Origin of the sequence: Flavobacterium sp. 102 (assembly GCF_003634615.1) — a bacterium.
GTDB lineage: Bacteria > Bacteroidota > Bacteroidia > Flavobacteriales > Flavobacteriaceae > Flavobacterium.
Genome location: NZ_RBKX01000001.1, coordinates 3,056,376 through 3,114,046, shown reverse-complemented (window position 1 = coordinate 3,114,046; position 57,671 = coordinate 3,056,376). Strand labels below are relative to the sequence as shown.

The 57,671-nt window shown below is 36.5% G+C and carries 50 protein-coding genes (2 of these 50 cut by a window edge); 19 read left to right on the top strand and 31 right to left on the bottom strand.

What is annotated here, in order from left to right; translation table 11 throughout:
- From C8C84_RS13720 to C8C84_RS13710, 3 genes are all read right to left on the bottom strand, one after another.
- On the bottom strand, positions 1-135 hold the 5' end (the start) of the coding sequence (locus C8C84_RS13720) for an endonuclease/exonuclease/phosphatase family protein (RefSeq protein WP_121314186.1). It extends 525 nt beyond the left edge of the window; 135 of the gene's 660 nt are visible here — the first part of the coding sequence; the start codon lies at positions 133-135; the stop codon falls past the left edge of the window.
- Entirely contained in the window at positions 135-1,634 is a 1,500-nt protein-coding gene (locus tag C8C84_RS13715) for a Fic family protein (RefSeq protein ID WP_121314185.1), read from the bottom strand. The genes C8C84_RS13720 and C8C84_RS13715 overlap by 1 nt, the downstream gene beginning before the upstream one ends.
- Before the next feature lie 528 nt (positions 1,635-2,162).
- Entirely contained in the window at positions 2,163-2,369 is a 207-nt protein-coding gene (locus tag C8C84_RS13710) for a hypothetical protein (RefSeq protein ID WP_121315077.1), read from the bottom strand.
- A 268-nt stretch (positions 2,370-2,637) separates the two neighbouring features.
- Between C8C84_RS13710 and C8C84_RS13705 the strand changes: the two genes are divergently transcribed.
- Genes C8C84_RS13705 through C8C84_RS17150 form a run of 4 tightly spaced genes read left to right on the top strand, consistent with a single transcriptional unit; the run spans position 2,638 to position 4,201 of the window.
- Positions 2,638-3,396: a hypothetical protein gene (locus tag C8C84_RS13705; protein WP_121314184.1), complete on the top strand. Its 759-nt coding sequence runs from the start codon at positions 2,638-2,640 to the stop codon at positions 3,394-3,396.
- Complete coding sequence (locus C8C84_RS17195; RefSeq protein WP_121314183.1) at positions 3,396-3,788, top strand: DUF5675 family protein; 393 nt, start codon at positions 3,396-3,398, stop codon at positions 3,786-3,788. The genes C8C84_RS13705 and C8C84_RS17195 overlap by 1 nt, the downstream gene beginning before the upstream one ends.
- A gap of 10 nt (positions 3,789-3,798) precedes the next feature.
- The gene (locus C8C84_RS13695) at positions 3,799-4,035 is read left to right on the top strand and encodes a hypothetical protein (RefSeq protein WP_121314182.1); all 237 of its coding nucleotides are present in this window, start codon (positions 3,799-3,801) and stop codon (positions 4,033-4,035) included.
- Positions 4,025-4,201: a hypothetical protein gene (locus C8C84_RS17150; RefSeq protein WP_199717176.1), complete on the top strand. Its 177-nt coding sequence runs from the start codon at positions 4,025-4,027 to the stop codon at positions 4,199-4,201. The genes C8C84_RS13695 and C8C84_RS17150 overlap by 11 nt, the downstream gene beginning before the upstream one ends.
- 661 nt (positions 4,202-4,862) lie before the next feature.
- Here C8C84_RS17150 and C8C84_RS13690 read toward each other — a convergent pair.
- The 4 genes from C8C84_RS13690 to dinB form a co-directional block, all read right to left on the bottom strand.
- Positions 4,863-5,480 carry a hypothetical protein gene (locus tag C8C84_RS13690; RefSeq protein ID WP_121314181.1) on the bottom strand — a complete coding sequence of 206 codons (618 nt, stop codon included), beginning with the start codon at positions 5,478-5,480 and terminating at the stop codon, positions 4,863-4,865.
- Between the two features lie 75 nt (positions 5,481-5,555).
- Positions 5,556-6,947: an exonuclease domain-containing protein gene (locus C8C84_RS13685; protein ID WP_121314180.1), complete on the bottom strand. Its 1,392-nt coding sequence runs from the start codon at positions 6,945-6,947 to the stop codon at positions 5,556-5,558.
- Between the two features lie 585 nt (positions 6,948-7,532).
- Positions 7,533-10,595, bottom strand: coding sequence for a DNA polymerase III subunit alpha (locus tag C8C84_RS13680; RefSeq protein ID WP_121314179.1), 3,063 nt, complete (start codon positions 10,593-10,595; stop codon positions 7,533-7,535).
- A gap of 120 nt (positions 10,596-10,715) precedes the next feature.
- Positions 10,716-11,867 carry a DNA polymerase IV gene (gene dinB / locus C8C84_RS13675; protein WP_121314178.1) on the bottom strand — a complete coding sequence of 384 codons (1,152 nt, stop codon included), beginning with the start codon at positions 11,865-11,867 and terminating at the stop codon, positions 10,716-10,718.
- 100 nt (positions 11,868-11,967) lie between these two features.
- Here dinB and C8C84_RS13670 point away from each other — a divergent pair, with 100 nt between their 5' ends.
- On the top strand, positions 11,968-12,744 hold the full coding sequence (locus tag C8C84_RS13670) for a LexA family transcriptional regulator (protein ID WP_121314177.1): 777 nt from the start codon (positions 11,968-11,970) through the stop codon (positions 12,742-12,744).
- A 240-nt stretch (positions 12,745-12,984) separates the two neighbouring features.
- Here C8C84_RS13670 and C8C84_RS13665 read toward each other — a convergent pair whose 3' ends face one another.
- Positions 12,985-14,673, bottom strand: coding sequence for a tetratricopeptide repeat protein (locus tag C8C84_RS13665; RefSeq protein ID WP_121314176.1), 1,689 nt, complete (start codon positions 14,671-14,673; stop codon positions 12,985-12,987).
- 332 nt (positions 14,674-15,005) lie between these two features.
- Here C8C84_RS13665 and C8C84_RS13660 point away from each other — a divergent pair, with 332 nt between their 5' ends.
- Complete coding sequence (locus C8C84_RS13660; protein WP_121314175.1) at positions 15,006-15,740, top strand: hypothetical protein; 735 nt, start codon at positions 15,006-15,008, stop codon at positions 15,738-15,740.
- A gap of 1,803 nt (positions 15,741-17,543) precedes the next feature.
- On the opposite strand, the gene C8C84_RS13650 is transcribed toward C8C84_RS13660, so the two are convergent.
- Positions 17,544-18,362 carry an RteC domain-containing protein gene (locus C8C84_RS13650; RefSeq protein WP_121314173.1) on the bottom strand — a complete coding sequence of 273 codons (819 nt, stop codon included), beginning with the start codon at positions 18,360-18,362 and terminating at the stop codon, positions 17,544-17,546.
- 634 nt (positions 18,363-18,996) lie between these two features.
- On the opposite strand from C8C84_RS13650, the gene C8C84_RS13645 reads away from it, so the two are divergent.
- From C8C84_RS13645 to C8C84_RS13630, 5 genes are all read left to right on the top strand, one after another.
- On the top strand, positions 18,997-20,475 hold the full coding sequence (locus C8C84_RS13645; protein WP_121314172.1) for a DUF4231 domain-containing protein: 1,479 nt from the start codon (positions 18,997-18,999) through the stop codon (positions 20,473-20,475).
- Positions 20,475-21,914 carry a hypothetical protein gene (locus tag C8C84_RS13640; RefSeq protein WP_121314171.1) on the top strand — a complete coding sequence of 480 codons (1,440 nt, stop codon included), beginning with the start codon at positions 20,475-20,477 and terminating at the stop codon, positions 21,912-21,914. The genes C8C84_RS13645 and C8C84_RS13640 overlap by 1 nt, the downstream gene beginning before the upstream one ends.
- Before the next feature lie 126 nt (positions 21,915-22,040).
- Positions 22,041-22,175 (top strand): hypothetical protein, encoded by a 135-nt coding sequence (locus C8C84_RS17230; RefSeq protein WP_255415816.1) that lies wholly within the window; start codon positions 22,041-22,043, stop codon positions 22,173-22,175.
- 177 nt (positions 22,176-22,352) lie between these two features.
- Entirely contained in the window at positions 22,353-22,850 is a 498-nt protein-coding gene (locus tag C8C84_RS13635; RefSeq protein WP_121314170.1) for a carboxypeptidase-like regulatory domain-containing protein, read from the top strand.
- Positions 22,851-22,862: 12 nt separating this feature from the next.
- The gene (locus C8C84_RS13630; RefSeq protein WP_121314169.1) at positions 22,863-23,399 is read left to right on the top strand and encodes a hypothetical protein; all 537 of its coding nucleotides are present in this window, start codon (positions 22,863-22,865) and stop codon (positions 23,397-23,399) included.
- Positions 23,400-23,716: 317 nt separating this feature from the next.
- Here C8C84_RS13630 and C8C84_RS13625 read toward each other — a convergent pair whose 3' ends face one another.
- The 4 genes from C8C84_RS13625 to C8C84_RS13610 form a co-directional block, all read right to left on the bottom strand.
- Positions 23,717-23,908, bottom strand: a complete 192-nt coding sequence (locus C8C84_RS13625; RefSeq protein ID WP_121314168.1) for a cold-shock protein — start codon at positions 23,906-23,908, stop codon at positions 23,717-23,719.
- A 141-nt stretch (positions 23,909-24,049) separates the two neighbouring features.
- Entirely contained in the window at positions 24,050-24,895 is an 846-nt protein-coding gene (locus tag C8C84_RS13620; RefSeq protein ID WP_233549820.1) for a nucleotidyl transferase AbiEii/AbiGii toxin family protein, read from the bottom strand.
- Between the two features lie 106 nt (positions 24,896-25,001).
- Positions 25,002-25,577 carry a DUF6088 family protein gene (locus C8C84_RS13615; RefSeq protein ID WP_121314166.1) on the bottom strand — a complete coding sequence of 192 codons (576 nt, stop codon included), beginning with the start codon at positions 25,575-25,577 and terminating at the stop codon, positions 25,002-25,004.
- Between the two features lie 195 nt (positions 25,578-25,772).
- A complete protein-coding gene (locus tag C8C84_RS13610; protein ID WP_121314165.1) occupies positions 25,773-25,964 on the bottom strand; it encodes a cold-shock protein in 192 nt (63 codons plus the stop codon).
- A 318-nt stretch (positions 25,965-26,282) separates the two neighbouring features.
- Here C8C84_RS13610 and C8C84_RS13605 point away from each other — a divergent pair, with 318 nt between their 5' ends.
- From C8C84_RS13605 to C8C84_RS13585, 5 genes are read left to right on the top strand one after another with little or no spacing between them, the layout of a single operon-like run.
- Entirely contained in the window at positions 26,283-27,164 is an 882-nt protein-coding gene (locus tag C8C84_RS13605) for a DUF4007 family protein (RefSeq protein WP_121314164.1), read from the top strand.
- Positions 27,154-30,369: an ATP-binding protein gene (locus tag C8C84_RS13600; protein ID WP_121314163.1), complete on the top strand. Its 3,216-nt coding sequence runs from the start codon at positions 27,154-27,156 to the stop codon at positions 30,367-30,369. Before C8C84_RS13605 ends, C8C84_RS13600 begins: the two co-directional genes overlap by 11 nt.
- A gap of 5 nt (positions 30,370-30,374) precedes the next feature.
- Entirely contained in the window at positions 30,375-31,499 is a 1,125-nt protein-coding gene (locus C8C84_RS13595) for a phosphoadenosine phosphosulfate reductase family protein (RefSeq protein ID WP_121314162.1), read from the top strand.
- 10 nt (positions 31,500-31,509) lie between these two features.
- Positions 31,510-32,196, top strand: a complete 687-nt coding sequence (locus C8C84_RS13590; RefSeq protein ID WP_121314161.1) for a hypothetical protein — start codon at positions 31,510-31,512, stop codon at positions 32,194-32,196.
- A 3-nt stretch (positions 32,197-32,199) separates the two neighbouring features.
- On the top strand, positions 32,200-32,586 hold the full coding sequence (locus C8C84_RS13585) for a nucleoside 2-deoxyribosyltransferase domain-containing protein (RefSeq protein WP_121314160.1): 387 nt from the start codon (positions 32,200-32,202) through the stop codon (positions 32,584-32,586).
- Positions 32,587-32,721: 135 nt separating this feature from the next.
- Here the strand turns inward: C8C84_RS13585 and C8C84_RS13580 are convergent, their stop codons facing one another.
- From C8C84_RS13580 to C8C84_RS13510, 14 genes are all read right to left on the bottom strand, one after another.
- Entirely contained in the window at positions 32,722-33,120 is a 399-nt protein-coding gene (locus C8C84_RS13580) for a hypothetical protein (RefSeq protein ID WP_121314159.1), read from the bottom strand.
- Positions 33,121-33,124: 4 nt separating this feature from the next.
- Positions 33,125-33,586 carry a hypothetical protein gene (locus C8C84_RS13575; protein WP_121314158.1) on the bottom strand — a complete coding sequence of 154 codons (462 nt, stop codon included), beginning with the start codon at positions 33,584-33,586 and terminating at the stop codon, positions 33,125-33,127.
- The gene (locus C8C84_RS13570; protein ID WP_121314157.1) at positions 33,586-35,712 is read right to left on the bottom strand and encodes a hypothetical protein; all 2,127 of its coding nucleotides are present in this window, start codon (positions 35,710-35,712) and stop codon (positions 33,586-33,588) included. The genes C8C84_RS13575 and C8C84_RS13570 overlap by 1 nt, the downstream gene beginning before the upstream one ends.
- The gene (locus C8C84_RS13565; protein WP_121314156.1) at positions 35,702-35,926 is read right to left on the bottom strand and encodes a hypothetical protein; all 225 of its coding nucleotides are present in this window, start codon (positions 35,924-35,926) and stop codon (positions 35,702-35,704) included. Before C8C84_RS13565 ends, C8C84_RS13570 begins: the two co-directional genes overlap by 11 nt.
- A gap of 1 nt (position 35,927) precedes the next feature.
- Complete coding sequence (locus C8C84_RS13560) at positions 35,928-38,189, bottom strand: DEAD/DEAH box helicase family protein (protein WP_121314155.1); 2,262 nt, start codon at positions 38,187-38,189, stop codon at positions 35,928-35,930.
- Position 38,190: 1 nt separating this feature from the next.
- Complete coding sequence (locus C8C84_RS13555; protein WP_233549818.1) at positions 38,191-39,324, bottom strand: cysteine desulfurase family protein; 1,134 nt, start codon at positions 39,322-39,324, stop codon at positions 38,191-38,193.
- Positions 39,325-39,431: 107 nt separating this feature from the next.
- Positions 39,432-40,142 carry a hypothetical protein gene (locus C8C84_RS13550; RefSeq protein WP_121314154.1) on the bottom strand — a complete coding sequence of 237 codons (711 nt, stop codon included), beginning with the start codon at positions 40,140-40,142 and terminating at the stop codon, positions 39,432-39,434.
- 51 nt (positions 40,143-40,193) lie between these two features.
- The gene (locus C8C84_RS13545; RefSeq protein ID WP_121314153.1) at positions 40,194-41,360 is read right to left on the bottom strand and encodes a PD-(D/E)XK nuclease family protein; all 1,167 of its coding nucleotides are present in this window, start codon (positions 41,358-41,360) and stop codon (positions 40,194-40,196) included.
- A gap of 101 nt (positions 41,361-41,461) precedes the next feature.
- Entirely contained in the window at positions 41,462-42,190 is a 729-nt protein-coding gene (locus tag C8C84_RS13540) for a phospholipase D-like domain-containing protein (RefSeq protein WP_121314152.1), read from the bottom strand.
- Between the two features lie 142 nt (positions 42,191-42,332).
- A complete protein-coding gene (locus C8C84_RS13535) occupies positions 42,333-42,872 on the bottom strand; it encodes a hypothetical protein (protein WP_121314151.1) in 540 nt (179 codons plus the stop codon).
- 154 nt (positions 42,873-43,026) lie between these two features.
- Positions 43,027-43,683, bottom strand: coding sequence for a hypothetical protein (locus tag C8C84_RS13530; protein WP_121314150.1), 657 nt, complete (start codon positions 43,681-43,683; stop codon positions 43,027-43,029).
- A gap of 174 nt (positions 43,684-43,857) precedes the next feature.
- A complete protein-coding gene (locus C8C84_RS13525) occupies positions 43,858-44,487 on the bottom strand; it encodes a hypothetical protein (RefSeq protein ID WP_121314149.1) in 630 nt (209 codons plus the stop codon).
- 710 nt (positions 44,488-45,197) lie between these two features.
- Positions 45,198-46,163 carry a hypothetical protein gene (locus C8C84_RS13515; RefSeq protein ID WP_121314147.1) on the bottom strand — a complete coding sequence of 322 codons (966 nt, stop codon included), beginning with the start codon at positions 46,161-46,163 and terminating at the stop codon, positions 45,198-45,200.
- 458 nt (positions 46,164-46,621) lie between these two features.
- A complete protein-coding gene (locus C8C84_RS13510) occupies positions 46,622-46,864 on the bottom strand; it encodes a helix-turn-helix domain-containing protein (RefSeq protein WP_121314146.1) in 243 nt (80 codons plus the stop codon).
- Between the two features lie 762 nt (positions 46,865-47,626).
- Between C8C84_RS13510 and C8C84_RS13505 the strand changes: the two genes are divergently transcribed.
- Genes C8C84_RS13505 through C8C84_RS13495 form a run of 3 tightly spaced genes read left to right on the top strand, consistent with a single transcriptional unit; the run spans position 47,627 to position 54,644 of the window.
- Positions 47,627-50,623 carry a SusC/RagA family TonB-linked outer membrane protein gene (locus C8C84_RS13505; RefSeq protein WP_121314145.1) on the top strand — a complete coding sequence of 999 codons (2,997 nt, stop codon included), beginning with the start codon at positions 47,627-47,629 and terminating at the stop codon, positions 50,621-50,623.
- A 17-nt stretch (positions 50,624-50,640) separates the two neighbouring features.
- Positions 50,641-52,041, top strand: coding sequence for a RagB/SusD family nutrient uptake outer membrane protein (locus C8C84_RS13500; RefSeq protein WP_233549816.1), 1,401 nt, complete (start codon positions 50,641-50,643; stop codon positions 52,039-52,041).
- Between the two features lie 2 nt (positions 52,042-52,043).
- A complete protein-coding gene (locus C8C84_RS13495) occupies positions 52,044-54,644 on the top strand; it encodes a prolyl oligopeptidase family serine peptidase (RefSeq protein WP_121314144.1) in 2,601 nt (866 codons plus the stop codon).
- A 60-nt stretch (positions 54,645-54,704) separates the two neighbouring features.
- Here C8C84_RS13495 and C8C84_RS13490 read toward each other — a convergent pair whose 3' ends face one another.
- The 4 genes from C8C84_RS13490 to C8C84_RS13475 form a co-directional block, all read right to left on the bottom strand.
- Complete coding sequence (locus C8C84_RS13490; RefSeq protein ID WP_121314143.1) at positions 54,705-54,974, bottom strand: DUF6520 family protein; 270 nt, start codon at positions 54,972-54,974, stop codon at positions 54,705-54,707.
- Between the two features lie 84 nt (positions 54,975-55,058).
- A complete protein-coding gene (locus C8C84_RS13485; protein ID WP_121314142.1) occupies positions 55,059-56,543 on the bottom strand; it encodes a MauE/DoxX family redox-associated membrane protein in 1,485 nt (494 codons plus the stop codon).
- 226 nt (positions 56,544-56,769) lie between these two features.
- The gene (locus C8C84_RS13480; RefSeq protein WP_121314141.1) at positions 56,770-57,312 is read right to left on the bottom strand and encodes a helix-turn-helix transcriptional regulator; all 543 of its coding nucleotides are present in this window, start codon (positions 57,310-57,312) and stop codon (positions 56,770-56,772) included.
- 124 nt (positions 57,313-57,436) lie between these two features.
- Positions 57,437-57,671, bottom strand: partial view of an RNA polymerase sigma factor gene (locus C8C84_RS13475; RefSeq protein ID WP_199717174.1) — the 3' end only. It continues 362 nt past the right edge of the window; the window shows 235 of its 597 coding nt (coding positions 363-597); its start codon lies beyond the right edge, outside the window; its stop codon occupies positions 57,437-57,439.

Here is a 57,671-nt window from a genome sequence, read left to right as displayed (position 1 = left end):
GTATTCTTTGCCGGGGGTAATAATAATATTTGTTTCAGTTAAGACTACGATATCAGCGTTATATTGGGCTAGTTTGTCCAGAATTAAACGCTTTGCTTTTTTGGGTCTTTGTATATTCCAAGTTAGGATTTTCATTATAGTTGTCTCTTTACAGCATTCCCTTTTGCTGTAAGTAGGTACCTCTGTTTCGGATGGTTTGGACTATCCGGGTATTTCATGGTAATTACTCCTGCAGCCAAAGCCGGCTCCAAATAATTTTCTCTGAAATTCCCCTCGTGTTTTAATTCCAGAGCCTGTTGTATTTCTTTCCTACTCATTTCTCCTTCCATTACTTTTAACAAATTTCGAACTTCTACGGAAGTACTACGGTACTCCTGCGGTACTTGGTCGGTACTTGATGGGTACTTGGTCGGTACTTGGTCGGTACTTGGTCGGTAAAGAATAGCCTTGAACGCTTCTTGTTGCTCAAAATTTGGTTCCGGAAGATTGTTTTCTTTAGCAATTCTTACCATATCAGCCGTTCCTGTACCCAAGCGTTCTATATATCCTTTCAGATACATAGGTTCTGCCAATAAAGGATTGGCAGGTACCGAGGTGTGTAGCCCTTTAAGCTTTTCAATCGTCCAACCCAAAGGTAAAGCGCCGGGATTAATCACCTCTAAGCGATCACTAAATAACATAACTTGCACACTGCCGTTATGAGTATAATCTCTATGGGCAATCGCATTGACAATGGCTTCGGCTACGATTTCTTTGGGGATTTCATATTTTCCGGGAATTTCAATATTTTCTTTCCGAGTACCAACAGAGTAATCTAATTTTGAAAGTACAAAATCAACTGCTTGATCCACCAGTTCAAATACATCGCCTTTGAACACTTTGTAGGATGGAATGGGTTTCTCTACAATAGTTCCGTGAAAATGTACACAACGCACCTCCGAATTAATAAAGAAACGCTGTGGCTCTTTACCAAAGAGTAACAAAGCCGCATGGGTTAGTTTTGCGTCTTTCATTAGGTTTAAATGGACCAAAATTTCTTCAATCGAAGCGGTTTCCTGTAATTTAAACCCTCTTTTAGCTCTGGCTACTTGAACAAATTCACGTACTTTGTTTTCGTCTATATCAGTAATACTTGCGCTTGCATCTGTGGCAGCGTCAAAAGGACCAACTCGTATTAACTCTTTTTCGATAAGGTAATTAACTAAAGCGGCATAAACAGCAGCTTTTAATTCATCAATAGTAGTAAATCGTTTTCTGATTAAAACCTGTTGTGCTTTTTGAATAAAGGCATTTTCTTTATCATGTCGTTCCCGGGTACTATGACTGGTTAAGAAAATCAATCTGGTTTTATGATGTAGTGTAGCGTGGTCAAATTCACGTTCGGTGGGTGAAACGCCTGCTGCATCTTCAAAACCATATTGCGTGCCCAACAAACCTAAATAAACATCACATTGTTGCACTTCAAGCAGATAAATAGCATCAGTTCTTTGATCAATGGCAGGTAATCGTTCAAACAAAAAAGGATCAAAGAACCTCCCCAACAAAGGATCCGACAAAATATATTCGAAAATCATCTGTCTTTCTTCAGCAAATTCTGCTTGTACACTGCTTATAAATAGTCTTGTTTTAGGCATGGATTATTTTTTGTCTTTCAATTCAATTAAGATCACAATATATAGTATAACTTACTATAACAAATATATCATTAATCTTTTAAGTGCGTAAAAGCTTTCCGGTTATAAAATTCGTAATTCCCTCACTATCCACAAAACCCAATCGTCTACACAACTGTCATCCTGTCCTGATAACTATCGGGAGTTGAAGGACTATTGATACCCACAAAAACCAATTACAATCAATCATTCTGAGTAAACACGGTTAGCCTATCGGAAGCAGTATGAAGCCAAATTAGACCTCTCAAAAACTCAACAATAAATCGCAAAATCAATAGTAGCCTCTTTATCGTTTCTCTATTTGACATAATGTATGTTTTGATACACTACTCATATAGTAAGTAGGGCTTTCCTATAAGGGAGGTATTAAGTATGGAGCTATGAATTATGAATTATGAGTTATGAGTTGGGAGTTATGGTAAGGAAGTTCAAATATTGAACAAGTTTTAAGAATAAATAAGAAAGTGTCACAGATAGGTTGGTTCTTGCTTACCCGACAATCAGAGGCATTACATGGTCTACTTGCAATCCGGTGTATTGACAAAATTCTTCAACGGCTACCAAGTGTTGCGGTTGCTTGTTGAAGTGCTTCCGAATTTCAAGCAATAGTAGTCGAGAGTATCTATAACCTCGACCCGTAATTCTTTGAACGTCTTTGGGGTAAATGCAAATTCTTTTAGGTTCAGGTTTGGCCATAGAATTTCTTTGTTTACTCCTGTACCCTTTCATTGGGACAAATCAAAACTATAGAAAAAATATTACATTTTAAAATTATTGATAGGATTAAATAGGATTAAGTAGTCCTAACTGGTCCTTTTTGGTCAGCTGTATTTTGTTGAATGACTGCTGTTTATAAGCTTTGCGTTGTAATTCGAATTACAGATGCATCAAAAAACAGAATTCTGAGGTTTGGTGAAATGTACCTTAAACATTTCGTTTCATTCACATTTTAAATTTTAAAATCATGGCCAGACAGAAAGGCATATTGAAAATAAAAGGTACTATCGGTGATATTACTTTTTACAAAACCAAGGATGGATACCTTGTGAAAGAGAAAAGCGCCATTGAAGGCAACAGGATTGCTACGGATCCTGCTTTTCAGCGAACTCGAGAAAACGGTTACGAGTTTGGCAGAGCCGGCAAGGCAGGAAAAGTACTGAGAGTGGCCTTGCGTCCCTTGTTACTAAATACCGCAGACAATCGTATGGTAGGTCGTTTGACCCAAGCCATGATGAAAGTCATTAAAGCGGATTTGGTTAGTGAGAGAGGGCAGCGTAATGTGATTGACGGAGAGACCGAGTTGTTGGTTGGATTTGAGTTCAATATCAACGGTAAGTTGAGTAACAGTTTGTATGCTCCAATCGTTGGAAGTATTGATCGTGTTACCGGTGATATTACCCTTGACATTGCTTCTTTTATTCCAATCAATATGGTTGCGGCACCTTCGGGAACCACCCATTTTAAGATTATTTCGGGAGGGGCTGAGTTGGATTTTGAGGCAGAAACCCATGTGGTTGCTACTGCCGAGACGGCCATATTGCCGTGGGACACAACTCCAACAGCGGTGATTGCTCATACTAATCCTGTAACGCCAAACAGTACCAAACCATTATTATTGGCTGTTGGTGTGGAATTTTATCAGGAAGTCAACGGCACTATGTATCCTTTGAAAAATGGTGCTTATAATCCGTTGTCTATTGTTGCTGTTGATAGTGGTGTATAATGGTTCTGATACTCACTAGAACTTATTTCCCCGCTGGTACTAATGGGAAGCTGGAATGTAACGGTAAGTTTATTTGTTTTACGATTGAACTGCCGTGGAAGGATAACTTACCCAAAGTTTCCTGTATACCGGAGGGGAAATATTTTATTGTAAAGCGATACAGTGCCAAGTATCGATGGCATTTGGAGATTGTGGGAGTTACTAACAGAAAATATATACTGTTTCATCCTGCTAACAATGCCCTTAAGGAATTGCAAGGCTGTATTGCTCCTGTAACGAAACTTTCGGGTTCGGGTTTGGGGTTGATGTCGAGAAAAGCTTTTAGGCAACTCAAGGCGTTAACTTATCAAGCCCTTGACCAAGGAGAAAGGGTAGAATTAATAATTCATTAAATATTTTAATATGAATGTAGTAAACAGAGCGAAAGCTCCAACCCCTAAGTTTTTCAGAGTGCTTCGGACTATAGGTTTGGCTTTACTCGCTGTAAGTGGTGCTGTGTTAACCGCTCCGGTAGCTTTACCTGCCATAGTGACTACGATTGGTGGTTATGTAGCGGTAGCCGGAGGAGTGGCGACAGCCATTAGCCAGCTGACGATTGAGCCTGAAAAGGCCGCTGTAAAGAAGAAGAATGTCCAATAATCATTCTATTGTTTGCGGCACTGTAGGAGGAACATTTTTGAGTATACTGTCGAATATTTCAGGTGATGATTTGATTAAAACCATTGTTTTGGCTGCGATTGGCGCCATAGTGAGTTTTACCATTTCGACGGTACTGAAATGTATCCTTAAGAAGCACGAAAAATAGTTGAGACTGTTTTTGACCCAAGTTGAGAAGCTTGGGTTTTTTTATTGGTTCATTCCTTTCTTTTGGCTTGACCCAAAAGAAACAAAAAGTCAAGCCTACATAGTTTTAGCTTGAAAACTACCTTGATGCTCACTCCACATACCAATCCGTTCGCCTTTCAGGCTCATCTCGTGGTACGCTGCCGTTTACATCTACGTTGTTTACTACGCTAATCCTATGAGGGCGGTTTTTAGCCCCTACTTAGCGATTCGTTTAGGAAGTAAAAGAAAAACCTGGCTGCTTTTGAAGGGGTTGAAGGATGGGGTGTAGTTTAGGTATTTTTTGTTGTGAAGGTCTTTTAGGCATTTGTGGTAGGTGGCGCGGGAATTGATTTTGCTGCGTTGCATGATTTCTTTGCTTGTGATGCTTACCGGATTTATTTGGTTGTTGTGTTGCCAGCAGTGGTAGATGGCTAGGTATAGGCTAATGTGGGATGGGTTGAGGTTGTCGGATAGGCTTTTGTTGAGAAAATGACTTAGGTAGTTCATACTGCACTTTTTGGTTATCGCAAAAGTGGCGGTTTTGGTTTGGATGGTTTCAGAAGGTGGGCAGAAGGTGGGTTCCCGTCTGCGCGGGAATGACAGAGCGGAAATGGCAGAAGGTTGGTGTTTGTTTTAGTTTGTTATTGTAAGGTTTCGAGTTCGTTTGCGATATTTACTCGTGCTTGTTTTTCGTATTTTTTTTGGAAATAGTCTGTTTTATAGATTTGTTGCATTTGAAGAAAGTGTTGTAGTGCTTTTTTTCTTCCATTTGCATACATAAAATCGGGATAGATTGTATATTCTTCTCTGATTTGTTCTGTGTATCTTTGATAGTCTTCTGGGTTTTTACCCAAAATGGCTAAGTCGGCATCTAAAAGGTAATTAGTATCGCTGTCGTCTGAGAGTTCATGTTGTTTTGTGGCGTTAATTATAGCGACACATTTCTCCATCTTTTCATCCGGATATCCTATTTCTGTTAGTCTTTGTCGTGCTATTTTAGCACTGTCAATTTCATTTGTACTGCTTGACGCTTTATAGATTATGTCATGGTAAAATAGGGCGAATAATAGGGTGTCCCATTCCGTAATCTTATCTTTTATTTCTTTTAAATCGGCTATCATTGCTTCTAAATGTTCGATCGTATGATAATGCCTTTTGGATTCGGAATATTTGGTAAATATTTCCAACCAAAGGTTATTAGCCAATTCGTGGGCTTTGTTGTATTTTTTAACGAGTTGTAGAAATGTATCAGTTAGCATAAGCGGTCAAGTGGGTGCAAAGTTACTTTTAATTAATCGAATTTGTAAAGACTTACTATTTTGTACTGCTTTTTTTTAGTTTTTGTACTCCAGTTGTTTAGCAGTTGATTTGATCACTTTATTGGGGTATTTTTCGGCGTAGGCGTAAATTAAATGCATAATATAATTATTGCTTTTATACGGAGTTACACACTCCTTAAGTTCTGTGATAGTGGTAATACCAGTTTCAGCGTTTATATAGCCCATGCCATAAAAGTGTCCCTTTTCGACCCAAATGCAACTGTGCTCTTCTTTGGTTCGGCCTTTGTCTACAATGGCAAAAGTATTTCTGTTATTTAATAAGAAATCAAGGGCGCTGGTTACTTGTTCATTGTGTAGCTCTACAGCGGGTAACTCAGTGTGGTCTGCATTTTGAAAAATTTCGCCCTTATTGACCATACCGTAATTGCAGAACCTATTGTCAATGCCGAATTGCTCCGCCAGATTCTTCAATAGATTTATACCTTCATACAAACTATTGAAAGGTTCGATGCAGGATTGGAATTTGGTTAGCTTTCCGATGGCCAAGTATTTGTAACCACTTCGGGCTTCATATTGGTAAAGACCAAATTTGGGTTCAAAACGTTTTAACGCCTTATTGTATATAGGCCATAGTTTTTTAATTTCTGAACACTCTAGCAGTAATGCCATTAGTTCGGTAGCACAAACTTCAAATGAAATGCTATAGGTATCGCGCAAGAACTGTTGCCTTTGTGGTGTGATTTTATGGCCGCTGAAATGGGTAGCGACCCTTTTCTTTATGTTGATTGCCTTGCCAATATAGATTACCTTTTTTTCTTGATTGTAGAAATAATAAACGCCCGGTTTTTCTGGTAATTGCTCAAAATCTGCCGGAGGTAAATTAGGTGGTAAGCGTTGGTCTTGTGCCGTTTTTTTTATCATTTTTGACATTTCGCCTTCGGTGTCCCATTCCAGCAGTCGGGTAAATAAGATGGCTGTTGCCGATGCATCGCCTCCCGCGCGGTGCGCGTTTAGGAGTGGAATTTCTAATGAATTACAAAGTCTGCCTAAGCTGTAAGATGGTAAACCGGGTTTGATTTTTCGAGCCGCACGAACGGTACAAAGTTTTCTAGCTGTCCATTTGAAACCACTCTTTTCGAGTTCGTGACGAACGAATGAATAATCGAAATTGACGTTATGTGCTACAAAGATTCGGTCGTTGAGCATCTCTAAAACTTTTTCTGAAATGTCATCGAAGATAGGGGCTGAGCGTACCATTTCATTGTTGATGCCTGTTAGTGCAAAAATGGCTGGTGGTATTTCTTTTTGGGGATTGACTAGTGTTTCCCAATGGTCGATTACTTCGGTACCATTATGGATGATAATGGCGATTTCGGTAATGCGGCTGTGACTGGCGTTGCCGCCTGTGGTTTCGATATCGACTATAGCGTATTCCTTTTTTTTCATTTATTTTGTTTTATTATTTTCTTTTGTCTTGATACAAAAGAAACAAAAAATCAAGCCTTGGACTATTCGCCGACCTGCTCACACTCGAAGCAGAAATAAAACGAACTCTCCCGATTGGCATCGGGATCAAACAGCGTTTTATTTTTTCTGCATCTTCGTGGTGCAGGTGCCCGGCTGCCATAGTCTAATGGCATTTTAAGCGGAATTTGTTGCTTTCGTTTCCTTCGGAAAGGGATCTTAGAACTTTTTGTTTTTCATTTTAGAATGTCTGATTTTTCAAGTTCTTTACTTTTTGTCTTGACACAAAAAGTAACAAAAAAGTCAAGGCTCTGAATCTTCGGCGGTCAAATCTATTCTTGAATTTGCTTCGCACCGTTCACCTACGGTTTGGGTCTAAATGAAAAGAACTCTCCCGTTTGGCAACGGGATCAAACAGCTTTTCATTTTAAGAATTCTTCAAATATTTGACGCTCGCCTGCCAGATTCTAATGCTATTTTCTAAGAACATTTGTTTTATCATTTATTGTTTTATTTTGGCCCTCGCGCCGCCTGGCTCCTTCGCTAAAAGAGTCCACCGGACTCTTTTCATACACTCGGCCCCATTTTTTGTCGGGGTAAATTAATCTCGTGTTCCTGAGGGTAAGGTGCTCGTTGTGTCATGCTGACGTCTTCGCGGATTTGCTGTTGTGTTTGGAAACGTTTTTCATCGGTGGCTGAATAACGAGGATCGGGAATGAATGGCATTTTGGTCATTTTTGAAATGGTAATGGTTGGGAAGTGGTAATCGACTTCTACCTGACCCAATAACAAATAACATCCACCCCCTTTGAAAGGATATTGTTGTAGGCAATCGGCGAAATGGGCTGTGTCGAAAAATTCTCCTTCGGCATCTATCCAAGTTCCGAAATACATATCGCCTCGTTTGGTGGGAACGTGTTTGCGAGAAATTAAGTAAGCCAACATCCGTACTGTTTTTTTATGGTGTTTGGTCAAATCCCGTGCCATTACATCGCCGCGGAATCTTGTTTGGAGTAGATTAAAGGGTGTCACAGAGACCGGAAAATCGAGTAGTTCAATTTCATCGAAAGCATCTTCGAATGGTGAACGTTCTAAAACCGGTAATTTATATTCCTTAACCGGTTCCTTGAGTAACATTAGGTTGCGGTTTTCGGGTTTGAAATTGATTAAAATTAACCGAGCTATTATTAATAATTCATTTTTTGGTTTGCCTGTAAAACGGAAAGCGCCAATGAAGATTAGTATTTGGATGCCTTCAATTCCGATGGGAATTCTATCGATAAAGTCTTCTAATGATAAATACGGGCCATTTTCTTTGCGTTCCTTTACAATGAGTTCTCCTGTTTTAGAATCCAAGCTTTTAAGATGCTGAAAACCTAAGTAAATATTTTTGTCATATACATTGGTTTGGTATTCGCTTTTATTGACGCAAGGATTGTGGATTTTTGCCCCTGACATTTTGGCTTCGTGAATGTAGACTTCGGTACGGTAGAACCCACCAAAATTGTTGATTACCGCTGTCATGAACTCTATTGGATAATAGGTTTTCAAATACAGACTTTGGTAGCTCTCGACAGCATAGGAGGCAGAGTGTGCTTTGCAAAAGGAGTATCCTGCAAATGACTCAATTTGGCGGTAAATTTCCTGGCTTAACTGGTCGGGATGTCCTTGCTTTTTGCAGGAATCAAAAAAGTTGTCTTTTACTTTTTGCAGTGCTGCTTTTGAGCGTCCTTTTCCACTCATGGCTCGTCGTAGGATATCGCCATCGGCGGCAGGAAGACCGCCGTAGTGTAACGCAATCTTGATAACATCTTCCTGGTATACCATAATGCCATAGGTTTCTCCCAATTGTTCTTTAAACACCTCGTGGAAATATTCGAAACGGTCGGGATGGTTGTGGCGGAAAATGTATTCTTTCATCATGCCGGATTGTGCTACTCCGGGACGGATGATGGAGGAGGCCGCCACTAATACTTTGTAATTGTTACATTTTAATCTTCGGAGCAAACCCCGCATGGCGGGACTTTCAATGTAGAAGCAGCCAATGGTTTTGCCTTGGCTTAAGAGTTCGTTGCAGGTTTTCTCGTCTTTGGAAAGGGAAGTATCCCGTATATCGACTGTTATGCCTTGGTTTTCTTTAATCAGCTTTACAGTATCGTCGATGTGGCCAATGCCCCGCTGGCTCAGGATATCGAATTTATCAAACCCGATATCTTCCGCTACGTGCATGTCAAACTGGACTATGGGAAATCCTTTTGGCGGCATTTCCAGTGCGGTGAAATTGGTTATGGGTTCTTCTGAAATGATGATGCCACAGGAATGCATACTTCTTTGATTGGGGTATTTTTCGAGCATCATACCATATTCCTGAACCATTTTGACCACTTCATTTTTGTTGTGCTTTTGCATTGGGTTTTTGGCCAATTCATCGAGTTCTTCTTTGGGTAAGCCAAACACTTTGCCTACTTCCCGGAAAATGGAGCGGTACTTGAATTCGACATTGGTCCCACAGAACGCCACATGATCTCTGCCGTACTTATTGAAAATGTATTCTAAGATGGTATCGCGTTCGCGCCAAGACCAATCGATATCGAAATCGGGTGGCGTTTTGCGATTGACGTTTAAAAAACGCTCGAAATACAAGTCGAGTTCCAAGGGACAAATGTTAGTAATGTCGAGACAATACGCAATGATACTGTTGGCACCGCTGCCCCGACCAATATGCAAAAAGCCTTTGCTAATACTGTATTGTACAATATCCCAGGTAATGAGAAAGTAGCCGCTGAATTCTAAATCGTTGATTACTTTCAATTCCTTTTCGACTCTGGCTTTGGCTTCTGCATTGGCAGGACCATAACGGCGTATCATTCCTTCGGATGCGAGTTTAGTCAGTAATGCAATATCATCGTGTTTGTTGGTCGTATAGTGTTTTTTGTTTTTAGGGGTATTGAAATCATATTCGAAATTACAGGCTTGGATTATGGCTTGTGTATTTTGGATTATTTGAGGATAGTCAGTGAATTTTTCTAAAAGATTGTTGACTGGTATCATGACTTCGGATACTTTACAATAATCAGTATCCTTCAATTTTGAACCAATAATATTTAAGTCGATTGCTCTGAGTATTTTATGGAGGTTGAATTCTTTTTTGGTACGATATGTAACGGATTGTAGTATGACCATTTTGAGAGTTCTTCTTTTCCAGACGTAATTGTACAATTTGGGTAATTGCTCTGCATTAATGCCTATAAATTCGTTTTCCTTGAGTTCCTCCGGGACATTATCTAATGGATAAATAACAAACACATTTTCGAAATTGGGAGCTTGTTCCGGAAGTAGTGTGTTTTCAAAATTATGGTTTGTTATTATGCGGTTCATTTCTGCAATTCCTTTTCTGTTTTTTGCGAGTCCGATGAATAATTGTTTACCATTGTTACGGAAGTCGATACCTACTAATGGTTTAATGTTTACTAAAGCACAAGCTTTTATAAAATCATAAATGCCTGTTACTGTGTTGATGTCGGTTAGTGCCATTGCCGTAACGCCGTATTGCACTGCTTGTTCCACTAGTTCGTTTAGTGGAATGGTGCCGAAGCGGAGGGAGTGGAAGGAGTGGCAGTTGAGGTACATTTTAATTTTGAATGTTGAATGTTGAATTGAGAATGTTGAATTTTGAGTTGTTAGTTTGGCCCTACGACCTTTCGACTGTGCTCAGTGCAGGCTAGGCTCAGGGTGACAAAGGTTTTATTATTAAGTTGTGTTTTTTAATATTGCGTTGGCACGGCCGACGGCTTGGAAGCCGAAGCGGTTTTTCATTTTGTCTAAAGCCTGATATAGGGCTACCATTTCTTCGGTGTCTTCGAACATGTTGATTTGGTAGGTGCCACGGACTAAGCCGGTGAATGATACTCCGACTAATCTGATTCGCATGCGGCGGTTGTATAGTTTGTTGAATAATTCTATGGCTATTTTGGACAAGATGTGATCGCAGGCGGTGTAGGCGATTTTTCTTTGGAGATTCTCGGTGTCAAAGTTGGCGTAGCGTATTTTGATGACTAGTGTTGATACTAACCATTGTTCGGCACGCGCTTGATAAGCTAGTTTTTCGACCATGCCTAAAATCAATGATTCTACTTTTTTGATGTCGATGGTGTCTTGTAGATAAGTGTGTTCTGTTGAAAGGGATTTTCTTTCGGTATAGGGTTGCACCGGGGTGTTGTCGATGCCGTTGGCTTTTTTCCATAGTTCGAGACCGTTTTTTCCTATCATACTTTGTAGCACCTCCGCCGGAGTTTCGGATAACTTTTCGATATTACGAATTCCGAGTCTGGAAAGGAGATTGAAAGTTACTTCGCCTACCATTGGGATTTTACGAATGGATAATGGATTTAGAAACGGCTTCACCATGTTCTGCGGAATTTCGAGATTGCCTTTGGGTTTGCCTTCTCCGGTAGCGATTTTGGAAACCGTTTTGTTTACGGATAATGCAAAACTTATCGGTAGTCCGGTTTCTTTGGTGATGGTATGTATCAATTCGTTTGTCCATTTGTAACAGCCATAAAATTTATCCATACCGGTAATGTCGAGATAGAATTCGTCGATGCTAGCTTTTTCCACCAGTGGTGAATTTTCTTCGATGATTTGGGTTACTTCATGGGATTTTTTTGAAAACAATTCCATGTCACCTTTTACAATTTTGGCTTGCGGACACAATTGCATTGCCATACGAATTGGCATGGCGGAACGCACGCCAAAATACCTTGCTTCATAAGAACAGGATGCCACGACTCCTCTTTCGCCACCACCTACGATTAGAGGAATCTCGTTTAATTGAGGGTTTTCCAGTCTTACGCAAGAGACAAAAAAGGTATCTAAATCCATGTGTACAATGGCTCGTGACATATAAGGTGGTAATTTATTGAGTGAAAATTAATTTTTACAAAATTAGAATGATATTACCAAAGATTATTATATTTGTTGTGAATTAAATTCACATAATCACATGTCTATATTTTCTGATAACCTAAGGTACCTGCGTGTCAAAAGTGGTATGACACAACAAAAAATAGCGGATGAATTGCGAATTCCGCGGGAACGATATGCCAAATATGAAGGAACTACTGACCCGCCATTGGATTGTCTGCAAAAGATTTCCAGGTACTTTCATGTTAGTATTGATTTATTGTTGTCTTTTGATATCCGGCGGGTGCCTTATGAGAATTTAATTCAATTGGAAGAAAACCGAATCTTACTTCCGATTACGGTTGACAGTGATGGTGAAAACAGAATTGAGATTGTTGGTGCCAAAGCTCAAGCCGGTTACTTGGCCGGTTATGGTGATCCTGAGTTTATTGAGAGCCTGCAACGCATTTCGCTACCCTTCTTGACCAAGGGAAAGTATCGTGCCTTTCCGGTTACCGGTGATTCGATGCCTCCACACAAGGAAGGCTCATTTGTAGTTGGTGAGTATGTAGAACGCATTAGTGATATTGTTGATGGGAAAACTTATATTCTAATCACTAAAAACAACGGCATGTCCTATAAAAGGTTGTATATAAAAGGCAAAGATGGTGTCATGGCACACTCTGACAATCCTATTTATGAGCCTTATGAAGTCTCATTTTCAGATGTATTGGAAATTTGGCGTTATGCCTGTAGCATAGCCACGCAGGAATTTGAGAAGGATGATTTAGGTGTAATGAGTGTGCAGGATATATTGCAAGGTATCAGACAGGATTTTTCGGCGTTGCGGACTGAGTTTGGGCAGAGAAAGGGATGAGTTGTTTAGTTAGGGTCTAAGGCGCTGAGGCACTAAAGTTAGAGGTTAAAGGTAAAAAGTTATGGGTTCCCGCCTTCTCGGGAATGACAGACGGAAGAAGGAAATAGTGAGGAGTTCTGAATATAAGTTGTGGGTTGTGCCCTTCGACTCCCGATAGCTATCGGGACAGGGTGACAATGTGCATTCAATTGTTTATGGTTTTATTAGGTTAAATTTTTTCATATGCTTTCTCGTTTGCTATCAAAACTCCTGTTGGGATTTTTTTAGTTCCCGAATGAAAAAGGTGGGTGACATGCCCATTTTTTTGTTGAAGGCTTTGGTGAAGATTTGGGTTGAGCCGAAGCCTGCTTCTTCGCCGAGGGCTTTGTTGGTATAGTTGCGGTATTTGTTTTGTGTTTTTAGGAGGTTTAAGATGTAGTTTATTTTTAGGTCGGTTATGTATTCGATGGTTTTTTTGCCACGGTGGGTTAGTATCACTTTGTAAGCGTATCTTTTGTTGGTTTTTAGGTGTGCTGCCAGTTTGGACAGGCTCATGTCTTTTTCGATGTATTTGTGGTTTGTTTCGAATTCTTCGAGGTTTTTGAGGATGGTTTCTACCAATTGCGGGTTAAGGTCATCGCAGTTTTCCTGAGGGAATTGTGGTGGTGGTTGGAATTTTATGGTTTGTTCCTTTATGAATTCGTCGAATTTTTGTTTCATGCGCTTTTGCTTGTTTAGATGGTGTCTGTACAATAGCGCTATTGCTATAACTAAAATAGCTATGGTTATTCCTCCTATTTTTCTATAAGATATCAGTGATTGTTCTATTGCTTCTTTGGCCACTAATAGCTTTTTTGTGTCGTATTCTTTGTGAACTTTATTGGAAAGGTATTTGTAATTGTGGTTAAGGGTGCTGTCAACCTCTAGTAGCCGATTAATGTATTTTAATTGTAATTCGGGTTTTTGTTGTTTGGTGTAATAGTCAATTAGCAACTCGTAATTTTCTCTTAGGTCGGGGCGGGTGTATTGGTGGTCTGTGTAGGCTTTGTCTACTTTGATGAAATAGGGAATAGCCTTCTTTTGCTTTTTTAAGTCCCAGTAACTTTTTCCGATGTAGAACCAGGCTACGGTTTCGTTGGCGAAGTCTTTCTTTTTATGGATTTCCGGTACTGTTTTTTGAAGACTGCTAATGGCGGTTTGGTAGTTCTTTGTGAAGTATTGGTTGATGCCTTCGGAATGATTGAAATAGGGTATCATTTCGAGGTTTTGGTATTCCTTACTTTTTTCTAATCCCAATTTGTTATAGTAGGAACTCAAATCGTACTTTTTGATTTTGGTGTAGCACAGCCCAATGGCGTGCAGCGAGGTCAAGTAAGCCAAATCATTTTCTTCTTCATAGTAACTTATACACTCCTTGAACAGCGATATGGCTTCCTCATAGAACCCCAAATAGTATTTGGTGTTGGCTATACCATATTTGACTTTATAAATAGCATAGTGGTCGGAGGTTTGTGAAAGGTATTGGTCGGCAAGAAGATAGTTGTCTAGTGCCTTTGCGTGTTCTTTTTGTTTGTAATGCATGATGCCTTTGGTAAGGTAAGCTGTTCCGATGATGCCCTTATCGGTGGTATGCTTGGCTGCAAAAAGGAGGCTGTCTGCATATTTCATCAGCTCATTTTTGTCGGCTTTGTACATGATGGCTCTGTAAGCGAGTGCCATTTGCTTCCAGTTCTTTTCCGCTTTGGCTTTGGCTAACCACGATTGGGCATAAATTCCGGATAGGAGTGAGTCTTTACTATTGGTCGCTTCGCTTAAATATTTATAGTCTTTTTGTGAGAGTTCGTATGGCTTAATAATGGTATTGTTTTGCGCTTTACTGTATTGTATCATTAGTACAATCATCAAGATTGGAACTATAGTATTGGTGGTTTTGTGTTGAAATGATAGCATCTCTTAAAGGTTGAACAATTCTTAAAAATGTAGCTAAATTACTAAAATACTTCGTATGATAGGTGTTTAAGAATTAATAAGTGTTGTGTTAAAATGAATTTGGTTCAAAGGATTGATTATTTGAGGTTTGGGTTTAATGGAGGTGTGTTTGATTCGAGAATTGCACATTTTTAATTCTTGAATAGAGAATGAGAGGGTTTGTTTGCCAGGTAACAGCCCGATAGTTTTGCCTCGAATTCAACTGGGTTTATAACGTGTAAACCCAAGAGTTGTTCTAAGTACCCCGGGCGAAATGAACTGAAAAAACAGTCTCATTTAAAAACATTAACATCATGAAATTTTTTAACTTTTGTTTAATCTTATTTCTATTTTTTATCTCTTGTAGTGAACCTACCAATCCGTCTTCAGAAAGTACAGCTACCGATGGTACTTTGTCTCGGTCTGTTGATTTAGCGTATGATTTACCGGCTAGAAATGCTGCGAATCCGTATGATGATGCCGGACAAATTCACCATGAATTGTTGCTGACTTACTATTATGCCGATTTTCAGCCCTTGACTTTTAACGGCATAGTGACCACGACTACGACTATTGCTAACAGCAATGCTTCGTTTAATGCCTTGACCAAGGACACGCCTTATGTGTTGACCGCTGAGGATCGGGTGTTGTATATTTTAACGCATGTTGACAGTTGTATGACTGACATTATTGATGCCAGTCTTGATACTCCCAGTGCTAAGGTCAGCTTGGCTGATTTTACTGATTCGTTCTTCTTTCTTTATCAATACGAAGAAGATTATAGTGTGATTTATGATTTTGTCGCTGCCTATGAAAGTGACGTTTTAAAGGACACTCTTTGGACTGAGAAGGATAAGCGGGTTATACTTACTACTACTTCGATAGCGAGGCATACTGCTTATGCCAAGAAGAAAAAGCCTAAAAAGAATAAAGACCCTGAATGGCAGTATTTGGTTGGGAATATAGCCGCTGCAATAGATGGTGCTGATGAGGGTGTTGAAGAGGCGGTAATGAGGGGGTTGATTACGGGGATCGTGGAGAATAGGTAGTTCCCGCCTTTACGGGAAGGACAATAGTTACGAAAGGTTCTAAGGTACTGAGGAGCTAAGGTACTACGGTTTTTGAAAAGTCTAAAGACTTTTGTACCTGACTGCCACCGGAAACCGAATGTCCACTGGACATTTATTCCGCTATCGCTACATACAGTTCGACCTACGGTCTCGGGTCTCCTCTTAATATCAAACCTCTTAATATCAAATGCACCTCAAGCCGTTCTCCGTTTCGGCTCAACTCGTGGAGTGCTGCCTCTCGATTCTTCGTTGTTTTAGCTTCGCTCAGTTCGCCTTTGGCTCGGGTGCGACGCAAATTCTATGAGGGCGAAGGGAAAGTGTGCTTACCGAAAAGAATCTTTAATTTATGAGAATAAATGGCTGCCCGTTGGGTGGCCATTATTAGCGTTTTCTTTTCTTTTCTTTTTTCTCTTGATAGAAAAAAGAAACAAAAAAGATCAAGGCGGCATAGTACCTGACTGCCACTGGCAGTCCTCCTCTTAATATCAAATGCGTCCCAAGCCGCTCGCGCTTTGCGCTCGACTTGTGCAACGCTGCCACTTCATGTCTTCATTGTTTTTTTACGCTTTTTATTTGAGGCCGGTTTTGACCTCTGCTTACCGATAAATAAATGGCTGCCTGTTGGGTGGCCATTATTTGTTTCGGTTATTGGGGTTTGTTACGGGGATAGTGGAGAATTACTAATTTGTTCATTTTGTCTTGATACAAAACGAACCAAAAAATCAAGGCGGCATAGTACCTGACTGCCACTGGCAGTCCTCCTCTTAATATCAAATGCGTCCCAAGCCGCTCGCGCTTTGCGCTCGACTTGTGCAACGCTGCCACTTCATGTCTTCATTGTTTTTTTACGCTTTTTATTTGAGGCCGGTTTTGACCTCTGCTTAGCGATAAATAAATGGCTGCCTAATGGGTGGCCATTATTTGTTTCGGTTATTGGGGTTGGTTACGGGGATAGTGGAGAATTACTAATTTGTTCATTTTGTCTTGATAGAAAAAAGAAACAAAAAAGATCAAGGCTGCATAGTACCTGACTGCCACTGGCAGTCCTCCTCTTAATATCAAATGCGTCCCAAGCCGCTCGCGCTTTGCGCTCGACTTGTGCAACTCTGCCAATTCATGTCTTCATTGTTTTTTTACGCTTTTTATTTGAGGCCGGTTTTGACCTCTGCTTAGCGATAAATAAATGGCTGCCCGTTGGGTGGCCATTATTTGTTTCGGTTATTGGGGTTGGTTACGGGGATAGTGGAGAATTACTAATTTGTTCATTTTGTCTTGATACAAAACGAACCAAAAAATCAAGGCGGCATAGTACCTGACTGCCACTGGCAGTCCTCCTCTTAATATCAAATCTCCTCGTCTATGAGGGTTACTTAGTGTCGTGTTTTCGTTGTTTTGTAACGCAAATTCTATAAGTGCGAAGGGAAACTGTGCTTACCGAAAAGAATCTTTAATTTATGAGAATAAATGGCTGCCCGTTGGGTGGCCATTATTAGCGTTTTCTTTTCTTTTCTTTTCTTGATAGAAAAAAGAAACAAAAAAGATCAAGCCTACATAGCCTTAACTTGAAAACTACCTCGAATCTCGTTCCGCACCCCAAGCCGTTCGCCGTTTCGGCTCAACTCGTGGAGTGCTGCCTCTCGATTCTTCGTTGTTTTAGCTTCGCTCAGTTCGCCTTTGGCTCGGGTGCTACATTAATTCTATGAGGGCGGTTTTAACCCCTGCTCAAAAGAGCTGAGAATTACTTTCTAAGAATATTATAAATGGCTGCCCAATGGCTGCCCATTATTTTTGGTCGACCTCGTGGATACGGGTGGTTAGGTTTTCTTTGAGGGTGTTAAGGAAGTGGGTGGGTTCGATGGTTTTTCGGGCGCAGAGTTCGTAGAAGGAGCGGTGGTATTGACCGAGTTTTATGTTGAATAGGGTTTCGAATGTTTGGGCGATTTCGTGTAGGGAGGTGTTGCCGTTGTTGAAGGGTTGGGTGGCGTGGAGGGCATATAATAATTCGATTAGGGCTACTTTGGGAGCGGTCCATTGTAGGTTGCTTTGCTTTTTGGGTTGGCCTTTTTTGTTCTTTTTTAGTTTTGCTGTGAGGTATTTTTTGAGGGCTTTGTTGGCTTTGAGTTGGGCTACTTTCTCGTCGAAGGCGGTTGAAAAGTTATCATCAGTATGTAAGTAGTTGTTTTTAACTGTTAGACGGAACTCGAAGCTGTCTCTCAGGAAATATAGATGGTCTAAGCAGGTGTTTTGGGTTTTTAGGTATTGGCAGAACTCCCTATTTTGATGATGGAACTTGTTTAGTTTTTTTAGCTCTTTTTGGTAGTGCTTTTTAGCGACTCTGGTTTTGCCGGTTTCTATATGGTATATTTTGTTGTAGTAGATGAGTTTGGCGGTGAACTTGGGTTTGATGGTTTTGAAGAATTCAATTTCATCTTCAGGGGATTTGAACTCGTATTCCTTAGTAGCGTTCTTTAGTTTTTGCAGTGCCTCGATTATTGCTTTTATCGCAGGTTTGCAGTATTGTTTTGGTTTGTTGGATTCTGTATGAATGGATTGGAGTTGTTGGTTTAATTCTGCAAAAAGGGTTTTGGCGAATGGTTTCATGGCGGATGGTTTTACAGCTACAGTGTAAAACTATTTGAGATTGGTGTGATTTGCAAGTGTTTGTTTGCCGGATTCGAGAATTGAGTAGCGTTGTGGGTTGTGAGTTGTAAGTTGTAGGTTGTAAGTTGTAAGTTGTGGGTTGAGGATGTATTTGTGTTTTTGTTGGAATTATGGTTGGGGGGAAAAGGGAAAAGGGAAAAGGGAAAAGGCCCTTCGACTGCGCTCAGGGTGACAAAGAAAGGGCAGAGGCTCTTAGACTAAGCTTAGGGTGACAAAAAAGGGAAAAGGGAAAAGGGAAAAGGCCCTTCGACTGGGCTTAGGATGACAAAAAAAGGGAGGAGAGAAGCTATTGGTTATTGTCTTTGAGGGGATTACCGTTGGATTCGTTTTCGTAAAAGAGCCGTTTGACGATTTTTTTTGTTTTTTAACGATTAAAATAGTAATTTTAAGTGATAATAAATAGCTGTTAATCAGTTAATTGTTAAATTTAAGGTAGTACTTTATCGGGAAATACCACTACAAGCCGATAATTTCCAGTTGACAGCATACCTTCTTTGAAGGGTAGTAGTTGCATGGAAATATTCGGCTTTTTTGTTTATTTTTTTACAATGTTTTATTTATAAAATTAATTCGGATGGCAGACAAAACAAAACAAATGTTACGTAAAAGGATCGAATTATATGTTGACGCCATTAAGAAGCTTTCTTTGGATCCTTATAAAAAAGACCAATTGGTGTCCAATTATATTTTGAATTTGAGGTTAATGGAAACCTTGGCTAACAGGAATCTTTTATTTCAAGATATATCAAATGTTATTGTCATCGTTTTGAGTGCTTTAGTTCCCGTATTTATCAATTATTCCTCAGCAAACGATACTGTTTCAGAGGATACACCCAATCATCTTATTTGGGCTACTATCTTGAGTGTTGCTTTGGCTATTTTTAATGCTTTGAGACAATCTTATAAATTCAGAGAGAAATGGCAAAATTATCGCCGCACAGCTGAACTTTTATTAATTGAAGGACAAAATTACTTTGCCTTAAGTGGTGTTTACCAAAAATATGTTACGCATGACGAAGCGTTTCCTTATTTCATAACTGCAATTAGTAATATTCGTATTAATCAAATTAATGACTATATAAAAAATGCGCTGACTGAAAATGAAACATCTTTAACACAGCAAGCCAGGGAGCATCTTGCCAAAATGGAGGATGATAAGAAAAAAAGACAGGAAGAAATTAGTAAAATTAAGGCAATAAATAAGGAGGTTAAAGATTTTGTAAAAGCTGTACCGGCCATATCCTATGACGAGATTGATCATCAGCGCAAACTTATAACTCTTTATCTAAATGACCCCAGTTACCAAGCACCTGAGAAAATTAAATTTAAAAACACTGACTTAGTAGGCTTTAGTTACAAAGTTGAAGTTCAAACTTGTAATTCTGAAATTCAAGGAGCTTTTGGACCATCTTCCGGGGTTAAGAACGGAGCTATGACTACAAAGGATTATGGAAGTGCAGGTTGTTTTTGTTTGCAGCAAGGTAAAGTTGTATTTGTTACTTGTTATCATGCGGTTAAGCACAAAAGTCACGATTGGGATCTTTTTGTGTCGAATGGTAACGATGATGTCATTACTGTAGGTGGTGATATAGTGGGAACAATTTTGGAAGCAAGTAAGAACGAAGAATTAGACATTGCTATTGTTGAAGTTTCAGATGCTATCAGTTATGAGACAAAATTACCGGGTCAAATCACCATTCAACATTCCAATATTTATTTAGATGAAGAAAATTATACGGATTACAAAGAAGTATATATTATCAGTAGGACAAGAGGCTATAAAAGGATTAAGGGGCATCTTTCTGCGGTAGGGAAGCCCGTAACTCTGAATTACGGCAGTAAAACTAAGAAGGATTTTAAAGATCTTGACAATATTATTTTTGTTCATAGTGTTAGTACGGAGCCTTTTTCTAAAACCGGTGATTCAGGTTCTTTGGTTTTTACTTCCTCCGGAGAACCTATCGGAATCATAGTTGGGGGTGATGGTGTTCGATGTTCTTTTGTTATCCCGTATTCTTCTGTTGCAGATTTTTTTAACCTTTCAATTTTATAATGATGAAAAATTATTTACAAAACTTTAGAGCTTTGAGTTTGCTGGTAACTTTACTATTTTACTCTACCACATTTGGTCAAACCCTTTTTTTACGTGACGACGGCACTACTGTTGTTATCTCTAAAAAAGTAGGAGCCAATTTTACTGATTTGGATTCTAACCAATTAAAGAAAGAAGTGGAAGTTAAACGCGGCTTGATTATCGATGCCTCGGGTTTACCCAATAACCATGTATTAAAGATTAGCACTGTAACTGCAGCCGGAGTAGAGAGCGATATAACCAATGTTGCTACTCAAATTACCAAAACTGGCAGTCGTTATACTTATCTTGGAACTGATGCTGCCATAAAAATTCTGAAGATTGAAGTTACTCCACCTGTTGCAGGAGGCAGAGCTGCGACTGTTTTTGCTGATATCGGTAAGGAATTTGTTGCTCCTGTTGATGATAAAGATCCGGACAAAGACCAAGAAAAGAGCGAATCAGCTAAATATGATAATTGGAGACAATTTGTTAGCCAAAATAGTGGTGGCGCTTTGGATATTATTAAAGGAGGAAAAAGGTATTTTCCAAATTCAGATAAGGCCTATATCTGCGTTGATCCCTACGGTAACATTATTGGTCGTAAGCCTGTAAACCTTGACCAAGATGATGAGGTTATTTTTTTGGTGGTTGTGCCCGAAGTTAAGTATGATGATTACAGTATTGATGACAATGATGCTGAATATGCTCCAACGGATCTTGCTTTTCGTCCTGCCGACGCCATAACCAATAATGTTCAAAGCGGAAACGTTGATGAGCCTATTAAATATACAATCAGAGAATTTATCAAGGGGCCCTATACGAGTAGTAATGTGGTGTTTAATGTTAAAAAAGATGGCGCTACTGTCAGCACTTTTACCATTCATATTAACCCATTGTATCATGTGGCCATTGGTGTTTCTTATGTCAGCAGTAATTTAGAAAACCCAACTTTTGATGTTGTGCCCTTGGCTGATTCATCGGGATTAAATACTATTCAGCGTTTCAATAATACAAATCGCACTTTAATAACCTTTAATGTTATTTGGTATTGGTGGTCGACAATGAAATATCTTCAAGGAGATCCATTAACCAGAGGTAGGGATGTGCTGAAAGAGCCCAATTTGATTACCAGAATAAACCCAACTTTTGGGGTTTCACTTAAGGGGAATTTGCAGGAGAATTTTTTTGCAGGTCTTACTTTTGAATTTGCCAGAGGCGGCAGTATTTGTGCCGGTTGGCATTATGGTAAGGTGACTCAATTGAGCGATCGAAATTTTGAATTGGGTAGCACCGCTTTTGCCGGTACACAAGCTGATATAAGAACCGAAGAGGTATGGAAATGGGGGCAGTTTATCGGTATTACGCTGGATACGAGAATATTTAACCGTTTGTTTAACCGTTCTGTGACCGGAAATTAAGGCCATGACATATTCTATGTCATTTTATTCATCGTTTATAACAACTATTAATTTTGAACGAAGAACCAGAAAAAGTAACAGTTAAGATAGGAAATTAACAATAAAACATTCAGCAAAAAAATCGAAATGGCAAAACTGTTGACCGTTTCAAAATCATTTATTAAGAACATCGCAATTCAGCTGCGGTTTTATTTTGAGTTCTCCAATAATCCTTTTGAAATAAAAAAGGAGAAGCGTTTTGCAGGTGCAATTCTATACTAAAGCTATCCAATTGCACACAACAGGTCACGCTTATCAGGAACAGATAAAGGAAATGGTATCTCCAGAGGACGATTTTAATGATACCGTTTTAATCTGTTAAAAAATTAGTAAATAGTGTGTTGCCACCATTGAAAACCATGTGATTTTCCAGTAATAAATCTTTTAAACCATTAAAAAATGAATAAAAATTTAGCCATTAGAATAGCCCTAGTCTTTTTTTCGGCTTTCATGATTTCTTGTGCTTCAAAAAAAATGACCGCTAAAAATCAAAGTACTGCCGCTGGTGATGTTGTATTAAAAGAACCTTTGGAACAGCTACAACAAGCACAGCAACAGCAGCAAATTATAACCTTAAAAGGTATTATAGTTGACGACTTAGGCAAAGTATTGCCCGGTGTGACAATATCTGTTCCGGGAAAACTACAGGGAACTGTTAGCGATTTTAATGGTCATTTTGAGATAAAGGTAGCTAAAAATTCAAAAGTTGAAATTAGTAACATTGGTTATGCCAATTTTACTTTAGTTGCTCAAGATTATAAAGACCTTAAACTTGTTTTTTCTGATACTGCTGTCGTTGCCCGTTTTTACTGTAAAAACCATAATGCGGCGCATTCGGCTACAACCCGAGAACAAATGGATCGATTGACAAACACCCAACAATGTGTATTCTTTTAAAAAACTGAAATTATGATTAAAACCGTCACTTTAACGCTTGTATTATTTTTGGCTCTCTACTTTGGGACAGGTGGATTTCTGATTTTGCAAAACGATCAAACCTATGAAGACCTCAAAGCCACAAAGGTTACGGAAAGTAATAAACAGGATATTGTAGTTGGGATGCAGAATATAGTAGATGAGCAGACCGCTATAGAAGCTATTTATCCTTATATCCTTGCCTTACCCACTGTTTTAAGTTTTCTTATTACTTCTATTTGCTTTGGTATTATAGGATCGATTGCTAAAATCGTCAATGATACGATTCAAAGTAAAAAAAAGATAACTGCTACCGTCAACCTATTGCTTATTCCTATTCAAGGCGGTCTTATAGGTATTATTATATTAGGAATTTCTTATGCCTTGCCCGTTTTATTGACCAATGAGAATATATCTCTAAAGCCTATTTCAATTGTTTTCTTAAGTTTGTTTGGCGGAGTGTATTACCAAAATTTTTACAGTCGCTTTTTAAAAATTGTTAATTCAATTGGGCCTGCTGATAAAGATTAATTGAAAGCCAGAGTTTTTGAAAATCATGCTTGAATCCCATCGCGCCGCCTGGCTCTTTCGCTAAAAATGCCTACCGGGCATTTTCTTAACGCTCAGCCCTGCAACCCAAGCCGCTCGCTTTGCTCGTCTCGTGGATTGCTTTGGTTTTGTTTCTACGGGATTTTGCTGCACTAATCCTATGAGGGCGGGTTCAAACGCTGCATTACCACAAAGTTCAGTTTCTAAACGGATTTAATAACCGAAAATAAGCCCTATTTAAACCAAAAAAAGCCAATCAGAAGGATTGGCTTTTTAACAAACACTGGTAAATATATATCTTAGATAACGTTTACATTGGTTGCGGTTGGTCCTTTTTGGCCGTTTGATACCTCATAAGACACTTTGTCGTTTTCACGCACTTGGCCATTAAGACCGGTTGCATGTACAAATAAGTCTGCTCCGCCATTGCTTGGCGTAATAAATCCGAAGCCTTTGGCTTCATTGTAAAATTTAATGGTTCCTTCGTTCATAAATGATTGTTAAGCGGCGAAGGTAGTCTTTATTATTGATTATTAGGAATTTAAACTAATAATAAAAATATTGAGAATGTTCATGACCATTTTTTATATTGAAATTAATTAGCTTTTTTGATGTATTCAATGCATACTGAACTATAGCTTTCCGACCCATTTGCCAATCTCGGTAATCATTTCATTAAAATCGGGCTGGCCTTTATAATATAGTGCGGCAGTCTTTTTATAGCGCTCCTTAAATCGTTCCCTCAATTCCGGGTTGTTCAGTAAGAAAGCTTCGTTTTCGGTAATAGGGGTCTCGTAGTCTTTGGGTGGAAAACGTGCGATTTTGTGTTCCTGATATTCGTTTGTATCAATGAACTGCTGTACCTGCTGGTCACCAAGTAAACCGTATACATCGTAGTACTGGCGCATCAAATTTTGGCGCTCTTCTCCATCTTCCTGTTCCTGCCTGAATTTGGTTGCTATTGTCTGCAATTTTTCGACAAAGGTGTAGCCAATATGGTAACAGGCGATGTCAACCGCCCGATTGTCAATTATATCTACTTTTTGTTCTACGGCCTTATCATAGGCCCAAGATGATATCGTTATGGGGTTGTTTGGTGTTACTGTATCAAATCCTACTTCCAGTAAAATTCCTTCCTTGACACCCTCAACAGCATCAGAACTGCTTTCATAATGTAATCTTATGCCACCGCTGCGGTATTGTTTTGGGTCGTCAAAAGCTTCGTCCCGTATAACTGATATGACTCCGTCAATTTTTATATCCTTAGCCAGTCCATCATAAAAACCTTTTCTTTTTTGAATGTTATTTGGGTTATTGTTGTTAGGATTTTCATTTATTGCCATTTCTGCCGGTGGCTTGATATGGATGTCGATATCCTCAGAAAAGCGGTGTATGATTCCGTATCCTTTGGATAGGGAAGTACCTCCTTTGAGTTCAAATTGATATCCTTGTTTTTTTAGTCCGTACAAGACATGCATAATCCAATAGTCTTTTTCGACCAGACCAGGTTCGATATTCAATTCGGCTCCGACAATGCGCAGCAGTGCCCGGAAATCCTTATGGTTGTGTAAGTAGTGAGACATATTATGCGGATAGAACCGGTTCCAACAGTTTTTTTGCTTTGATGCTACCGTAGTCGCGGAGTGAATTTCTTAATTTTTTCGCATCCATTGTTTTTGCCTTGAAACACACTCTTGATACTACTTCGTTTGGGTCTTCTGCAAGTTGGTCCAGGTTATTCAGTAAGTCTACCAATAGGAATTCAGGCGTAGCTTTAAGAGGGAAATGAGGCTTTCTTTTAAAAGTAAAAGTCACTCCACCGAGCTTAAACTCACCATGGCGCTTGTGGTTGTACACGGTTTTGGTGTTGTAAAGCTGTGTGGTTCCAACACCTAAAGCATTGTAAGCATTAAAGGAAGTAAGCAAGAAACGTGTGTCTTTGAGGAATGAGCGTACCAATACTTCCTCTTCGGGAGGTGCTTCTCCAAAGACGGTTAACTCCGGATAAAAGTATACACCCTGTGAAAGCTTTTGCAAGGTTCCTTCCTGAACCAATTCCTCAAGGTGACGGTCAACTGATTTTGACCACTTGGACAAATCAGCCCGACGGTATACTTTACCCCGTTTTAAATGTTTTTTTAATTCCTCTAACTTATTCATGAAACAAAGTTACGAAATAATATGTAATTGCATATATTTTTATTAAAAATTCATGCAAAATGTTTTGTAAAGCTGTATTTAAACAGAACAAGAAAGAAGTGGTAGGAGTACTTCGTATAGCCCGGATACTATCTAAACAAAAAAAAAGCCAATCAGAAGGATTGGCTTTTTAACAAACACTGGTAAATATATATCTTAGATAACGTTTACATTGGTTGCGGTTGGCCCTTTTTGACCGTCCGTTACCTCATAAGACACTTTGTCGTTTTCACGCACTTGGCCGTTAAGACCGGTTGCATGTACAAATAAGTCTGCTCCGCCATTGCTTGGCGTAATAAATCCGAAGCCTTTGGCTTCATTGTAAAATTTAATGGTTCCTTCGTTCATAAAAATGATTATTAAGCTACGAAGGTAGTCTTTATTATTGATTATAAGGTATTTAAACTAAATAATTGAAATATTGCAATATTCGCTCTACCACAATTATTTTTTATGAAGCTTTCTTATTCTAAAAATCTTCTTTCATCTAAGCAGATAAACTAAATATCCTTAGTTGAATGATTTTTTAATAAAAAAATTATATAATACATTGATATTTAGCATTTTGAATTGTTTATTAAAATGTTCATATGTTTTTAAAAATATTCTTGCCTTTTATTGGAGAACTTTACCCAATTAGCTAAATTGCAGTATTAAATAAAATCAATGCATACATTAAAATTTTCGGGTCATGATACCTTTCATTGTCGACAACAGTGGTTGTTGAAAGGTGTAGAACTTATTAATAATCAAGAACTTAATGGATTTCATAATCTCGAAGAATCTATCTTGAATTTAGGGGTTGGTAAAAATATGGTTCAAGCTATTCAATATTGGATGAAGGCTTTCGGACTTATTAATAATGAAAAACACCTAACAGAAATCGCTGATATACTTTTTGTGCAAAATGGTGGTTTTGATAAGTATTTAGAAGACGAGGGCACGTTGTGGCTATTGCAGTATCTTCTTTGTAAACAGCAGGAAGCCAGTATTTTTAAATTGATTTTTACGGATTATGCAAGGGAACGTATTAGCAGTGAGTTTGATGAAAGGCAAATTTTAAATTTTCTTAAATTAAAAATTGCTGAGACCAGTAATCGAGAAACAAGCGAGAGTACCTTGCAGTCTGATTTTAAGGTCTTTACACAAAGTTATTTTTCCGGTATCAGAACTGCTAAATCCTTGGAGGATGATTTTAATTCTCCCTTGATTGAATTGAATCTAATTTCAGCGGTTAACAGAGGAAATGGTCTTACTACTTATAAGTTGAATAAAGAGGATAGGGTGACTTTTCCTAGTGAGATTTTTGGGTATTGTTTGGTTGATTTGTTTGGAAATGATGCTGCTGTCAACTTTAAAGATATCAGGGATACTTTGGGGTCTTATTTTGTTTTAACGAATGAAGGACTTGAGGTTGTAATTGATAGGCTGCGTTCTAAGTATCCTGAGTTTATTTACAATGAGGATGCCGGAACCCGACAGCTTCAATTGAAAATTGAGAATGAAGATTTTAAATTAAGATTATTGCAAAATTATTATGGAGTTTAATATATCCACCAACATCGTACGCGATCAAAGTAAGGATTTGAATTATGTAGTGACTCCTAATGCCACTAAGATATTTGAACGAATTTTTAGTAGTGAGAACAGTGCTAATAGGTCTTTTACGATTATAGGTAATTATGGTACCGGTAAGTCTACTTTTTTATGGGCTCTTGAAAAGAATCTTCTGAAAAAGAAAATTTATTTCAGCACTAAAGCCAATGAAAGATACCAATCGTATCAAATTTTAAAGCTTATAGGTGATGCTACGAGTTTGACCTTTGCCTTTCAGAAAGCCTTAGGGCTTGACACTGTTTCGTCCTCAAGAGATATTATTGATGCGCTTGAAAAACGCAGGGTTGCTGCTGATAAAAAAAAGAATGGCTTTGTCATCTTAATTGATGAGTTTGGAAAATTCCTAGAGCATATCAATAAAAACAAGAAGAGCAATGATTTGTATCTTTTACAGTTAGTTTCTGAATGGGCCAATGACCTTGATAAAAACGCTTATTTTATCATCACACTTCATCAAAATTTTATTTCTTATTCCTCGTCGTTAGATCTTGTTGATAGACAGGAATGGGAAAAAATTAAAGGAAGGTTTGTTGAGCTATTGTTTAATGAACCTGTTGAGCAGTTATTGTTTTTTGCCAGTAAGCAACTTGAGAAAATCAGTATAGCTGCAACCTTAAAGAAAGATTTTGCTTCATTAAATGACGCCATTTCAAAATCACATTTGGTAGCCTTCACTCAAAGTGGACACGGTAATCTTACCGAGAGGTTGTATCCGCTTGATTGGCTGTCTGCTAATATGCTAGTACAATCACTTCAACGTTATGGACAAAATGAAAGGTCTTTGTTTTCGTTTCTGAATGAGTTTGAAGCGTTAAAAGATACAATAGCGAATCCTTTTTTTAATGTAACCGCTGTTTATGATTATTTGATTCAGACTCTTTCGAGTGATATACAAAATTATAGTAATCCACACCGACCACAGTGGTTGTCTTCTATGAGGGCACTAGAGCGCGCAGAGTTGTACTTTACTGACGATTATGCAGTAGCTGCCGAAATTATTAAGACTATTTGTTTGGTTACTATTTTTGGTAAAGCCGGTGGGAAATTTGACAAAGAGTTTGCCTCCATTTACCTCTCTCTTACGACTTCTTATTCCTCTGATTTTATCAGGGATTCTATTGAAAAACTTGAGCAATCAGGTATTATAAGATTTTACAAGCACAGTCATAAGCTTAACTTTTTAGAAGGGACTGATATTGATATAGAGCAGGAGTTGACTAATATCACCAAGGAGATTGATGCTAATTTTTCGATATCCGAAGAACTAGGGAGGTTGATAACGTTTCCAGTTGAAAATGCAAAACGTCATTCTTTTTTAACCGGAACCCCTAGGTATTTTGAATATCGGATTTTGAATGATTTGAACGATATACGTTATGCCGAAGGCGCTATTGATGGGTATATCAATCTTATCTTTAATTCGAAAATTAAAGGCAAAGATGTTAAGAGAATCTCTTCGGAATCGCAGACTAATCTCTTTGTGCTTTATAAAAATTCGGATGCAATTTATAATGAGATATTCACTATCAATAAATATAAGCTTCTGTTAAACAAGTTTGTTAGGGATGTAAATGCCTTAAAGCTACTTAACGAAGAATTGCAGCATCATGTAAATAAATTACATTGGCTTGTATTGCAAAACCTTTATAATGATGCCAAAGAGAATTTATGGTTCTATAATGGCGGTTCCAGAACTGTGCAATCCCGCAAAGAACTGAACAGCCTGTTGTCTGAAATTTGCGACCGAGAATTTGGTGATGCTCCTATATTAAAAAATGAGTTGTTTAATCGGGAAAATCTTAGTCCTCAGATTAATACGGCGCGTAAATTCTTGATGCGTAAAGTGCTGGAATTTGAAAATGATGCTTTATTGGGTTTTGAAGTTAGTAGATTTCCTCCTGAAAAATCTATTTATTTGAGTTTGCTGAAGCAATCAACAATACATCGAGAAGTAGATGGTGTTTATCAATATGCACCGCCGCTTGAAGGTACTTTTACTCCCTTGTGGACTACCTGTAATGCTTTTCTAGCCTCTGCTAAATCTTCTAAAAGAAATTTAGGGGAGCTTTATGAAGTGCTTAAAACGAAACCTTTCAAATTGAAAAAGGGATTTGTTGAGTTTTGGATACCTTTATTTTTGATTATCAAAAAAGAGGATTATGCTTTGTTTCATGAGACTAATGGTTTCGTACCTTACATTTCTGAGGATGTATTGGATATGATTCATAAATCCGCTCACAACTATTCGATAAAAAGCTATGATGTAACCGGGTTGAATATTAATTTATTGGAAGGCTATAAAGAGATGGTTAATGTAAGTGAGGAAGGTAAGGGTACTCAAAGCACCTTTTTATCCATCTTTGGCAATTTCTTGCGTTTTTACCGAAGTTTAAACGACTATACGATTAATACCAAAAAATTATCAGATAAAGCTATAAAACTACGGGAAGCTATTAAGACCGCTAAAGACCCAGAAGATGCCTTATTTAATCAGTTTCCGGCTGCGCTAGGATTTCATAGTCTTTCCATTAAGGATGATGAAGAAGTTTTGAAAAATTATACTCTTCATATTCAAGATGCTATTCGTGAATTGAGAAGCTGTTACGATGGATTGATTGACAGGGTTGAACGCACTATATTAGAATCCATCGACAGCAAAGGGCAGGACTTTATTGCTTATAAAAACAATATCACTAATAAACTAAGAAGTATTGATTCAAGTTTATTAAGTACCGAACAAGGCATCTTTTTTAAGCGGGTATTTTCGCCTTTAGATGATAGGGTTTCTTGGTTAAAGTCGATTGCTGATGTGGCTTTGGGCAAGTCTATTGATAAAATGATTGATGAAGAAGAGGTGTTGTTGATGAACAATATTAAAGCATTTATGACCGGGTTGATTAAATCTTCGGCAATCCATGAGTTTAATAAGCTCAGTAGTGATAAATTGGTTTCTTTTGAATTTGTCTCTGAGCGTGGCGATTTGATAAAAGAAAGAATAGTGATTGACTCCAAAGTGAATGGCGCTTATTCGGGTGTCAAAAAAGAACTGACTGAAAAATTAATTATTTTAGATACTGATAAGCGTAAGCAATTGCTTTTTGAATTATTGTCATTAGAAATGAATACTAATCTATAGTAGTGATGAGTGAAATAAAACATGTTTTAGGCATATCCGGTGGTAAAGATAGTGCTGCTTTGGCTATTTATATGAGCCAAAAACATTCAGATATTGATGTTGAATACTATACTTGTGATACCGGTAAAGAATTGACTGAGACCTATGATTTGATTGGGAAGTTGAATTCTGTACTGGGTAAAAACATTAAACTGTATAAATCAATTGATGAAGTTAATTCACCGGAAAAAAACCCGTTTGATCATTTCTTAGCGATGTATGGTGGTTATTTGCCTTCGGCTACTGCAAGGTGGTGTACCGGTAAAATGAAACTGGAGCCTTTTGAAAATGAAATAGGGGATACTCCAACAATTTCTTATGTTGGTATTAGAGGTGATGAAAATCGTGAAGGTTATATCTCGAAGCGAGAAAACATACAGTCTATCTTTCCTTTTAGAAAAAATATTTGGAGTGAAGATGTGGTTAAGAAGTTTTTGGCCAATACTAACTTGGACTTTATAGTTGTCAAGTATACTGAGTTAGGTCCCATCAACCTTGAGTTGATTTTGAATTATGTTTCTCAACCTATTTCTATGCGTTATACTTTGAAACAAAAGTTGAATGCCTTATTGGATGCTGATGTGAAACTGTTTAATCGAGTGGTTTTTGAGTGGCTTAAAACGACTGATTATCCTGTGGGTAAATTGGATTCGTTTTCGTTGATTGACAATGATGAGAACCTGGGGATAGATGATGTCTTTAAAATTTTAGATGAGAGTGGCGTAGGAATACCTGCTTACTATAAACCTATAGCATACACTGTTGAAATTGATGGAGAACTCAAACATGGCACCTATGCTCGTAGTCGCTCCGGTTGTTTCTTTTGTTTTTACCAACAAAAAATAGAATGGGTATGGTTACTTGAGCAACACCCTGAATTGTATGAGGCTGCGATAGTTTATGAAAAGGAAGGGTATACCTGGATGGAAGAGCCGCTAGGGGAATTGAAAAAACCGGAGCGTGTTAATGCTATTAAGAGAGAACATTATATAAGAATGAATCGTAACAAACAAAACGCCAAAACTTCTACTAGCTGGCAAGATGAAATCTTGCTGTCTGAAGGGGAGGGCTGTGCTAGTTGTTTTATTTAAAAGGTAAATCATGGAAAAAATGATGGAATCATTGAAAGAGTTTGTTTGGGATATTATCGGTTATTTAATTCCTGGGGCATTTTTATTAATTGTGTTTAATTTTTGCCTTGATAAAAGAGAGTTTGAGTATGATGATTTTTTAATTGATTGGGAGGTTTTTGGAACTAGTTTAGTTGTTATAGTTTCTTATGTTTTAGGTTATTTAGTATATAGTTTTACAAAATATAAGATTTATTTGCAAGATAGATTGATTAAGTTTATTATTTATTTAAATTATAGTCGAGATAATTTTATAACACGATTTTTTAAAAAGCGACATAGTGAAGAATGGAAAGAACAATTTAAGAATTCCAAACTTTATGAGGCAGCTATTGCAAAATTGAAGGTTGAATACCCAACAATAGATACAATGGAAATTAATGAAGTTAGAAATATCTTAATGTCTAAGAATCCAACACAATCTGAGACTATTTATACTTTTATGTTTAGGTCATCAATTTTCGATCATGTTTCAACTATATTTATGTTAGTCCTTTTCATTTATCTAATCCAATTATTTACTTCTATTGAATTACTCAAAGATGATATTCAGTATAAATATATTTATTTAAGTATGTTAATTTCAGTACCATTGTTAGGAAACTCTAAACGCTTTTTTTTCCCTAAGGCAATGCGAATTCCTTTTTCAAATTTATAGAAAATGAAAACAAAGATATATTTAGCGGGAGGATTTAAAGGTGGATGGCATGATATTGTAATTGAGAAATTAGGTTCTGATTTTATCTGTTTTAACCCTCAAAAACATGATTTAAATGATGTTGAAAAGTACACATCATGGGACTTATATCATGTTGAAAAATGTGATATTTTATTTGGTTATATGTCTAGAGATAATCCATCAGGATATGGTTTAGCTTTAGAGATTGGGTATGCTAAAGCAATGAATAAATTAATTATTCTTGTAGACGAACGCTCTGAACATGATGAAGTTTTTAAGAGGTATTTTTCTATTTGCCAAGAATCTGCTAATGTGGCTTTCGATACCTTAGACGAAGCTATAGGTTATGTTAAGAGTTTTGTTATTTAGAAACTAAGTAATAAAATGATTTTCCCTCTTTTTTAAATTCAATTTTACCTTTTATTCGTAAGTGCATTAGTTTACAATCACTTATTTTTAGAAGGGATTTTGTTTCTGTAGAGGTTAACCATTTTTCAGAATTTTTCATTTTTTAATTCTACTAATCAGATAATCTTCAATTTTATCTACTTTAAATAATGCAATTAAAATGTCTTGCATTTCTAATTTAGAAATTTTAGATTCAAGTTCTGAAAGATTTCTAAAATCAAATATTTGATCATTAGTTCCAATTGTTAAATACCCTTTGTTCACAAAAGCTTTTAGAGGTAAACCTAATTTATTGTTAGTTGATTTAAACTCACTTTTAAAATTATACCATACCTCCTGAAATTCATTGTTCAAAATTAAAATATCAGTAATTTTTTTTTCGTTTTTGTTATAAATTCTAAAAAGTGATATTAACAAAATTATCTGATGAGGAGCAAGACTTCCTCTAGCTTTATCTCTTTTTAAATTATTTATAAATTCTTCAGCTATCATCATGCTCTTATTTACGTTTAATAATTTCTATTAAATAATCGTCTGGACTATCAAATTTACGCTCAAAACCAGGAGTTTGTCTTATCTCAAGAATATGTTTTGCTCCGCCTTCTGCATATTCACTAATAACAGTTAATAATTTTCTTGAGTTTAATATATCTTTAACTTCTTTAGTTTTAACTTTCCCTATAGCCATTAGCAATAGTCCATTAGCAATTGTATCAGAACCATTAGTTATCATTTGATATTGAAAAGAAGATTGAAATGGTAAATCGGCTCCTTCTTCTCTTTTATCATTTTTAAAACCAATAATTGCAGCCCATGCATAAACCTGCCAATATTTAGAAAAGAATTTATCATCTTGTTTTTTTAACGATTCTTGCTTGCGAGCAAATAAATCTTTAATTTGTTCAACATAGTTTCCATAATGAACATTTCTCTTGTTTATTTCTGTAAATAGCTTTTCCATTATTTTATAACATTTTTAAATGTTTTTTTATTTGTTCTAGAATCAGGCCCTGATTTATCTATCAAATCATTATTTAATTCATAGTATTTACTAATCTTAGCTTTTTTGATAAACTCATCCCTTTCAACTCCTTTAAGGTTATTGTAATCTTTAGACATAATAATTATTTGATCGAATGAATCTGATAAGTTTTCAGTTAAAAAAAGTGTGTTATCATCGTCAAATTGAGATGTCGGTGCGTCAGCTAGTAAAGGAAATGAACGATTCATTTTCTTTTCGCTTAACGACAAAAAGGAATTAGCAACAGCTAATTTTTGAGCTGTTAATTCAGCTGTATTTAAATTTGACAATGATTTGCGTGTTACTTTGTCAATTATTCTAACACCTCTATCAATTTCAATTTCTCCTTGTGTTTTACCTCCTAAATACTTAGTATAAAGCTTATTACTTTCAATAGTGATTTCATTTATAAGATTACTTAAAGCTTCAGATTTTAAATCTACTAATACACTGTGAATTAAGCTAATGTATTTTTGAGCTTCTACTTCTGAAATATCGCTACCTTCTGTATCGGTAATAAATTTTGACTTTTTAATTAATAAATCTTCTAAGCTTCTTTCTTCAAATTGTTTATCCGAATCATAACCTTGTAATCTTCTTTCGATTGCAGTTTTGCTTGAATTCAGACTTCTAATTTTGTTCAATATTTTCTCTGCACTCTCAGAACCTAGCATAATTTCGGAACCGTTTGAAATCCCAGCATCTGAAAATAAATTATCCCTTAATGTAATTGTCCGTTTTCTTAATGCAATTAATTTTTCAATTTCAGCATCATTCTTTTCCACTTCTTGTGATATTTCCGGTAACTCATTTAAAAGACCACGTTTTGCCCTATTTAATTCTGTTAAGTTATCAGAAAGAATTTTTTGTATTTGATTATTCTTAAAATCCTCCATTCGAGATTCAAGAGCAAAATATGCTGGAGAATTATCTTCAACTTCACGTTCGCATATGTAACAAATATGATCATCAAGCATTTGCTGAACATATTCTGGACCTGGTAATGTTATGGGTACTGGATTTTCATTTTTTTGTTGACTTTTAATTTCTGAAGCTATTAAATCTATATTAGTCTTTGAAGCTTTAATTAAATCATCACATTTATTTAACATCCACTTTGATATAAATTTTTCTTTACCAAATGTTGAAAGTGATTCAATTTTATCATTTATTGACTTGATTTCATATTCATATTTAGTAAGCTTAGTTTTTAAATCTGAATACTTGTCAAGACCTTTTAATTTCTCTTCTTCTTTGAAAATCGATTCTTTTAAATTTTCTAATTCATTCTGTGCTTCAATTTTTTTATCGTCCAAAGATTTTATCCTATTTCTTGAATATTCTATACTATTCAAAACACGTTCTTGTTCTTCAGATAGTTTTTTCGATTTTTTAACTTCTTTATCTATCTTATCGCTAATACTAGTTATGGATTTCTTAGTTACATTAACTAAGTTTTCATAAACAGGAAAATATGAAATTTCATTGATTGCATATTTTAATGTAGCAGGATTACTGAAATCGTATAATTCATCAACTGTCTCGCCCTGAAACCACATAAATTTTCGAATACTGACTGGAAATATAATATCAATAAACCATTTATGTTCTCCTTTTTCTAGAAAAAATGTTTCCCCATCTTTTACATACCAAATATTTAATTCTGTTGTAGAAACTGGGTATATCTCATTATCATTTTTTTTATACGATATTTCTTTTTCAAAATGATATTCGACTAGTTCATTTTTAATCTCTTCATTTCTATGAAATTCGGCAGTTAAAGTGATTTTTATTGAAGATTTTAATATATCATTGTCTTTTGAATTTTCAATTACATAGTCAGGTAAAATATTTAATTTAGAAGCTGCTTTCCATTCTTTCTTAGAAGTGTCTGACTCCTTATCAACATAAATATTATCAAAAAAGGTCCAATGAAAAGCATTGAAAAAATGTGATTTCCCTCCAGAATTTTTGGCAGAAATTATATTTAATCCCTTATCGAATTCAAAAACATTTTCTCCTACATAGCAGAAAAAATTATTAATCTCTACTTTATTAATTATCATTTTTTTGAATTTTAAAATAGTTAATTAAATAATTTTCAAACTCTGTTTTAGATTTGTCAATAGCTTCTGCGTCTGACTTATATTTTAAAAGTGTATCAAAAGCTTTTTTTAACACAGTTAAATCTAAATTTTTATCCTTAATAATTTTCTTATATTCTTCCTTGTCAAGAATTTCATCGAATTCTTCTCTTAATGAGTCGTTTAATGATTTCATCTTATTTGTAGTTGTTTAATTCATTGTTTGCTAATTCATAAATATCAATATCTAAATTAAAACAAAGAGTTTCTAAATCTTTTAATGATTGGTCTTTGTTTTCACTTAATACAGCAAAATTTACTAGTCTTCTCAATTCAGATAAGAAAATGTTCTTTTCCATTTTGGTTAAAGTTTCATCTGTATTAGTATGACTTAAAGATGGCTTAACAATTAAATCATATATAATAGCAAATTCTTTTTCTTTGTGTGTTCTTAATACTCTCCCTCTCCTTTGAATATATTGTCTTGGATTACCGGTAGAGGAGCAAAAAATAGCATATTTAGTTTGAGGAACATCTACACCTTCATCTAAGCACTTCATTGCAAGTAAAGCATCTAATTGTCCTTCCTTGAACTGACTTAAAATTTGGTCTCTATTATTTGTTTCACCGGTAAACTTTGCCATTTTCGTTTGAAAATGATTGTAGATTTCTATCATGTAATTATCAATAATCTTACTCGTTTCATTTTCAAATTCTTGAGGAGTAAACTCATTTTCAATGCTGTCAAATTCTATACCTTCAGGGACATAAATAAATGCTTTTTTGAAATTTTCTTTCCCAATTTTATTTATTATTGAAATCAAAGCATTCAACTTGTTTTTAGCTTTGTGAATTATATTTTTTCTCTTTATGAGCAGATTATTTACATATTCAGATTCTCTATATTTACCTGTTTCAAAGTCAATATATTTCATTAATTCCTTTGAAATTTTGAGATAATTTTCTTGTTCGTCTATTTCTAAATTTACTATAATAGGATAATAATAGTATTTACACAATATTCCATTATCGATTGCTGTTTTCATATTATATTCAAACGTGTATTCTTCATCTGAACATGAAAAAAAATCATTTAGCAATTTATTACCATTATCGTCAAATTGTCTTTCAGGAGTAGCTGATAAACCAATTCTTTTATTAATGAAATTAGGGATTACTTTTAAAAATCCTTGTGATCCAAAATTATGAGCTTCATCAGCTATTAAAGTCATTTTAGCAAAATCATCCGTAAAATATTCTTTTAACATTGATTGAAATCTAACACCTTTAAATGTTGCATAAGTAGTTATAATAGCATAATTAATCTCTCGACCAAAAAGAATGTTTTTTCCTAAATTAGTAACTTCTGATTTCCAATTTTTATTTTCACTACAACATAAAATAGTATTTTGATAATTAAATTTTTTGTTTGCTTCTTCAATCCATTGTTTAGTTAATGCGGTTGTAGGCACAAGAACTATAAATTTGTAAAAATTCGATAATTTAAAATCTTCTAAAATACAATTTAGTGAAGTAAGTGTCTTACCAGTACCAGTAGCCATAGCAAACAATCCTTTTCTATCATTATTCACCCAATTATTATATGCCTCTATCTGATAGTCTCTTGGACCTTCTGCATATGGAAATTTTGGAGTTTTTCTTTCAATTTCAATTTTACCAAAAATATTGGATATAGTTTTTTTTATTTTTGAATTTGATGACATTAAATTTTGTTTCTTTCTGAGTAGTTGTTCTTCTTGAACTATTAATTCATTAATGTCTTTATTTCCAAATCTATCTTTTAATACGACTTCAATATCTTTACTTGGCAAATAATCTACATCATCATCTTTTTCATTAAAATAGTCATCAATAATGTTAAGCTGCTTTTTTATTAGTTTATTAGACCTACCATTTTCCCAACTAAGAAATGCTTCAAGCTCCTCTAAATTTTCAGATAAACCATAAAGCGTAAAATTACAAGATGCTTTATAACCAACATTATTTTCACCATCGCTAAAAACACCGGATTTGTAGTGAGCAATTCCTTTTCCGTTTTTTGGTTTAATAACTTTAATTTCTATTCTTTTTTGCGATATTAAATAGGTTAAGCATTCAAAAAAGTGAATGTCATATTCATCTAAGTAACGATGTAAAATACTTGAATCAGTTAAATCAAAAACCTTTAAGTCATTTGTATTGCCTTCCTCAACCTTATTAATTGCTTCTTTGTCTTTTGATGAAAGTAAATGATTGATAACCATTCTCATTTTTCCGCCTTTGCTTATAAAAGTAGCAAAACCTACTGACAATAAATTGATGGCAGAAGAACTGAAGTAACCTAATAACAAATGAAATTCAATACTATTAGTCAATCCGTCCAAATAGAATTGTAATGGTTCGTCCTCACTACCAGTTTTATAATCCCTATCTTCCGCCCATGTAACATTTTTTAACATACTAAGTACTTCTTGTTTCGACTTTTAATGTATTAACTAATTCGTCTATTTGATTTTTTGTTATTGTTTTGTCAATTGATATTCTGATAGTTTGCTTGCATTCTTGATCGTCCAATTTCATTGCTTTTAACACATGTGAACTTTCAATAATTTGTGAAGTACATGCCGACCCATTGCTTAACGATAAATTACTAGTCATTGCAATAAATACCTCAGAATTTAATCCCGGTATCAAAACATCAACAATATTATATGCCTTCAATTTTTCACTTCCAATAATAACTGAATTTGGTATCTGCTTAACTTTCTGGCTAAGGTATATACTTATTTCCTCTGTGACACTAGCGTTTATTTTTAATTCCTTTTGTGCAATTTCACATGCCTTTCCCAAACCAACAATTAGCGGAGTATTGTATGTGCCTCCTCTTAAATTATTTTCCTGACCACCGCCATGAAGGAGGGGAGTTAGTTGTATTTCTTTCTTTTTGTATAACGCTCCAATGCCTTTTGGGCCATTAAATTTGTGACCACTGAAGCATAGCATGTCTATATTGTCATTGGCTACATCTACTTTAATTTTGCCTATGGCTTGGGTAGCATCACAAAAAAAGACAATATTATTTTGGTGTGCTATTTTACCAATATCTTCAATAGGTTGTATCACTCCGGTCTCATTGTTTACATACATTATTGCTATTAATATGGTGTCGGGACGGATTGCTTCTTGCAACTCTTGAAGTGATATGAGACCTTCTTGGTTTACGTTTAGATATGAGACTTCAATGCCACGCTCTTCTAAATATTCGCAAGTGGCTAATACCGCTTTGTGTTCGGTTTTAACTGTTATGATGTGATTGCCTTTCTCAATATTGGCCTCGACATAGCCTTTTAGCGCTAAGTTTATCGCTTCGGTTGCCCCGGAGGTAAAAGTTATTTCCGAAGCTTTTGCGTTGATAATGGCAGCGGTTTGTTCTCGAGCCATTTCAATTGCTTTTTTGGCTAGTTCTCCAAATGTATGATTGCTAGAGGCGTTGCCATAGATTTCGGTGAAATAGGGGAGCATTGCCTCAAGGACTCTATTGTCTACTTTGGTAGTTGCTGCATTGTCTAGGTAGATGGTTTGATTTTGATTCACCTTCTTTTTAATTGAGTCTTCTAAAGTACTAAAATAAATTTAATGTTTGTAGTAAATTTATGGTAGTTGACACTGATGTCTGTTGGTATTTCAAAGTAAGTTCTGTTTTACACTCTGTTCCATTTTTTAGTCTTTTCATAAAAATCTGTCAAAAATTGTTTTGTGTCCGGATTAGCAATCGCTTCAATCCATTCCTCGTAACTCCATGCTAATACTTTACATTGTTTTGCTTTGGATATTATTGAATTCATATTTTGTGTTATTTTGAAGTCGTCATGATAGTCTGAAAACCTATTCTCAATTTGTTTAATCAATTTCTCCAAAGTAATTTGTTCTTTAATTTTGGCAATTTTGTTCTCAGGTGCGACTACTATAAAAAATATGTTAGAGTTATTATCATACGGTTGGCTACTTATACACGCAAGACTTCTACTCGCTTGATTGTATTCTTTGACATTACTTGTTCCTTTACTCAAAGAACTACCCATTTTTGCTTCTATAATACCAAATATTTGAGCATCTTGATTTACATTTATTTTACCTGATATTGAGTAATCAATAGTAAAATCACCAAAGACAATATCTGCATGGGTATAACCTTCGCGTTTTGTTGATGCCTTTATGAATGGGCTTGAAACTAACGCTTCGGATGTCCAATTTGGAATTTTACCAAAATCAAAACCATTTAATTTTGCTTTTTCTTTAATTGAGAGAGTGATTAACAAGCGAGTCATCCATCCTTCATTATAAATTTGTGTAGGATTGATATTTGGAATATTTGAGTCTATACTTTCAATTATAGTTATAATTTCTTTCATGTTGAGTGACTGGAAGGTTACTTTACATCAGTAAATAATTGAACGTTAGAATTATTCCAGTTTTACTGTTTTGAGTTGAGCAATAATTTGATCAATAAACTCAAAAACTAATTCTTCTTCAAAAAATGAAAATTCTTTAAACACATTATTGACTTTTCCGCCATCATATGTGAAATCAGAAATGCAGGCTAATTCCGGTAAATTTTGCTTTATGTCTAATTCAGTATTTTTTGGATTCCAAACATGAATTTTATAACCGTATTCCCCACACCAAATATCCATTTTGACAGTGAAGCCTTCCATGTCAAAGCACTCAAAAACACAGTCTCTGAGCTGATATCTCCAAATTTTAGAAAATGGGAAGTAGTGATTTTTGTATTTATCTTCAATCCTAATTGCCATATATTCAGGTAAATCATTAAGCATGTTTCTAATGGAGATTGAAGTTTTTAGGCTGTCATTTTCTTTTAAGGTATTGTAAAATTTTTCGACTGATATAGTATCCATAGTTTGAGAATTTATGTGTTTGATTAAATTACCATATTGTTGTAGAAGAAATAAGCCCTCTGAGTTTTTACTTTCAATAATAGACGGTACAATCCAATCATGGAATAGATTTGGATATGATTTATCAAGAGATGGGATAACCTTTAGAATAGGCTCTATTTGTAATATTTCATCTTTAGTCCAATCATTTTTTTCGGGTCGTTTAGTTGAGTTAAGTGTCAGATAAACTATTGCTTCTACGTTGTATTTTTCTTTGATTGTGTTGAAGTATCTTGGTAGTTGTCTTTTTTGATCAATAGCATTGTTGATTTTATTTTCTATAATTATCGCTTTTGTACTAATTTCATCAGCTATGAGAATATCAATATTATTTCTTTCTCTAATTACCATTGCATTTTCAAAATCATATTTATTTAGCTGATGATGCCCCGATTTATTTAATAAGTCAATAAAAATATTCAAATATTTTGTCTTCTCGTTATGCTTTTCTGAAGGATCAAGGAATGCCTTTATTATATCGCTATGGAAATTTTCTCTATAATATAAGTCGGACGATAATTTGAATACATTAAAGCCAATATCAAAAATCTCTTTTTTTGATTTTTCATAAAAAAAAGCAGTTTGAGTATTTGAACTAGTAAAAATATTTATAGAATTTAGATGCTGTTTAAATTCTTCTCTCCAGGTTTCAAGAAGTTGTCTTTCCTGCATAAGCTTGGTAAATTATCTTTTGAATGATTGAATAAAGTTCTTAGTTTAAAAATTGATACAACAACTAAAGTATGTCTTTTATAAGATTTTATGCTGACGGTTCATTTTATGTATTTTATTATATTAGGGTCGATACAAATAAATTCATAGTACTCAATATTATCGTTCTTAGTTGAATCAAAACTTTCAATTTCAATTTTACTTTTCCAAAAACCATGAATTTCATTCGGAATAAATGAAGTGTCATTACCATAAGGAGCCTCTAATGATAAATATCCACGTCTATTCCCTTCTTCAAGTAATATAAAAATTCCTTTTCCTGAAACATCATCCGAATAGCCCGAGAAACTTTTTACGTTGACTTTGTGTGAAAGTTCAACATTTCCGGCTCTTATGTTGGAGAATAATGTTGAGCTCTGTTTTAGCTTAATGAATTGAAGCGCGAACTGGTGTGCAACTTCAATGTTTTTTCTTTCGATAATAATATTTTCTTGGTGAAATGTTGCTCCATAAGACCAATTAAATGAGCCAGTTATTGTAGTGCATAAATCTATTACACAAAATTTATTGTGCATTAAAGATGATTTTGTGTCGTAAAGAAAAATTTTCCCACCATTCTTTTCAAAATCAGCATATTTATCCTTAAAATCATGAAACCTTTGATCATCATTTATAATAATTTCCACTTGAACTCCTCTCAGAAGACAATTGGTTAATTCATTTAATATATATTTTTCTCCCATCCAAGCCACAGCAGCAAAAACATTGAACTTGGCACTTGAGATCTCGTCTATTATTCTCTCTTTTATATTTTCGAAATATATCTCCATGTTTCTTTCTGTAAGATTTAAATTTTTAATCTTATTAGTCTTTTAAATTTTATACTATTGAGTTTTGAATCAAATCTTTTAGTTCTATTGAACTAGAAGTATAAAAACTTTGCTTAAGATCTAAATTGTAGCTTAGTATTTTTTATCTGGTTAATAGCTTTGCAGCTATCGTTACAGCGTTGTTTTCATATGCTTTTGCTGAAAGCATTGTTAATCTTGATTTGATTTTTGTAGGCCCCCAAAAAAGCCATCCTTTTGCGTTGAAATTTTCTTCTAATTCGGCTTCTCTATTTTTATGTACTTTACCTGCTATTAGTCCAAAATTAATGATTGTGTCATCAGCAATAATTTTTTGATTAACCCAATCTATTTTTAGTCTGTTTTTGAGGACATTTCTATATTTTAGAGAAGTTAGTAATTTGTAACGTCCATGCTGAATGTCTTGTTCAGCTATTGCATGTTCAAATACAACACCCGCACTATCTAAAAATGATTTTGCTTCTATTAAATATAGTGTTTTTTCCGTTGGCTTGTAAGCTACAATATCAATTTCAGGTCTTGGCGTAGTAGCTTTACCGATTTCAACTTTTTCTTGTTTTGTTAAGTTTATTTTGACTGAATAACGAACCCAAAATCCATCTTCTTCCAATAGTTGCCCAATTATTTGTTCAAATGCATCCATATTTTTTCTTGATTAATCAAAAATTATTGTTGGTAACAGTTAGCGGCCGAATTGTGAAATTATATACTATCTTCCATAAAAAAATATAGATAAATATGTTTTTGAATAAATAATAAAACTGATGACTGTTTTAAAACTGTAGACTTATAATTAGTTATTTTTTATTGGATAATATTAAAAACTGTCTAAAAATACTTCTAAACCATTCATCTCTAAAATTTATTGCGATTTTTCTAGTAATTAAAAATACAATTATTGTTGATATTATTACAGCCAATATTATTGTGAAAGCAGACAACTTAAAATGCAATAACAAATTCAGTATTCCAAGGTTTATTGGGATTATTAATGTTGTAGCAAATGAAGAAAGATAGCTTGAACGATTTATATATTCTTGACTTTCATCATTTGTATGAATTTTGACGTAATTAAGGCAGCTGAAAATTATTAAATTATCGTTTAATAGTTGATTTTTATCAACATTGTTGATTTTAAAAACTTTTTTTATTCGTTTTATTAAAACATCTTTTAATTCTTCAGAATATTGAGTCTCATTGATAGTTCTCATTTTTCTAAATTTTTCCCTTAGAATTCTATTGTAAAACATTATTTGTAATTGACAAATCAAAAAGCCAACTAAAAAAGAAAAAATTATTCCTATAAAGCTCAGAGTTCTATCTGCAGAAATATAAACTGTAGTTAAAGTCTCTCCAAATAAAAGATTAAAAATATTTAGACTGAAGTAGCATATTAGAATTCCTGGGATCAAGTAAATAATGAAATCTTTCAGATAAGTTATTTTTTCAAACATATTTAATTATGTGTTTTTTATTATTGTGAATTAGTTATATCGTCAATTTGTAGCGAATATCAGCCAGTAGCAAAGCCAATGAACTGCTTTCGCCACATGTGATAATGTTTTAGTAAAAGTAGATTTGAAACATAATAACCGGTTATAGCTGATAACCGCTGTTATGAGCATGGCTCATTCTATTATAATTCCTTCAAGGTTTTCAAAGTTAAAATTTGCTAATCTTATAAGTGCTTGCTTAATTCTGAAAACATCTATTTCAATTTCATTATTCCAATTTAGAGTCATATAACTAGAATTTGTTCTTCCAAACAAGTGAAAAATAAAGCCATAATCTTGAATATTTTGGAATTGGGAAAGATATTCGTCATAAGAATAGAGTTTCATTTTATAAACTCTCTTTTCTTCGTCAGTTTTTATTAAGCCCGGAGAATTCTCTAAAATGATGTCTAACAAATTAACAAACTGATTAATGCCTGTTTGTAATTTATAAAATAAAAGATGTAAAATTACTAATCCCAATTCTGAATGAACACAAACTTTGTTCTCTCCAACTTTGACTACTAAATCATCTAAATACTCATCTGAAAAATGTTGTGATTGAATATAATTTCCAGAGTATATGTGTCTCAAAGTTAATTCTTGAAATCGATATAATGTTTCTAAATTTTGGTCTCTTACTCCATAGAAATTAGAATTGTAACACTTAAACCATCTATCGTAGGTATATTCTTGAACTAAGTCAAATCTTTTTGTGAATACTTGATATAGCATACATATTCTATTATATTCGTCTGTACTCATATTTATATTTTTTGATGTTAATCTTTCAGGCTGGTACTGCTCATAACGTTTCGAGGCTATTTGACTGTAGCGAAGCCAACGAACTGCATATTATCTACTAAGATAAAATATTTACGGGAATAAATGGTACAACTCAAGAAAAACTAGCCATAGCGGCTAACAGCTATTGTGCGAACTGTTTTTATCTATTTCGATCGTTTATTCTTTTTTTCTTTATAATTTTTCTTTCTTGTTTAATATCATAATCCACAAAATTTTTCATATCACTCAATACGAAATAAAATGAAAGAAACATTTGAATTAGTGAAAAAACTAAAATGCTTGTTACAGATCTTACTATAAAAGTATTTTTTGTGTCCAATGTCATCAATATTAAACATACTAAAAGGCAAACTATTGAAATGTAAATTGAAAAGTATGAACTTCGGTAAGATAATTCAAGTTTATCAAGTCGTAGTTCTTTGAATTTATATTTAATCGTTAAATGTTCAGAATTAATTTTATCAGATAAACTTGACGCAAAGTTGAACATCAAACCAATTGTTATTGATAATACGACAGAAATTAGGTTGATGATATTTGTATCAAGATTTAAAATAAAAAATGAAATAGCTGACAAAAAAAATGAAATAAATAATATCACTATTCTTGTGTTTTTATTGAATCGGTCGTAAAATTCATTAAAAAAACCAAATAATTTACTCATTTTATTAGTAAATATTAATGTCAAGCTCAGTTAATAATTCATTTACTTTATTTCGTATTGATTTAAAATTTGGATTGCCATCGGAGTTCTCTTTTACATCATCTAAATCATATATTGGTTTGACTTTTAAAACATTAGACAAATCAATTGTTCTTGATTTGCCATTATATTCCGAATTGATTATTAAGTAACTTCCATTATTTATGTTATAATTTAATTCGTCAAATTCAGGAATTTCTATGAAGTTTTTTCGATCTTCAAATGCATTAACAATTTTATTTTTTATTCTAGTTGTCAAGTCTCCACTTGTTGTCAATTTTGTTTCTATTTTATATGTTCCTTGATTTATTATGTTTAGAATTCCATCATTACTCTCTGTTTTTACACCTTTTCTTACACAAGTTATTGAATTATAGTTTCCCTCTTTTAAATAATTTATATAAAATTCACGTTCAATAAACTGCTTTACTGATAATTTAATTCCGCTGTAAAGTTCATTTAAAATAGATTCTAATATGTTACAAAATTCTTTTTTACAGCTTTTCTGATTTTTTTCTAACACAATAAATCCAGTATCGCTTCCTTCGATGAATAATATTTGAAAATAATGATTGTTATCAATGTTTACCCCTTTTTCTTTTTGTCCACTTTCTTTTTTATGTTTATCTGCTGATGTGAATTTAAGGACTTTGTCTGCATCGCTACCGACTACAAAAACACCCTCTAATCTTTTATTTTTTTCTGAAAATTCAAAGTAAGATTTTTTTTGTTTTGATTTTTCATCAATATATGTATCAATTTTGAAGGTTTTTTTATCCTTGCCTGGTGGAAACTGATTAATCTTATTAGGCATATTCTTTTTTAAATATTTGAATATTTCTTTTAAAGTTTCGTCTTCAAATTTTATTTTAACATCGTTATTACTTTTATTAAGAATATTAAAAGTAAAAATTTCAACTTTTGCTATCATATCTTTATTTTATTATTTAAACTTGTTTTTTTAACATTTTGCACAACAGTTAGATAGCCGCTATACAAAACCTTTATTAATCTAAAAGTTGGTTGTATATCCGCTATTTATGTGTTTAGTTCGTAAATTCAAATATATTAAGAATTACTTTATAAATTATATATACTTATATTTTATTTCTTACGATTTTTCCAACTATCATTATGATGCATATTCTTTTTGCACTCATAGAATATCCCTCGGATGTAGATCCCCACAATTATAACCGGGATTGCTACTACTATTTCATACCACTCCATACTTTAAATTTTAAAGGTGATCAAAATACTAATTATGAAATTGAATTAATATGCAAATAAGTATTATCTGTATGCAAAATAGAAGGCAAAAGAAAAGACACCTCTCAGTGTCTTTTAATTGTGGTATAAATAGGTGAAAATTAAATTAATCTGAATTAATTATTCTTTGTCTAAATCAAATTTAAAATCTAATAGCTCTTTTGGATGCACTTCAAGTCCTTTAGCTACTTTTATAAAAGTTCTTAATGTGATATTTGTTTTGCCTAATTCAATCTTATTAAAATCACTAGAGTCTATCCCTGTACTAAACTCGAGGTCTTCCAATGTATATTTTTTAACCTCTCTTATCTCTTTTACTTTTTTCCCAAAATCCCTTAAGAAACGTTCTAGTTGCTCACTCATAATCTTAATATATTATTAAAGCAATTTCTTATTATTTAGGATAAATGTTTTGGGGATATATCCCCAAATTAAAAATATTTATTATATTTGCTTAATCATTATAATTATGTAATGTAAATTTGCGATTCTTCAAGTATAATATTGAAGCATTCGCTTTGAATCTCGTTTCAGAAAACTGGTAATTTTTAACACACGAGAAGATAAGTGCCAATGCTCACGCTCCTTGGGCGTGGGCTCACTTATTCGTGTGTAGGGTATACCAGTACCTCTGAAACGTCTAAGCTGAGTTCCATGCCTTTTTTTTTCGCGAAGCGGAAAAAAAAGTATTAAGACCAGAGTATTAAGTATTAAGGCTTTTGGGCATACTTCAGATTATTAGATTCATCATTTTTTTATTGTGTTAAAAGGGATTAGGGAAGAGGGATAAGATTCCCTTCTCCAAGACGTCCTGATTGTTATATATTAAAGTTTGCCCTGACAGCCGTTTTTGAGTTATGAGTTATTAATTATGAGTTATGAGTCTTGAGATGGTTTAGTTGTTTAATTTAAATTGAGTGGGTTATTGATTAGATTTTGTTGGGGCAACTTTTTTAAAAGAAAATAGAGAATAGAAAATAGAAGATTAACCTTAAAATACAGGCCTATGGTATAAACAGACAAACTAAAACTTTACAAAATAAAAAAGGTCCCCTGAGTCTACTTGGCGGTTGAATAGAGGACCTAGACAAACAAAACTAATGTTTCATTTAACCAACCAATATTATGAATAAAATTTCATTGTACAAGGCACGAGCGCCTTTATTGTACGCACTTTTTATAAGCCTAGTTTATTGCAACGCCTTATTTGCCCAAAACACACAACCTACAACAATTACCGGAACCGTAAGCGATGTCAATGGTGTATTGCCGGGTGTGACTATTACTGTAAAACGAACGCAAAACAGTACCATATCGGATAGTGCAGGGAAGTACAGCCTTACTGCACAAACGGATGATACCCTCGTCTTTAGCTATATCGGGTTTAAGACTATAGAAATAGGGGTAAACGGCAGGGCTTTGCTCAATGCGGTACTGTCCGATGATGCTACCAACCTAAAGGAAGTAACGGTGAATGCCGGGTATTATACCGTAAAGGATAAGGAACGTACGGGCAGCATTGCCAAGATTACGGCAAAAGACATTGACAAACAACCCGTATCGAACGTACTGGCGGCGATGCAGGGACGGCTTGCCGGAGTTGACATCATACAGGACAGCGGTACGGCAGGCGGTGGTTTCCAGATTAAGATACGCGGGGTAAACAGCCTGCGCGCGGATGGCAACTCGCCCATGTATGTGATAGACGGTGTGCCGTATTCGTCAGAAACGATAGGGTATAGCAGTACGACGAGCGGCATGCCCAGTACGACAAGCCCGCTGAACAGCATTAATCCCAAAGACGTGGAGAGCATTGAGGTACTGAAAGATGCCGATGCTACTGCAATTTACGGCTCGCGTGGTGCCAACGGGGTAGTGCTGATTACCACAAAGAAAGGGAAGGCAGGAAAAGCCCGCTTTAGCGTAAGTTCTTCGACCGGATACGGAAAAGTTGCCAAATTCATAGACCTGATGAACACGGAGCAATACCTTGCCATGCGGCGTGATGCCTATGCGAATGATGGGATTACAACCTATCCTGGGACGGCGTATGATGTAAACGGCACGTGGGACCAAAGCCGTTACACCAACTGGCAGAAGGAACTGCTGGGCGGTACTGCCGAGATTCATGAACTGCAGGCGAGTGTTTCGGGCGGCTCTGACCAGACGCAGTATTTGCTGAGTGGGAGTTCAAGACAGGAAACCACGGTGATTCCCGGAGATTTTAAATACCGCAGGACGGGTATTCATTTTACGATGAACCACGCTACGGAAGACAACCGCTTTAAAATGTCGTTTGCCGGAGGCTATACGCTGCAGGATAACAAACAGCCTGCAACCGATTTGAGCCGTGTGGCCCGTAACCTGGCACCCAACGCTCCGGCTTTGTATGATGAGAATGGCAACCTGAACTGGGAGAACAATACGTTTCAGAACCCGTTGGCGGCACTGCGGTCGTTTAGTACGGTAGATGTGAAAGACCTGCTGGCGAATGTGGTGCTTAGTTACGCGATAACACCGAGCCTTACCGCCAAAGTGAATCTTGGTTATACTGATGTAAAGAATCACGAGCAGAAAATTGTACCCTCGACCATGGCGAATCCGTCGAGCGGTGTGACGAGCGCGGTTTCCTCATTGATTGATAATGCTACCGAGCGCCAGTCGCAACTGTTTGAACCACAACTGCAATGGAAAAAGGATTTTAAAAACAGTTCACTGGATATATTGGTTGGAGGGACAGCGCAGGAGCAGACGACGTCGCGCCTGTTCATATCGGGGACGGGCTTTGCGAGCAATGCCATGATTACGAATCTGGGTTCTGCCAATGCCCGATCGATTTTAGGCAGTGAGGTGCTGGAGTATAAATACCAGGCGTTCTTTGGGCGTATCAATTACAACTACAAAGACAAATATATTGTAAACGTCACCGGCAGACGCGATGGGTCGAGTCGGTTTGGGCCCGGAAAGCAGTTTGCCACTTTTGGAGCGGTGGGTGCCGCGTGGCTGTTTAGCAATGAAAGCTTCCTGAAAGAGAATACCATTCTAAGTTTTGGAAAACTGCGCCTGAGTTACGGAACCAGTGGTAATGACCAGATAGGGGATTACCAATACCTGAATACGTATGGGAACAACGGGCTGAATTATCAGGGTGTGGTAGGACTGGAGCCTATACGCCTGTTTAATCCTGATTTTGGGTGGGAGAGCAGCACGAAATTTGAAGCGGCACTGGAAACGGGATTCCTGAAAGACCGGATATTCCTGACGCTGGTGTGGTATAAAAACCTTTCCTCGAACCAGTTGGTAGGTGTGCCGCTGCCGGGAACAACCGGATTTACTGCTATCAATGCCAACTTAGATGCTACCGTGGAGAACCGCGGTGTGGAAGGGACATTGCGCACCGTAAACTGTAACGGAAAGCATTTTAAATGGACGACCAACCTGACGGTTTCGGCCGCGCGGAATGAATTGATTTCGTTTCCGGGACTGGTTGCTTCTACCTATGCCAACCGGTATGTGGTGGGACAGCCGACCAGTATCATAAAGGTATATGAATATACGGGTGTGAACCCGCAGACAGGATTGTTTGAGGTTGCCGACCTGAATGGTGATGGTGCCTTTAATACCGCAGGCGACAAACAGAAAACCATAGACCTGACCCCTGAGTATTTTGGCGGACTGCAAAACCAGTTTCAGTACAGGAACTGGCAACTGGATTTGTTTTTTCAGTTTGTGAAACAGAAAACCTATGATTATACTCCGAATTCGCCCGGTGGTGCGATGGTTAACCAAAGTGTGGCGTATGCCAACGCGTGGCAGCAGGCAGGCGACGTAGTGCCGTACCAGATGAACACATCAGGTGCGAACAGTGCTGCTTCGGCAGCGTTTTACCGTTATGTGGAAAGCGATGCGCTGGTGGTGGACGGATCATTTATCCGACTGAAAAACATTTCGGTAAGTTATGATGTGCCACTGAAAGCCAAAGGCGTTACCTGTAAACTCTCGCTGAGCGGACAGAACATACTGACGTTTACCCATTACAAAGGCGGTGATCCTGAATTGCGGTTTACCGGATACCTACCGCCACTGCGTGTTTTTACCGGTGGTGTGCAACTTACTTTTTAACTTAAAAGCAAACGATTATGAAAAAAGATATGATGCAGGATACCCCTGCCGGAAATATAAAATGGATGCTGTCAATACTGGTGTGCATCTGCCTGTTACACTCGTGCGACAGCTATGTAGAAGTGGAGCAGCCGAATTCGCAACTCACGGGAAGTGCCGTATTTGAAGATGTAGGTACGGTAAATGCGGCTATGACAGGGTTGTATGCGAAGATGCGCAATAATGGTGTGTTGGCAGGCAACAGCACGGGTGGTTCACTGCAACTGGGCTGGTATGCTGATGAATTTGAGAACTATCAGGCAGTGGGCGTGAATAATTTTTATAACAATACGTTGTTTGATGGCGAGTCAGTAGTAGGTACGATATGGAACCAAAGCTACCGACAGATTTATGAAGCCAATGCGATCATTGAAGGCGTGACCAACTCGGTCAGCCTGCCTGAAGCTTCGCGGAACCAGTTTAAAGGTGAGGCACTGTTTGTAAGAGCGTTGGTGCATCTTTATTTAGTGAACCTGTATGGTGATGTGCCGTATATTAAAACGACAGACCCGGTGCAGAACAGTCAGGTAAGCCGAATGGCGAGCGCGACGGTATATGAAAACATCATTGCTGATTTAGAGGAAGCACAGGCTTTGCTGCCGGAAACGTATATCACGGCGGAGCGGGTGCGCCCGAACCGATTTGCCGCGATGGCAGTACTTGCCAGAGCGTATTTGTACACGGGTGCATATGCCGAGGCATCTGATGCTGCTTCGGCGGTGATTAATAGTCCGTTATATACCTGGGAAACCGATTTGGATAAGGTGTTTTTAAAAGCCAGTACGACGACCATCTGGCAATTTATGCCCAATGCTGCCGGAACCAATACCAGTGAAGGCGGACTTTATATTTTTGTGACGGGGCCGCCAACCACGGTAGGATTGCGTGCCGATTTCGTCAATGCGTTTGCTGCCAATGACCAGCGTAAAGTGAAATGGGTGAAAGCGGTTACCGCAGGGACTAACACCTGGTATCATGCCTTTAAGTACAAACAGCGCATAGCTACCGCTAGTTCGTTAGAATATTCGGTGGTTTTGCGACTGGCAGAGCAATACCTCATTAGAGCCGAAGCACGGGCGAAACAAGGTGAACTTACCAATGCTAAGCAGGATTTAAACCTCATACGCAACACGGCAGGACTGGGTAATACCACGGCGGTTAATGCGGACGAAATTGTAGCTGAGGTGCTGAATCAGCGGCGGTTTGAACTGTTTAGCGAGTTTGGCCATCGGTTTTTTGACCTGAAACGTACGGCGCAACTCAACACCGTTTTACCCTTATCAAAACCGGGATGGAATGCCAATGATGCCCTTTGGCCACTACCAGCTACCGAACTGATTGCCAACCCGAACCTGAACCCGCAAAATACGGGTTATTAATCATGATGCCCACAAGCAAAACCTATAGGTCATGCCTGCTTTTGTTTTTTTTATCACTGTATGCCTGCCCTGTGAAGGGGCAGGTTATACTAAAAAAGCGGCTGACGGAAGCGGATTATGGCAAATGGGGAACATTGGATATTCAGCGTATTTCTACGGAAGGCAACTGGACCAGTTATGGGATGTCGTATGAAAACAAAAACGATACGTTGTTTGTGCAGCATACCCAAAGTGCCAGACGCTATACAATTCCTAACGGCAGGGATGGACGGTTTGGTGGCGAAAAGCTGTTTGCGTGCCTGAGTAAGGATAGTCTGGTACTGCACTCATTAGTTGACGGTGACGTACAAAAAATAGAAAGTGTAAAACAGTATGAACTCATTGGTGATGGAAAATATATCGTAATCTGGTACATCAACGGTGTTTTGGAAATACGATACGCTAAAGGTGTTGCCGTTGAGCGTATTGCCGATGTTGCGATTTACGATATCAATGAACAGGGCGATTCACTTGTATACGGCATAAAAGATAAGGAAAGTGGTAAAGCAGGCGTAATTCAGTTTGACCGATACCGTCACTTTAGCTTGGGTGCTATAGAGAAACCCCTTAACCGCATTGTTTGGCAAAAGCAAGGGAAGGCTGTTGTGTTGTTTGACGGTTTAAGCCTGTATTGCTATCGGTTTTCTGATAAAAAAATGCTGCGGTTTTCGTCTGGTCTGCCCAAAGAACAAGATATACGAATTATAACAGGTTCGAACGGGCCGATGGCCATTTCAGACGATGGCAGCCTGGTTTTCTTTACCATTGCAGCACCTGATGCACCTACTGTGAAAAAAGAAAATAGTGCTGTTGAGATTTGGAACGGTAACGATGCACCACTGTTTCCTGCAAAGGAATCACTTGCCATTGTGGCCTCTAAAAAGACGGCAGTATGGTTTCCGGACACAGGAAAGTATTGCCTGCTGACGGATGAACTGCTTTATAAGATTCGGTTAAGCGGTTTGCAGGACTATGCAATCTTATCCAACCCGTATGCCTACAGTCTGGAACCCAGGTATTATGAGGATGTGGATTATTATATTAAAAACGTGCGCACCGGGGCTGAAAAATTACTGTTGGCTAAACAATCGCACGACCCGAATCAATTGTGTTTTTCTCCGATTAGTAATGCTTTTGTGTATTACAGGGATACGAACTGGATGCTTTACAATCCTGATACGGACAGCCTTTTAAACCTTACCAAACTCCTACCCACCACATGGGATAATGGTTCAGAAGAGAACGTGGCAGGGCAGTTTGGCGCGTATGGTGTGGGAGGATGGGCTGCCGATGGCACAAGTGTGTTGCTGTATGACCGTCATGATATTTGGAAAGTTTCACTGAACGGAAAAGAAGGAAAGCGATTAACCAAAGGTAGGGAAGCAAACAGCGTATACCGTGTGAGCCGTGTGGAATCTGAACGTTTCGGCATCAGAGATTATGAGGGAGAAACGCGTGTTTTGCTCGATATGGATAAGGGTGTTGTTTTTAGTATGACGAATCAGGAGGATTGGTCGACCGGATTGTGTATTTACAGCAACCGATTGGGATTGCGGACAATCACCGATAACAGCGGTTACCTCAGTGCTGTTAAAAAGAGCGATACCGATTGTTTTGTTTACAGCAGTCAAAGCTTTTCGCAACCGCCACAACTGCATTTCATAAGCCTGAAAGAGGGCAAAAGCAGGACTTTATATCAATCGAACCGACAACAGTCCGATTACCATTATGGAAAATCGGAACTGATAACTTACACGAACCGTGATTGTAAATCGTTGAAAGGAGCGCTGTTTTATCCTGCGGATTATGATGCGACGAAAAAATATCCAATGATTGTTCATATTTATGAACAGCGATCAAAGATGGTCAATCGGTACGTGAAACCGACACAGTTTAATTACGAAGGTTTTAATGTTACCCATCTCACTTTAAATGGTTATTTCGTTTTGATGCCTGATATTCATTATAAGGTAGGGAATCCGGGGATTTCTGCCAGTGATTGTGTCATCGCTGCGGTGGAAGCCGTGATTGCTACCGGAAAGATAGACCCTAAAAAGATAGGACTGATTGGTCATTCGTTTGGAGGATATGAAGTGGATTTTATTGTTACACAGACGGATTTGTTTACTGCTGCCGTTAGCGGGGCTGGCGTCAGCGATGTTACGCGAAGGTATTTTGATTTGAGTAAAAATAGTATTCACATGCATGAAATGTGGCGTTATGAAACACAACAGATTCGTATGGGTGGTTCTTTTTACGAAATTAAAAATGACTATCTCAATAACTCACCATTATTACATACTGATACCATCAAAACACCTTTATTATTATGGTCGGGGAAGAATGATATTATTATTCCTTTTGAGCAGAGTGTCGCCTTTTATTTGGCACTCCGTCGTCTTAAAATGCCGACAATATTATTAGGATATCCCAATGAAGATCATACATTGTCTAAAAAAGATAATCAAAAAGATCTGACGCAACGCATTTTGAAATGGTTTGACTATTATCTGAAAGATCAAAAGGATATAGCTTGGATTAGGGTAGGAACCTCCTATGATTAAAGCAATAATGCCGATTCTTGTTGAAGAATCGGCATTATCTTTTAAAGGAAATCCTGCGAGCTATTCCACTTTTTCAAGCTGGATGATACAGGCGTTCTCAGAATCTTTTTCAAAAGCTTCTAATGAACCGTAAAGGCAGGTTTCCCCGCTACCCACGCGGCAACTTACCGGTACAGGGTCGCAATCCCAAACGTTCGGATTGTGAATGTAGGCAGTCATTGTCGTAGTCGCTTTACTTTCCTCTGATGAATCAGTGCCAACGGCTGCTGCACTGGCTAATGTAAACGCTGCGATTGGCAGCATGAACAATTTGAAAAATCTTGTTTTCATGGTAATAGAATTAAATTAAAATGATCTGATCTACTTTTTTCTACAGGTGTTCGATCTACATTCCTGGTACCGGCCAGTATATTTTTAGTTTTTGAATTTTGATTTTATCCTCTCTCCAAACCCGTATTTCAGCAGGAAGTGTCCTGAAATAATGTAAAGGGCATCCTTAGTGGCATGGAAGTCTTTCATTTTAAATTCTTCCTCGTTATAGACGTAGAAACTCAACACATATTCTTTCGTGGTGATATCATAGATATCTACTGCTGTGGCACCTTTCCAGATTTCTTCCTTTTCAAATTTCCCGCGAAGCATGGAATTGACAAAGAGCAGATTTGCCGCCACTGTCGTACGTTTGTTTACCATATGTGGTGGTGCAGCCAGTTTGGTATCGCCTGATTTACTGTTTTTGACGATTTTTAGCTTCGCTATGGTGGTGGTATCGATGGTATTGCCACGCTTTACACTATTTAGATTTTGATCGGTACTAATGAATTGGTTGCGGTAATGATAGGTATAGATTAATTTATTGATTTGCGGACTGTAATGCATGGTGCCGTCCGTATCAAAAATGCCGTCCGTTTGCTTTTGCAGTACGGTTGTATTGTAAGCAAGGTGAAACGAATCTTTTATCGTCACTTTTGCCAGCACGTTATCGTACGACTTTTGTTTTTGCGTGCGGATGATAAACTCATTTTGATTTATGAATGCAATTTCATTAAAGTGGCATTCCTTATTGCATGCCATCGTGGCTTTCCAATCGGATACCAATCCTTTGTAAATGACCGGTACTGACTTGTCGTATATAAAGAAATAAGGATATACAACTGCAAGCTGCAATGCGCTGAACGGAAATCCTTCGCGGTCGAGGCTGATGGTATGTTGCTTTGGATTTGACAGATTACGATCATATTCAAAAACCTGAAGCGGTGCAATGGGATTACCCAGATATACTTTGTCGGACGTTGCTCCTGCAATGTAAAAGGAGGTGTTTTTTAAATCAACGCCTGCAACTCTTGCTGCCGTACCCTGAGGAAAACGGCGTACAAAAGGATTTTCTTTGTGAATGATGTCTTCTGATAAAAGAAAGAGACCTGACATTAACGCAATACCGATACTAAAGCCGATTATGGTTACAATTACAGTATGTTTTAATCCGCTTTTAAACCCTATTGCCAATAGTCCCAAAGCCACAAATGCACAATTGAAAATAAGGTGCTCCTGCCAGCCAAGTTTTTCAAGAACCCCACCACAAGAGCAAGGAATAAAAGAGGTAAAGTTGAGGATCATTACAATGTAGACTGTAAACAGAAACATTAAAAAACAGCTAAAGTATAATGCCAGGATTCTGAGTTTGGGAATCATTAAGAGAATGCTTAGTACAATTTCAACTAACGGAACTGTAATAGATAATATTTCTGCGAAGATGCTCAGTAATGGCGACTGACCGAGCTGTGCTTGAAAATTTTGGAAATCAAGCATTTTGCTTACCGCAGCATAGGTGAAGAGTAAGATGTAGAGTAGGGAGATAGTGTAGATGATGTTGGTTTTGAAGTTGGATAGTGTTTTCATATTGGAGGTGCTAAGGTTCTAAGGTTCTGAGGTTCTAAGGTTGTAAAGTTTCTGAGTAGCTGAGTGGCTGAGAGGGTGGGTTCCCGTTCCCGCCTTCGCGGGAATGACAGAGCGGGAATGACAGATGGGAAATGACAGTCGCTAGATGGTGTAGAAGTTTTTATTCTGTGGTAAAATTGTAACTTTTATTTTTGTAATTGTATGCAAATCAGTATTTTAACTATCCTTATTCGCTGGGTCTAGTGATTTCGCCGGGTGCGTAACCGAATTTTTTCTTGAAAGCTTTGTAGAAGTTTAAATAGGAATTGAAGCCGCATAGAAACGATACTTTTTTTAAGGGTAAGGCGGTTTCTGAAAGTAAGCGGTGTGCTCTTTTTAGTCTTTCATCGTTGTAGTATTGAAAAATACTAGTATCAAATTGATTTCGAAAGCCTACTTTGAGTTTGAACTGGTTTGTCTCAAAGTGTATGGCAAGCTGTTTGAGTGAAGGGAGCGGTTCGTCGAGGTGATTGAGAATGTATTGGTGTAGGTTTTGAATGATTTGATTATCGGATTGTGTTGACGCTTTGTTTCCCAGTATAGCGTTGTACTGAGATGGTGCATTTATTTGTTCTAATTCTGTTGCAATGGTATTCAGTAGGGTGGTAATTTTTTCCAACTTAACATTATCACTCGGTGCTTCTAACCGAAATTGGAGGTTTCCGGTTGACAGTTCGAACAACATCTTATAGATGTTTTTGACCGCAGGATGTGATGATTGGTTTTGCATGCTGAAGGCAGTTGTAACAGCAAAACTATGTAAGAGAAAAGCTTGAAGCAAGAATTATAGTGTGCGATTCGAGAATTGAGAAGAAGAGGTTTGGGTATTTATGAGAGTAAGATACTTGAATTTGTTAATTCTTTGCGATCCATTTTTTATGACCAAATAATAAGAACAAAAAGCTTTTTATTTTTTCTTTCATTGAAGAGCGTAAGATTGAAAAAGCTTTGGTTATTTGAGCTTCGACTGCTTTTACAGAGACATTGAGGTATTCGGCTATTTCATTATTTGTTAAGCCTTGTTGCTTGCTTAAAATAAAAACTTCTTTGCACTTAGGTGGTAGATTTTGTATTTCTTTTTTTACTATT

Excerpts from the sequence above, each read along its gene's own strand:
- C8C84_RS13715 (WP_121314185.1), bottom strand. The coding sequence starts at position 1,634 with ATGCCTAAAACAAGACTATTTATAAGCAGTGTACAAGCAGAATTTGCT.
- C8C84_RS13710 (WP_121315077.1), bottom strand. The coding sequence starts at position 2,369 with ATGGCCAAACCTGAACCTAAAAGAATTTGCATTTACCCCAAAGACGTT.
- C8C84_RS13705 (WP_121314184.1), top strand. The coding sequence starts at position 2,638 with ATGGCCAGACAGAAAGGCATATTGAAAATAAAAGGTACTATCGGTGAT.
- C8C84_RS17195 (WP_121314183.1), top strand. The coding sequence starts at position 3,396 with ATGGTTCTGATACTCACTAGAACTTATTTCCCCGCTGGTACTAATGGG.
- C8C84_RS13695 (WP_121314182.1), top strand. The coding sequence starts at position 3,799 with ATGAATGTAGTAAACAGAGCGAAAGCTCCAACCCCTAAGTTTTTCAGA.
- C8C84_RS17150 (WP_199717176.1), top strand. The coding sequence starts at position 4,025 with ATGTCCAATAATCATTCTATTGTTTGCGGCACTGTAGGAGGAACATTT.
- C8C84_RS13690 (WP_121314181.1), bottom strand. The coding sequence starts at position 5,480 with ATGCTAACTGATACATTTCTACAACTCGTTAAAAAATACAACAAAGCC.
- C8C84_RS13685 (WP_121314180.1), bottom strand. The coding sequence starts at position 6,947 with ATGAAAAAAAAGGAATACGCTATAGTCGATATCGAAACCACAGGCGGC.
- C8C84_RS13680 (WP_121314179.1), bottom strand. The coding sequence starts at position 10,595 with ATGTACCTCAACTGCCACTCCTTCCACTCCCTCCGCTTCGGCACCATT.
- dinB (WP_121314178.1), bottom strand. The coding sequence starts at position 11,867 with ATGTCACGAGCCATTGTACACATGGATTTAGATACCTTTTTTGTCTCT.
- C8C84_RS13670 (WP_121314177.1), top strand. The coding sequence starts at position 11,968 with ATGTCTATATTTTCTGATAACCTAAGGTACCTGCGTGTCAAAAGTGGT.
- C8C84_RS13665 (WP_121314176.1), bottom strand. The coding sequence starts at position 14,673 with ATGCTATCATTTCAACACAAAACCACCAATACTATAGTTCCAATCTTG.
- C8C84_RS13660 (WP_121314175.1), top strand. The coding sequence starts at position 15,006 with ATGAAATTTTTTAACTTTTGTTTAATCTTATTTCTATTTTTTATCTCT.
- C8C84_RS13650 (WP_121314173.1), bottom strand. The coding sequence starts at position 18,362 with ATGAAACCATTCGCCAAAACCCTTTTTGCAGAATTAAACCAACAACTC.
- C8C84_RS13645 (WP_121314172.1), top strand. The coding sequence starts at position 18,997 with ATGGCAGACAAAACAAAACAAATGTTACGTAAAAGGATCGAATTATAT.
- C8C84_RS13640 (WP_121314171.1), top strand. The coding sequence starts at position 20,475 with ATGATGAAAAATTATTTACAAAACTTTAGAGCTTTGAGTTTGCTGGTA.
- C8C84_RS17230 (WP_255415816.1), top strand. The coding sequence starts at position 22,041 with ATGGCAAAACTGTTGACCGTTTCAAAATCATTTATTAAGAACATCGCA.
- C8C84_RS13635 (WP_121314170.1), top strand. The coding sequence starts at position 22,353 with ATGAATAAAAATTTAGCCATTAGAATAGCCCTAGTCTTTTTTTCGGCT.
- C8C84_RS13630 (WP_121314169.1), top strand. The coding sequence starts at position 22,863 with ATGATTAAAACCGTCACTTTAACGCTTGTATTATTTTTGGCTCTCTAC.
- C8C84_RS13625 (WP_121314168.1), bottom strand. The coding sequence starts at position 23,908 with ATGAACGAAGGAACCATTAAATTTTACAATGAAGCCAAAGGCTTCGGA.
- C8C84_RS13620 (WP_233549820.1), bottom strand. The coding sequence starts at position 24,895 with ATGCATGTCTTGTACGGACTAAAAAAACAAGGATATCAATTTGAACTC.
- C8C84_RS13615 (WP_121314166.1), bottom strand. The coding sequence starts at position 25,577 with ATGAATAAGTTAGAGGAATTAAAAAAACATTTAAAACGGGGTAAAGTA.
- C8C84_RS13610 (WP_121314165.1), bottom strand. The coding sequence starts at position 25,964 with ATGAACGAAGGAACCATTAAATTTTACAATGAAGCCAAAGGCTTCGGA.
- C8C84_RS13605 (WP_121314164.1), top strand. The coding sequence starts at position 26,283 with ATGCATACATTAAAATTTTCGGGTCATGATACCTTTCATTGTCGACAA.
- C8C84_RS13600 (WP_121314163.1), top strand. The coding sequence starts at position 27,154 with ATGGAGTTTAATATATCCACCAACATCGTACGCGATCAAAGTAAGGAT.
- C8C84_RS13595 (WP_121314162.1), top strand. The coding sequence starts at position 30,375 with ATGAGTGAAATAAAACATGTTTTAGGCATATCCGGTGGTAAAGATAGT.
- C8C84_RS13590 (WP_121314161.1), top strand. The coding sequence starts at position 31,510 with ATGGAAAAAATGATGGAATCATTGAAAGAGTTTGTTTGGGATATTATC.
- C8C84_RS13585 (WP_121314160.1), top strand. The coding sequence starts at position 32,200 with ATGAAAACAAAGATATATTTAGCGGGAGGATTTAAAGGTGGATGGCAT.
- C8C84_RS13580 (WP_121314159.1), bottom strand. The coding sequence starts at position 33,120 with ATGATGATAGCTGAAGAATTTATAAATAATTTAAAAAGAGATAAAGCT.
- C8C84_RS13575 (WP_121314158.1), bottom strand. The coding sequence starts at position 33,586 with ATGGAAAAGCTATTTACAGAAATAAACAAGAGAAATGTTCATTATGGA.
- C8C84_RS13570 (WP_121314157.1), bottom strand. The coding sequence starts at position 35,712 with ATGATAATTAATAAAGTAGAGATTAATAATTTTTTCTGCTATGTAGGA.
- C8C84_RS13565 (WP_121314156.1), bottom strand. The coding sequence starts at position 35,926 with ATGAAATCATTAAACGACTCATTAAGAGAAGAATTCGATGAAATTCTT.
- C8C84_RS13560 (WP_121314155.1), bottom strand. The coding sequence starts at position 38,189 with ATGTTAAAAAATGTTACATGGGCGGAAGATAGGGATTATAAAACTGGT.
- C8C84_RS13550 (WP_121314154.1), bottom strand. The coding sequence starts at position 40,142 with ATGAAAGAAATTATAACTATAATTGAAAGTATAGACTCAAATATTCCA.
- C8C84_RS13545 (WP_121314153.1), bottom strand. The coding sequence starts at position 41,360 with ATGCAGGAAAGACAACTTCTTGAAACCTGGAGAGAAGAATTTAAACAG.
- C8C84_RS13540 (WP_121314152.1), bottom strand. The coding sequence starts at position 42,190 with ATGGAGATATATTTCGAAAATATAAAAGAGAGAATAATAGACGAGATC.
- C8C84_RS13535 (WP_121314151.1), bottom strand. The coding sequence starts at position 42,872 with ATGGATGCATTTGAACAAATAATTGGGCAACTATTGGAAGAAGATGGA.
- C8C84_RS13530 (WP_121314150.1), bottom strand. The coding sequence starts at position 43,683 with ATGTTTGAAAAAATAACTTATCTGAAAGATTTCATTATTTACTTGATC.
- C8C84_RS13525 (WP_121314149.1), bottom strand. The coding sequence starts at position 44,487 with ATGAGTACAGACGAATATAATAGAATATGTATGCTATATCAAGTATTC.
- C8C84_RS13515 (WP_121314147.1), bottom strand. The coding sequence starts at position 46,163 with ATGATAGCAAAAGTTGAAATTTTTACTTTTAATATTCTTAATAAAAGT.
- C8C84_RS13510 (WP_121314146.1), bottom strand. The coding sequence starts at position 46,864 with ATGAGTGAGCAACTAGAACGTTTCTTAAGGGATTTTGGGAAAAAAGTA.
- C8C84_RS13505 (WP_121314145.1), top strand. The coding sequence starts at position 47,627 with ATGAATAAAATTTCATTGTACAAGGCACGAGCGCCTTTATTGTACGCA.
- C8C84_RS13500 (WP_233549816.1), top strand. The coding sequence starts at position 50,641 with ATGAAAAAAGATATGATGCAGGATACCCCTGCCGGAAATATAAAATGG.
- C8C84_RS13495 (WP_121314144.1), top strand. The coding sequence starts at position 52,044 with ATGATGCCCACAAGCAAAACCTATAGGTCATGCCTGCTTTTGTTTTTT.
- C8C84_RS13490 (WP_121314143.1), bottom strand. The coding sequence starts at position 54,974 with ATGAAAACAAGATTTTTCAAATTGTTCATGCTGCCAATCGCAGCGTTT.
- C8C84_RS13485 (WP_121314142.1), bottom strand. The coding sequence starts at position 56,543 with ATGAAAACACTATCCAACTTCAAAACCAACATCATCTACACTATCTCC.
- C8C84_RS13480 (WP_121314141.1), bottom strand. The coding sequence starts at position 57,312 with ATGCAAAACCAATCATCACATCCTGCGGTCAAAAACATCTATAAGATG.